The 54,223-nt window shown below is 66.3% G+C and carries 58 protein-coding genes, 2 tRNA genes and 1 pseudogene (2 of these 61 cut by a window edge); 24 read left to right on the top strand and 37 right to left on the bottom strand.

What is annotated here, in order from left to right; translation table 11 throughout:
• From RAH32_RS11655 to RAH32_RS11625, 7 genes are all read right to left on the bottom strand, one after another.
• On the bottom strand, positions 1-348 hold the 5' portion of the coding sequence (locus tag RAH32_RS11655) for a hypothetical protein (protein WP_306608106.1). It extends 321 nt beyond the left edge of the window; 348 of the gene's 669 nt are visible here — the first part of the coding sequence; it begins with the start codon at positions 346-348; its stop codon lies beyond the left edge, outside the window.
• A 128-nt stretch (positions 349-476) separates the two neighbouring features.
• Entirely contained in the window at positions 477-1,076 is a 600-nt protein-coding gene (locus tag RAH32_RS11650) for a superoxide dismutase (RefSeq protein WP_306608105.1), read from the bottom strand.
• Positions 1,077-1,163: 87 nt separating this feature from the next.
• A complete protein-coding gene (locus RAH32_RS11645) occupies positions 1,164-1,682 on the bottom strand; it encodes a sarcosine oxidase subunit gamma (protein ID WP_306608104.1) in 519 nt (172 codons plus the stop codon).
• A complete protein-coding gene (locus tag RAH32_RS11640; RefSeq protein ID WP_306608103.1) occupies positions 1,675-4,605 on the bottom strand; it encodes a sarcosine oxidase subunit alpha family protein in 2,931 nt (976 codons plus the stop codon). Before RAH32_RS11640 ends, RAH32_RS11645 begins: the two co-directional genes overlap by 8 nt.
• Positions 4,602-4,952, bottom strand: coding sequence for a sarcosine oxidase subunit delta (locus tag RAH32_RS11635; RefSeq protein ID WP_306608102.1), 351 nt, complete (start codon positions 4,950-4,952; stop codon positions 4,602-4,604). The genes RAH32_RS11640 and RAH32_RS11635 overlap by 4 nt, the downstream gene beginning before the upstream one ends.
• Positions 4,953-5,096: 144 nt before the next feature.
• Positions 5,097-5,321: a hypothetical protein gene (locus RAH32_RS11630; protein WP_306608101.1), complete on the bottom strand. Its 225-nt coding sequence runs from the start codon at positions 5,319-5,321 to the stop codon at positions 5,097-5,099.
• A gap of 91 nt (positions 5,322-5,412) precedes the next feature.
• Positions 5,413-6,666 (bottom strand): sarcosine oxidase subunit beta family protein, encoded by a 1,254-nt coding sequence (locus RAH32_RS11625; protein ID WP_306608100.1) that lies wholly within the window; start codon positions 6,664-6,666, stop codon positions 5,413-5,415.
• A 146-nt stretch (positions 6,667-6,812) separates the two neighbouring features.
• On the opposite strand from RAH32_RS11625, the gene ccmI reads away from it, so the two are divergent.
• The 7 genes from ccmI (at position 6,813) to plsY (ending at position 12,640) form a co-directional block, all read left to right on the top strand.
• The gene (gene ccmI, locus RAH32_RS11620; RefSeq protein ID WP_306608099.1) at positions 6,813-8,021 is read left to right on the top strand and encodes a c-type cytochrome biogenesis protein CcmI; all 1,209 of its coding nucleotides are present in this window, start codon (positions 6,813-6,815) and stop codon (positions 8,019-8,021) included.
• Positions 8,018-8,488, top strand: coding sequence for a Holliday junction resolvase RuvX (gene ruvX / locus RAH32_RS11615; RefSeq protein ID WP_306608098.1), 471 nt, complete (start codon positions 8,018-8,020; stop codon positions 8,486-8,488). Before ccmI ends, ruvX begins: the two co-directional genes overlap by 4 nt.
• Positions 8,485-8,652, top strand: a complete 168-nt coding sequence (locus RAH32_RS11610; RefSeq protein WP_306608097.1) for a DUF1289 domain-containing protein — start codon at positions 8,485-8,487, stop codon at positions 8,650-8,652. The genes ruvX and RAH32_RS11610 overlap by 4 nt, the downstream gene beginning before the upstream one ends.
• 187 nt (positions 8,653-8,839) lie before the next feature.
• The gene (locus RAH32_RS11605; RefSeq protein WP_306608096.1) at positions 8,840-9,802 is read left to right on the top strand and encodes an aspartate carbamoyltransferase catalytic subunit; all 963 of its coding nucleotides are present in this window, start codon (positions 8,840-8,842) and stop codon (positions 9,800-9,802) included.
• Positions 9,799-10,791 (top strand): DUF4268 domain-containing protein, encoded by a 993-nt coding sequence (locus RAH32_RS11600; RefSeq protein ID WP_306608095.1) that lies wholly within the window; start codon positions 9,799-9,801, stop codon positions 10,789-10,791. The genes RAH32_RS11605 and RAH32_RS11600 overlap by 4 nt, the downstream gene beginning before the upstream one ends.
• On the top strand, positions 10,788-12,062 hold the full coding sequence (gene pyrC / locus RAH32_RS11595; protein WP_306608094.1) for a dihydroorotase: 1,275 nt from the start codon (positions 10,788-10,790) through the stop codon (positions 12,060-12,062). Before RAH32_RS11600 ends, pyrC begins: the two co-directional genes overlap by 4 nt.
• Positions 12,059-12,640, top strand: coding sequence for a glycerol-3-phosphate 1-O-acyltransferase PlsY (gene plsY / locus RAH32_RS11590; RefSeq protein ID WP_306608093.1), 582 nt, complete (start codon positions 12,059-12,061; stop codon positions 12,638-12,640). The genes pyrC and plsY overlap by 4 nt, the downstream gene beginning before the upstream one ends.
• Here the strand turns inward: plsY and RAH32_RS11585 are convergent.
• Together RAH32_RS11585 and RAH32_RS11580 are read right to left on the bottom strand one after the other, a co-directional pair.
• Positions 12,637-13,671 carry an SGNH/GDSL hydrolase family protein gene (locus RAH32_RS11585; RefSeq protein WP_306608092.1) on the bottom strand — a complete coding sequence of 345 codons (1,035 nt, stop codon included), beginning with the start codon at positions 13,669-13,671 and terminating at the stop codon, positions 12,637-12,639. The genes plsY and RAH32_RS11585 overlap by 4 nt on opposite strands.
• Positions 13,672-13,771: 100 nt before the next feature.
• Positions 13,772-14,161: a hypothetical protein gene (locus RAH32_RS11580; RefSeq protein ID WP_306608091.1), complete on the bottom strand. Its 390-nt coding sequence runs from the start codon at positions 14,159-14,161 to the stop codon at positions 13,772-13,774.
• A 225-nt stretch (positions 14,162-14,386) separates the two neighbouring features.
• Here RAH32_RS11580 and RAH32_RS11575 point away from each other — a divergent pair, with 225 nt between their 5' ends.
• The 3 genes from RAH32_RS11575 to RAH32_RS11565 all read left to right on the top strand — a co-directional run bounded on the left by RAH32_RS11575 (position 14,387) and on the right by RAH32_RS11565 (position 17,767).
• Positions 14,387-15,445 carry a glycerophosphodiester phosphodiesterase family protein gene (locus RAH32_RS11575; protein WP_306608090.1) on the top strand — a complete coding sequence of 353 codons (1,059 nt, stop codon included), beginning with the start codon at positions 14,387-14,389 and terminating at the stop codon, positions 15,443-15,445.
• A 142-nt stretch (positions 15,446-15,587) separates the two neighbouring features.
• Positions 15,588-17,051 carry a metal-dependent hydrolase family protein gene (locus tag RAH32_RS11570; RefSeq protein ID WP_306608089.1) on the top strand — a complete coding sequence of 488 codons (1,464 nt, stop codon included), beginning with the start codon at positions 15,588-15,590 and terminating at the stop codon, positions 17,049-17,051.
• Positions 17,048-17,767 carry a hypothetical protein gene (locus RAH32_RS11565; protein WP_306608088.1) on the top strand — a complete coding sequence of 240 codons (720 nt, stop codon included), beginning with the start codon at positions 17,048-17,050 and terminating at the stop codon, positions 17,765-17,767. Before RAH32_RS11570 ends, RAH32_RS11565 begins: the two co-directional genes overlap by 4 nt.
• Before the next feature lie 4 nt (positions 17,768-17,771).
• On the opposite strand, the gene RAH32_RS11560 is transcribed toward RAH32_RS11565, so the two are convergent.
• The 10 genes from RAH32_RS11560 to RAH32_RS11515 all read right to left on the bottom strand — a co-directional run bounded on the left by RAH32_RS11560 (position 17,772) and on the right by RAH32_RS11515 (position 25,875).
• The gene (locus RAH32_RS11560; RefSeq protein WP_306608087.1) at positions 17,772-19,142 is read right to left on the bottom strand and encodes a glutamate--cysteine ligase; all 1,371 of its coding nucleotides are present in this window, start codon (positions 19,140-19,142) and stop codon (positions 17,772-17,774) included.
• A 65-nt stretch (positions 19,143-19,207) separates the two neighbouring features.
• On the bottom strand, positions 19,208-19,714 hold the full coding sequence (locus RAH32_RS11555; protein WP_306608086.1) for a hypothetical protein: 507 nt from the start codon (positions 19,712-19,714) through the stop codon (positions 19,208-19,210).
• 40 nt (positions 19,715-19,754) lie between these two features.
• Entirely contained in the window at positions 19,755-20,189 is a 435-nt protein-coding gene (locus tag RAH32_RS11550; RefSeq protein ID WP_306608085.1) for a molybdenum cofactor biosynthesis protein MoaE, read from the bottom strand.
• Between the two features lie 2 nt (positions 20,190-20,191).
• Complete coding sequence (gene moaD / locus RAH32_RS11545) at positions 20,192-20,443, bottom strand: molybdopterin converting factor subunit 1 (protein WP_306608084.1); 252 nt, start codon at positions 20,441-20,443, stop codon at positions 20,192-20,194.
• The gene (gene pgsA / locus RAH32_RS11540; protein ID WP_306608083.1) at positions 20,433-21,065 is read right to left on the bottom strand and encodes a CDP-diacylglycerol--glycerol-3-phosphate 3-phosphatidyltransferase; all 633 of its coding nucleotides are present in this window, start codon (positions 21,063-21,065) and stop codon (positions 20,433-20,435) included. Before pgsA ends, moaD begins: the two co-directional genes overlap by 11 nt.
• Positions 21,066-21,144: 79 nt before the next feature.
• Positions 21,145-21,513, bottom strand: a complete 369-nt coding sequence (locus tag RAH32_RS11535; RefSeq protein WP_306608082.1) for a hypothetical protein — start codon at positions 21,511-21,513, stop codon at positions 21,145-21,147.
• 224 nt (positions 21,514-21,737) lie between these two features.
• The gene (gene uvrC, locus RAH32_RS11530) at positions 21,738-23,600 is read right to left on the bottom strand and encodes an excinuclease ABC subunit UvrC (protein ID WP_306608081.1); all 1,863 of its coding nucleotides are present in this window, start codon (positions 23,598-23,600) and stop codon (positions 21,738-21,740) included.
• Between the two features lie 282 nt (positions 23,601-23,882).
• Positions 23,883-24,011 carry a hypothetical protein gene (locus RAH32_RS11525; RefSeq protein ID WP_306608080.1) on the bottom strand — a complete coding sequence of 43 codons (129 nt, stop codon included), beginning with the start codon at positions 24,009-24,011 and terminating at the stop codon, positions 23,883-23,885.
• Positions 24,008-24,817, bottom strand: coding sequence for a S49 family peptidase (locus RAH32_RS11520; protein ID WP_306608079.1), 810 nt, complete (start codon positions 24,815-24,817; stop codon positions 24,008-24,010). The genes RAH32_RS11525 and RAH32_RS11520 overlap by 4 nt, the downstream gene beginning before the upstream one ends.
• Before the next feature lie 38 nt (positions 24,818-24,855).
• Positions 24,856-25,875 carry a LacI family DNA-binding transcriptional regulator gene (locus RAH32_RS11515; RefSeq protein WP_306608078.1) on the bottom strand — a complete coding sequence of 340 codons (1,020 nt, stop codon included), beginning with the start codon at positions 25,873-25,875 and terminating at the stop codon, positions 24,856-24,858.
• 98 nt (positions 25,876-25,973) lie between these two features.
• Between RAH32_RS11515 and RAH32_RS11510 the strand changes: the two genes are divergently transcribed.
• A tRNA-Arg gene (locus tag RAH32_RS11510) sits at positions 25,974-26,050 on the top strand.
• 391 nt (positions 26,051-26,441) lie between these two features.
• Here RAH32_RS11510 and RAH32_RS11505 read toward each other — a convergent pair.
• The 3 genes from RAH32_RS11505 to gabT form a co-directional block, all read right to left on the bottom strand.
• Positions 26,442-26,774, bottom strand: coding sequence for a hypothetical protein (locus RAH32_RS11505; protein WP_306608077.1), 333 nt, complete (start codon positions 26,772-26,774; stop codon positions 26,442-26,444).
• A 181-nt stretch (positions 26,775-26,955) separates the two neighbouring features.
• Positions 26,956-28,395, bottom strand: coding sequence for an aldehyde dehydrogenase family protein (locus tag RAH32_RS11500; RefSeq protein ID WP_373429706.1), 1,440 nt, complete (start codon positions 28,393-28,395; stop codon positions 26,956-26,958).
• Positions 28,396-28,458: 63 nt separating this feature from the next.
• Positions 28,459-29,754, bottom strand: a complete 1,296-nt coding sequence (gene gabT / locus RAH32_RS11495; RefSeq protein WP_306608076.1) for a 4-aminobutyrate--2-oxoglutarate transaminase — start codon at positions 29,752-29,754, stop codon at positions 28,459-28,461.
• Between the two features lie 143 nt (positions 29,755-29,897).
• On the opposite strand from gabT, the gene RAH32_RS11490 reads away from it, so the two are divergent.
• Positions 29,898-30,476 carry a cupin domain-containing protein gene (locus tag RAH32_RS11490; protein ID WP_306608075.1) on the top strand — a complete coding sequence of 193 codons (579 nt, stop codon included), beginning with the start codon at positions 29,898-29,900 and terminating at the stop codon, positions 30,474-30,476.
• Between the two features lie 38 nt (positions 30,477-30,514).
• On the opposite strand, the gene capA is transcribed toward RAH32_RS11490, so the two are convergent.
• Both capA and capB read right to left on the bottom strand, forming a co-directional pair.
• Positions 30,515-32,638: a caprolactamase subunit alpha gene (gene capA / locus RAH32_RS11485; RefSeq protein WP_306608074.1), complete on the bottom strand. Its 2,124-nt coding sequence runs from the start codon at positions 32,636-32,638 to the stop codon at positions 30,515-30,517.
• Between the two features lie 76 nt (positions 32,639-32,714).
• Positions 32,715-34,463, bottom strand: coding sequence for a caprolactamase subunit beta (gene capB / locus RAH32_RS11480; RefSeq protein ID WP_306608073.1), 1,749 nt, complete (start codon positions 34,461-34,463; stop codon positions 32,715-32,717).
• Between the two features lie 273 nt (positions 34,464-34,736).
• On the opposite strand from capB, the gene RAH32_RS11475 reads away from it, so the two are divergent.
• From RAH32_RS11475 to RAH32_RS11455, 5 genes and pseudogenes are all read left to right on the top strand, one after another.
• Positions 34,737-35,690 (top strand): AraC-like ligand-binding domain-containing protein, encoded by a 954-nt coding sequence (locus tag RAH32_RS11475; RefSeq protein WP_306608072.1) that lies wholly within the window; start codon positions 34,737-34,739, stop codon positions 35,688-35,690.
• A 182-nt stretch (positions 35,691-35,872) separates the two neighbouring features.
• Positions 35,873-37,240: a purine-cytosine permease family protein gene (locus RAH32_RS11470; protein WP_306608071.1), complete on the top strand. Its 1,368-nt coding sequence runs from the start codon at positions 35,873-35,875 to the stop codon at positions 37,238-37,240.
• Between the two features lie 224 nt (positions 37,241-37,464).
• Positions 37,465-37,899, top strand: a pseudogene (locus tag RAH32_RS11465) (aldehyde dehydrogenase family protein); the annotation flags it as partial.
• Positions 37,896-38,021: a hypothetical protein gene (locus tag RAH32_RS11460; RefSeq protein ID WP_306608070.1), complete on the top strand. Its 126-nt coding sequence runs from the start codon at positions 37,896-37,898 to the stop codon at positions 38,019-38,021. The pseudogene RAH32_RS11465 and the gene RAH32_RS11460, both read left to right, overlap by 4 nt.
• A complete protein-coding gene (locus tag RAH32_RS11455; RefSeq protein WP_306608069.1) occupies positions 38,018-38,410 on the top strand; it encodes a RidA family protein in 393 nt (130 codons plus the stop codon). The genes RAH32_RS11460 and RAH32_RS11455 overlap by 4 nt, the downstream gene beginning before the upstream one ends.
• Positions 38,411-38,490: 80 nt before the next feature.
• On the opposite strand, the gene RAH32_RS11450 is transcribed toward RAH32_RS11455, so the two are convergent.
• Together RAH32_RS11450 and RAH32_RS11445 are read right to left on the bottom strand one after the other, a co-directional pair.
• Entirely contained in the window at positions 38,491-38,988 is a 498-nt protein-coding gene (locus RAH32_RS11450; protein ID WP_306608068.1) for an FAD binding domain-containing protein, read from the bottom strand.
• 96 nt (positions 38,989-39,084) lie between these two features.
• Positions 39,085-39,789, bottom strand: a complete 705-nt coding sequence (locus RAH32_RS11445) for a GntR family transcriptional regulator (protein WP_306608067.1) — start codon at positions 39,787-39,789, stop codon at positions 39,085-39,087.
• A gap of 92 nt (positions 39,790-39,881) precedes the next feature.
• Between RAH32_RS11445 and RAH32_RS11440 the strand changes: the two genes are divergently transcribed.
• The gene (locus RAH32_RS11440) at positions 39,882-40,853 is read left to right on the top strand and encodes an XdhC family protein (protein WP_306608066.1); all 972 of its coding nucleotides are present in this window, start codon (positions 39,882-39,884) and stop codon (positions 40,851-40,853) included.
• Positions 40,853-41,404, top strand: coding sequence for a nucleotidyltransferase family protein (locus tag RAH32_RS11435; RefSeq protein WP_306608065.1), 552 nt, complete (start codon positions 40,853-40,855; stop codon positions 41,402-41,404). Before RAH32_RS11440 ends, RAH32_RS11435 begins: the two co-directional genes overlap by 1 nt.
• A 7-nt stretch (positions 41,405-41,411) precedes the next feature.
• On the opposite strand, the gene RAH32_RS11430 is transcribed toward RAH32_RS11435, so the two are convergent.
• From RAH32_RS11430 to RAH32_RS11405, 6 genes are all read right to left on the bottom strand, one after another.
• On the bottom strand, positions 41,412-42,347 hold the full coding sequence (locus RAH32_RS11430; RefSeq protein WP_306608064.1) for a LysR family transcriptional regulator: 936 nt from the start codon (positions 42,345-42,347) through the stop codon (positions 41,412-41,414).
• A gap of 49 nt (positions 42,348-42,396) precedes the next feature.
• Positions 42,397-43,290: an ABC transporter permease subunit gene (locus RAH32_RS11425; RefSeq protein WP_306608204.1), complete on the bottom strand. Its 894-nt coding sequence runs from the start codon at positions 43,288-43,290 to the stop codon at positions 42,397-42,399.
• On the bottom strand, positions 43,290-43,475 hold the full coding sequence (locus RAH32_RS11420) for a hypothetical protein (RefSeq protein WP_306608063.1): 186 nt from the start codon (positions 43,473-43,475) through the stop codon (positions 43,290-43,292). The genes RAH32_RS11425 and RAH32_RS11420 overlap by 1 nt, the downstream gene beginning before the upstream one ends.
• A 193-nt stretch (positions 43,476-43,668) precedes the next feature.
• On the bottom strand, positions 43,669-44,424 hold the full coding sequence (locus RAH32_RS11415) for a BMP family protein (protein ID WP_306608062.1): 756 nt from the start codon (positions 44,422-44,424) through the stop codon (positions 43,669-43,671).
• Between the two features lie 155 nt (positions 44,425-44,579).
• Positions 44,580-45,833: an amidohydrolase family protein gene (locus tag RAH32_RS11410; RefSeq protein ID WP_306608061.1), complete on the bottom strand. Its 1,254-nt coding sequence runs from the start codon at positions 45,831-45,833 to the stop codon at positions 44,580-44,582.
• Between the two features lie 302 nt (positions 45,834-46,135).
• Positions 46,136-46,258, bottom strand: coding sequence for a hypothetical protein (locus RAH32_RS11405; RefSeq protein ID WP_306608060.1), 123 nt, complete (start codon positions 46,256-46,258; stop codon positions 46,136-46,138).
• Positions 46,259-46,480: 222 nt separating this feature from the next.
• Here RAH32_RS11405 and RAH32_RS11400 point away from each other — a divergent pair, with 222 nt between their 5' ends.
• Together RAH32_RS11400 and RAH32_RS11395 are read left to right on the top strand one after the other, a co-directional pair.
• Entirely contained in the window at positions 46,481-47,425 is a 945-nt protein-coding gene (locus RAH32_RS11400) for a hypothetical protein (RefSeq protein WP_306608059.1), read from the top strand.
• 68 nt (positions 47,426-47,493) lie between these two features.
• Positions 47,494-47,976, top strand: coding sequence for a hypothetical protein (locus RAH32_RS11395; RefSeq protein WP_306608058.1), 483 nt, complete (start codon positions 47,494-47,496; stop codon positions 47,974-47,976).
• 42 nt (positions 47,977-48,018) lie between these two features.
• On the opposite strand, the gene RAH32_RS11390 is transcribed toward RAH32_RS11395, so the two are convergent.
• Positions 48,019-48,102 (bottom strand) — tRNA-Tyr (locus RAH32_RS11390).
• Between the two features lie 121 nt (positions 48,103-48,223).
• Here RAH32_RS11390 and rlmB point away from each other — a divergent pair.
• From rlmB to RAH32_RS11375, 3 genes are all read left to right on the top strand, one after another.
• Positions 48,224-49,027: a 23S rRNA (guanosine(2251)-2'-O)-methyltransferase RlmB gene (gene rlmB / locus RAH32_RS11385; protein ID WP_306608057.1), complete on the top strand. Its 804-nt coding sequence runs from the start codon at positions 48,224-48,226 to the stop codon at positions 49,025-49,027.
• 93 nt (positions 49,028-49,120) lie between these two features.
• Positions 49,121-49,528 (top strand): YHS domain-containing (seleno)protein, encoded by a 408-nt coding sequence (locus tag RAH32_RS11380; protein WP_306608056.1) that lies wholly within the window; start codon positions 49,121-49,123, stop codon positions 49,526-49,528.
• 210 nt (positions 49,529-49,738) lie between these two features.
• Positions 49,739-50,170: a CoA-binding protein gene (locus tag RAH32_RS11375; protein WP_306608055.1), complete on the top strand. Its 432-nt coding sequence runs from the start codon at positions 49,739-49,741 to the stop codon at positions 50,168-50,170.
• 35 nt (positions 50,171-50,205) lie between these two features.
• Here RAH32_RS11375 and RAH32_RS11370 read toward each other — a convergent pair whose 3' ends face one another.
• The 4 genes from RAH32_RS11370 to RAH32_RS11355 all read right to left on the bottom strand — a co-directional run.
• Positions 50,206-52,329, bottom strand: coding sequence for an OmpA family protein (locus RAH32_RS11370; protein ID WP_306608054.1), 2,124 nt, complete (start codon positions 52,327-52,329; stop codon positions 50,206-50,208).
• Positions 52,330-52,490: 161 nt separating this feature from the next.
• Entirely contained in the window at positions 52,491-53,333 is an 843-nt protein-coding gene (locus RAH32_RS11365) for a ferredoxin--NADP reductase (protein ID WP_306608053.1), read from the bottom strand.
• 46 nt (positions 53,334-53,379) lie between these two features.
• Positions 53,380-53,766, bottom strand: a complete 387-nt coding sequence (locus RAH32_RS11360) for a DUF934 domain-containing protein (RefSeq protein ID WP_306608052.1) — start codon at positions 53,764-53,766, stop codon at positions 53,380-53,382.
• A protein-coding gene (locus RAH32_RS11355; RefSeq protein ID WP_306608051.1) for a phosphoadenylyl-sulfate reductase crosses the window boundary here: on the bottom strand, positions 53,763-54,223 show its 3' portion. Its footprint extends 271 nt past the window's final position; 461 of the gene's 732 nt are visible here — the last part of the coding sequence; the start codon falls outside the window, past its right edge; its stop codon occupies positions 53,763-53,765. Before RAH32_RS11355 ends, RAH32_RS11360 begins: the two co-directional genes overlap by 4 nt.

The following is a 54,223-nucleotide window of genomic DNA, read 5'->3' as shown; positions in this document are numbered from 1 at the left end:
CGCCACATCGCGCAGGGCATCGGCCGCCGCATCGTCGCTGTCGCCCTCGGACCATTCCGAGGCCGCCAGAAGCGCCGCAAGCACGCGGCGGGATTCGGCGCCCTGCGGATCGACCGCCATGATCGCCGCCGGATCGTCGCCTGCCTGGGCCGCCAGGATCGCATCGCCCCAGGCACGCGCCTGGGCTTCGGCGCGCGACTGGCTGTATTCGCGCCAGATCACGCCCGCGACGATGCCCAGGATCAGCAGGCCCGCGACCCAGCCCCAGCGGCGAAACAGCCGGAACAGGCGCTCGCGGCGCAGATCCTCGAACACCTCGTCGATGAAGTTGTCGTTCTGATTGGCCATCCTTGCCTTCCGCAACCGTCTTGCGCCCTGTCTTATACCGGCACGCGGCGGAAAGCCAATGCCGCGCCGATCACAAGAAAAAACCCGGCGGAACGGATCCGCCGGGCCTTTTGCCGATGGGGCAAGGATCACATGCGCGAGGCGACGTTTTCCCAGTTCACCAGGTTCGACAGGAAGTTTTCCAAGTATTTCGGACGTGCGTTGCGGAAATCGATGTAATAGCTGTGTTCCCACACGTCGCAGCCCAGAAGCGCGGTCTGCCCGTGGCACAGCGGGTTCACGCCGTTTTCGGTCTTGGTGACTTCCAGCCCGCCGTCGGCGTTCTTGACCAGCCAGACCCAGCCCGAGCCGAACTGGCCCACGCCGCCTTCGGTGAACTTCTTCTTGAAGTCATCGACCGAGCCGAAGGATTCGGTGATCGCGCGTTCCAGTTCCGACGGCATGGCGCCCGGCTTCGGCGCCATCATTTCCCAGAACTGCGCGTGGTTCCAATGCTGGCTGGCATTGTTGAAGATGCCGTTCTGCGCGACCGCGCCCTTCTGGTAGGTGCCCTTGACAATGTCCTCCAGCGACTTGCCGTCCCATTCGGTGCCTGCCACCAGTTCGTTCAGCTTGTCCACATAGGCCTTGTGGTGCTTGTCGTGGTGGAATTCCAGCGTTTCCCTGGACATGCCGCCTTCGGCCAGTGCATCATGCGCATAGGGAAGATCGGGAAGCGTGAAAGCCATTTTCTGTCCTTTCAGAAGGGGTTGAGCCTTGGTCGGGCGCACGGTCCCGCATTCGCGGGCCAAACGCAAGGGGTGCGGGCCGGGTTCCTAGCGCGGGGCCAGCCCGCTGCCGGGAATGGCCGCGTTTTCCAGGACCAGGCGCAGGTAATCCGCCGTCGACCGGAAACCGATCAGCCGGAAGCCGCCGGGGATGCGCCACAGCGCCGCCGCCGTCTGGGCCGCGCGAGAGCGCCGCAATCCGTCGGACGGCAGGTCGTCCAGATCGACGGGCATCAGCTTCCCGATCACGTCACCCGCATGGGGACCGGTCACGTCGAAAACCGCGCGGGCGTCCGACACATCGGCGACCAGCGCATGTTCGGAAGCCAGGGCATCGGTCAGCGTCGTGATCGCGTCGTCCAGTTCCGCCGCAGGCAGGATCAGCAGCAATTCGTCGGGCGACATCCAGCCCAGCGACCGGCTGCCATCGGTCACGATGCGGGTTTGTCCGGGAATCGCCAGGCCCGCGGCCTCGGCAATCGTGTTGCCTGTGCGGTCCAGGCCGGCCCGGATCGTGACCATGCCAAGCCCATCGACACGGGCGATGTCTGCAAGCGCCTCAGCCATTCAGACGGGTTCCTTCCTTGTCGTAGAAGACCGGATCGACGATCCGCGCTTTCATCACCTCGCCCGATGGCAGGGGGAATTCCAGTTCCTGCCCCATCCGCGCCGGGCCGTGGCGCACCAGTCCCATGGCGATGGGGCGGTCCAGCGTCGGCGAGTGATAGGAGGAGGTGACGCGCCCCTGCGTCTTGCGCTGTCCGTTGGCGTTCACGCCCGGTTCGACCGCATAGGCGCCGTCGGGCAGCACCTGACCATCCAGGCTTTCCAGCCCCACCAGCTGCCAGCGGCTGCCATCCTTCATGAAGCTGCGGGCCTGCGCACGCTTGCCGATATAGTCCGGCTTCTTCTTCGAGATCGCCCAATGCAGCCCCAGGTCCTGCGGGATCACCGTGCCGTCGGTTTCGTCCCCGATCATGATGAAGCCCTTTTCGGCACGCATGACATGCATCGCCTCGGTGCCATAGGGGGTGATGTCCAGGTCGCGGCCCTCGGCGTGCAGCTTCTCCCACAACTCCAGCCCGCGGCCCGCGGGCACGGCGATCTCATAGGACAGCTCGCCCGAGAAGCTGATGCGATAGATGCGCGCGGGGATGCCCGCCAGCTCGCCTTCGGCCCATTGCATGAAGGGCAAGGCGTCCTGCGACAGGTCGATGGTGCCGGGCAGCCGCTGCAACAATTCGCGCGCCTTGGGTCCGGCCACGGCGATCTGGGCGTATTGCTCGGTCAGGTTGGCGGTATAAACCTGCCAGTCCCACCATTCGCATTGCAGCCAATCCTCCATATGCCCATGGATACGGTCTGCCCCGCCGGTTGTGGTGTGGCAAAGCCAGGTGTCGGCGGACAGGCGGGCGACGACCCCGTCATCCATCAGGAAGCCGTTTTCGTTGCACATCAGGCCATAGCGGCATTTGCCGACCGGCAGCGTGGACATCATGTTGGTATACATCATGTCCAGGAACCGCCCGGCATCCGGTCCCTTGACGATGATCTTGCCCAGGGTCGAGGCGTCCAGCGTGCCGACGGACTTGCGCACCGCCAAAATCTCGCGGTTGACGGCGTCATGCCGGTCCTCGCCCGCGCGGGGATAGCTGTAGGGGCGGCGCCAGTGGCCGACGGGCTCGAACGACGCACCGTTGCGGGCGTGCCAGGCGTGGATTGGCGTCTTGCGCAGCGGCTGGAAGGTATCGCCCTTGGCCTCGGCCGCGATGGTGCCAAGGGTCAGGGGCGTATAGGGCGGGCGGAAGGTGGTGGTGCCCGTGGTTTCCAGCGGTTGGTTCAGGGCCTTCGACAGCACCGCCAAGCCGTTGATGTTGCTGACCTTGCCCTGGTCGGTCGCCATGCCCAGCGTCGTGTATCGCTTGGCATGTTCGACGGACGCATAGCCCTCGCGCGCAGCCAGTTCCACGTCGCTGACCTTCACGTCGTTCTGGAAATCCAGCCACATCTTGGCGCGCAGCCTGTAGGGCGCGTTTTGCGGCATGACCCAGACCGGCATGGTGGGCGCCTCGGAGCGTTCCAGGTCGCCCGCGCAGCGCAGATCGCCATTGGCGGCGCCAAGGACCGTGACCATGGCCTTGCCATCCGCGCCCAAAGGCGGGCGCGAGGGGTCGGGACGGAACATCGCCTCGGGTTCGTCCCAGGTGATCCTGCCGCCGCAATGGCTGTAAAGATGAACAACCGGAGACCAGCCGCCCGACATGGCGACCACGTCGCAATCAAGCGTGCCGGTGACGCGGCCATTGCCTGCCTGATCGCAGAGCGCCACGCCCTCGACGTGATGGCTGCCCTTGACCTTCGCCACGGCCTTGCCGGTCATCACGGGGATATTCGCCGCCCGCACCGCCTGCGGTAGGTCGCCACTCGCCTGCGGGCGGGCGTCGATGACGGCCACGACCTCCAGCCCCGCCGCCTGGGCGGTCAGGGCGGTGCGATAGGCGTCGTCGTTGTTGGTGACGACCACGATCCGCTGGCCGGGCGCCACGCCGTAATCGGTGATGAAATCGCGCACGGCAGAGGCCAGCATCACCCCCGGCACGTCGTTGCAGGCGAAGGACAGCGGACGCTCCAGCGCGCCGGTCGCCGTGATCACATGGCCCGCACGGATCCGCCACAACCGCTGGCGGGGGATGCCCTGGTTCGGGTCGTGGTCGGCCAAGGCTTCGCGGGCCAGCAGATAGCCGTGGTCGTAAAGCCCGGTCGCCATGGTGTTGCGGCGCAGGGTCACGTTGCCGCGCCCGCGCAGGTCGGCCAGCAGCGCGTCGATGGCGGCCTGGCCGCCGTCGTGGTCGACAGGCGTGCGCCCGCCCCAGACCGGGTTCTGCTCCAGCACGATCACGCGCCCGCCCTTGTCGGCGGCATCGCGCGCCGCCGTCAGCCCGGCGATGCCGCCGCCGACGACGACCACCTCGGCAAAGGCATAGGCCTGTTCATAGCGGTCGGGATCAGGATCGACCGGCGCGCGGCCCAGCCCCGCGCTGCGGCGGATGATCGGCTCGAACACATGCTTCCAGAAGGGTCGCGGGTGGATGAAGGTCTTGTAGTAGAAGCCCGCCGGCAGCAGCGGCGACAGCCAGTTGTTGATCGCGCCGACATCCGCGTCCAGTGAGGGCCAGCAGTTCTGGCTGCGCAGCACCATGCCCGCCACAAGCGCGGTGGTGCTGGCGCGCTGGTTCGGCTCGAACCGGCCACCCTGGCCCAGGCCGAAGAGCGCGTTCGGCTCCTCGGCGCCCGAGGCGAGGGGGCCGCGCGGGCGGTGATACTTGAAGGACCGGCCCACCAGCATCTGGCCATTGGCCAGCAGGGCGGATGCCAGCGTGTCGCCCTGCACACCGCGCAGGTGGCGGCCGTCGAAGCGGAAGCCAAGCTGGAAGGCGCGGTCGATCAGGCGACCGCCGCGCGGCAGGCGGAAGGGGGGTGTGCGGCTCATCCGACCACCGCCTCGGATGCCTGGGGCCAATCGGGCACCCATTCCGCGCGGGCCTGGCGGGCATTGGCTACGATCTCATCGGTCGCGTGCGCCGTCTGCGCCCTGTAGGTGCCATAGACCTGCATCGTATGCGTATCGCGTGCGGCCAGGAACCACTTGCCGCAGCCATAGGCGTGCCGCCAGCGTTCGAAATGCACGCCCTTGATGTTCTTGCGGGCGAACAGATAGGCCTCGAATTCCTCGGCCGTGCCGTCTGGGCCGATGCGTTTCAGATGCGCCTCTCCCCCTGGGGACAGTTCGGTTTCCTCGGCTTTGACGCCGCAATAGGGGCAGGTGAGGATCAGCATGACAGGCTCGGCAGGTGGGGGATCAACGACGAAAACCACCCGCGCGGAAAGGCTGCGGGTGGTTCAGGCGGGAAGGCCGGGGGCTGGCTGCCCCCGGACCCCCGCGGATATTTCAGTGAAGAAGAAACGTGAAGTCTGGCGCGGTCAGTTCGCCGGGGCCGTGGTTCCGGGCGTGGCCGGTTCGACTTCGACAGCGTCATCGACGGCAGGATCGGCCGTGGTGGCCGGAGCGGTCGTGGCTGCGTCGTCCGTTGCCGTCGCGTCGACTGCGGGATCGTCGCCGCCGGACATGAAGAAGAACAGCAGAGCCACCACGACGACGATGGCCCCGATGATGATATACATGCGATTGCTGTTGGGTTCGGCCATGCTTTTCCCTTTCGGTTCAACCCTTGATAATCGGACAATGAAGCCGATGCCCGTTGGGTTCCCGGACGATGCTGCAAGGTGCACTCCATGACTAATGCGCCACACCGGCGGCCACGGATTCGTCGATGAAGCGCCCCTCGCGGAAACGGTTCATCCCGAAGGCGGCAGCCAGGGGACCGGGCCTACCTTGGGCGACCAGTTCGGCCATGGCCCAGCCCGATCCTGGAATGGCCTTGAAGCCCCCGGTGCCCCAGCCACAGTTCACGAAGATCCCGCCAACCGGCGTGGTGGACAGGATGGGCGAACGGTCGCCCGTCATGTCCACGATCCCGCCCCATTGCCGCAGCATCTTCAGACGCGAGATCATCGGGAAGGTTTCGATCAGGGCGCGGACGGTTTCCTCGATATGGTGCCAGGATCCGCGCTGCGTGAAGGCGTTGTAGCTGTCGGTTCCGCCGCCGATCACCATCTCGCCCTTGTCGGACTGGGACATGTAGCCGTGGACGGTGTTCGCCATCACCACCACGTCCATGCAGGGCTTGATCGGCTCGCTGACCATCGCCTGCAACGGCACACTTTCGATAGGCAGGCGGAAGCCCGCCATCTCGGCCAGCTGGCTGGAATGACCGGCCACCACCAGCGCCAGCTTGTCGCAGCCGATGCGGCCCTTGGTGGTGTTGACCGCCTGGACCTGTCCGTTCGCGGTCTCGATCCCCGTGACCTCACAATTCTGGATGACATGCATGCCCATGTCCGAACACGCCCGCGCATAGCCCCAGGCCACGGCGTCGTGCCGCGCCGTGCCGCCGCGGGCCTGATACAGCCCCCCCAGCACCGGATAGCGCGGCCCGTCGATGTTGATGATCGGCACCAGTTCCTTCACCCGCGCAGGCTCGACCCACTCGGTCGCCACGCCCTGCAGGTTGTTGGCATGGACCGTGCGCCTGTATCCCCTTACCTCGTGTTCGGTCTGGGCCAGCATGATCAGCCCGCGCGGGCTGAACATCACGTTGTAGTTCAGGTCCTGCGATAGCGTTTCATACAGCTTCAGCGCCTTGTCATAGATCGCCGCCGACGGATCCTGAAGATAGTTCGACCGGATGATGGTGGTGTTGCGGCCCGTGTTGCCGCCGCCCAGCCAGCCCTTCTCGATCACCGCGACATCGGTGATGCCGTGATTCTTGCCCAGGTAATAGGCCGTCGCCAGCCCGTGCCCGCCCGCGCCGACGATCACCACCTTATAGCGGTCGCGCGGTTCGGGACTGGCCCAGGCGCGGCTCCAGCCGCTGTGCTGGCGCAGCGCCTCTCGCGCGATGGCGAAGACCGAATAACGGCGTGACGGCATGAAACCTCCGTTCGATTTGCGGACAGGATGACCAGACCGGGGCGCAGGCTCAAGCCGTGTTGCGCCCGATCACGGCAAAATGCGACAGGCTGACGCTTTCCGCGCCGGTCAAATCGCCCTAGAAGGGCTTTAACCGGAGGGCTTGAATGTTCTGGATCATCTGCGCCGTGCTGACGGGCGCGGTCGGCTTTGCCATCATCGCGCCGTTGCTGCGCAACCGTGGAACGGGCGAACCCGCTGCGGCCTTCGACCTGCGGGTCTATCGCGACCAGTTGCAAGAGGTCGAGCGCGACCTGGAACGCGGCGTGATCGCGGCCGAGGACGCCGCCCGCCTGCGGACCGAGATCGGGCGAAAGGTCCTGGATGCGGATCGCCGGCTGTCGCAGGACACGGCAGACAAGGCGGGCGGGCGCGGGCTGCTGGCCCTGGGCCTGCTGGCGCTGCTGTTCGCGGGGGCGGTGATGCTTTATCTGTACGAGGGTCAGCCGGGGCGCGACGACCTTCCCATCGCGCAGCGGATCGCCAACGCACGGCAAATTTACGAAAGCCGCCCCAGCCAGGCCGAGGCCGAGGCCAAGGCCCCTGCCCCCGTCGTCCCCGAGGTGCCCGAGGAATTTGCGGCGCTGATCCAGCAATTGCGCGAAGCGGTTGCTAAGAATCCCGACGATCCGCAAGGCCTTGCCCTGCTGGCCACGAACGAGATCCGGCTGGGCAACCTGGCTGCCGCGCGCGAGGCGCAGCAGCGTCTGGTCGAACTGCGCGGCGAAGATGCAAGCGCCGATGAACTGGTCCGCCTGTCGGCCCTGATGATCGAGGCCGCAGGCGGTCTGATCACCCCCGAGGCCGAGGAGATGCTTGCCCGCGCCCTGACCCGGGAACCCACCCATCCGCAGGCGCGCTATCTTCTGGGGATGCTCCAATTGCAGAACGACCGTCCCGACCGCGCCTTTCCGATCTGGCGCACCCTGTTGGAGGAAGGCCCCGAGGACGCGCCCTGGATCTCGCCCATCCGCACAGCCATTGCCGATCTGGCCTGGCTGGCGGGCCAGCCCGATTACGTCCCGCCTGCCTCCATGCCGGGACCCGATGCAAACGCCATGGCAGCAGCCGAGGACATGACCCCCGAGGAGCGCCAGCAGATGATCGCGGGCATGGTCAGCCAGCTGGAATCCCGGCTGGCCAGCCAAGGGGGCACGCCCGAGGAATGGGCGCGGCTGATTTCCTCGCTGGTGGTGATCGGCAATGCGGACCACGCGCGCGAGATCTGGACCGAGGCCCAGACGCGGTTCGCAGCCCAGCCCGAGGCCCTGGAGATCGTGCGGCAGGCCGCCATCGAGGCAGGGCTTGTCGAATGATCCGCGCCGAAATCGCCGACTTCGCGTCCAGCCTGCCTTCGGTCGGCGCCATCGCCGGGCTGGATCTGGGCACCAAGACCATCGGCGTCGCGGTCAGCGACGGGCTGCGGCAGGTGGCCTCTCCGCTGACCGTGATCCGGCGGCAGAAGTTCACGCTGGATGCGGCCGAGTTGCTGGCGATTGCGAAGGATCGCGGGCTGGTGGGGCTGGTCCTGGGCCTGCCGCGCAACATGGACGGCAGCGAAGGCCCGCGCGCGCAATCGACCCGCGCCTTCGCCCGCAACCTGGAACGGCTGACGGATCTCTCCATCGGCTTCTGGGACGAGCGCCTGTCCACGGTGGCCGCCGAGCGCGCGCTGCTGGAGGCCGACACTTCGCGCAAGCGCCGGGCCGAGGTCATCGACCAGGTCGCGGCGGGATACATCCTGCAGGGCGCCCTCGACCGGCTGCGGTATCTGGCGCGATGACCCTCAGCCCCTGCATCAAGGTCTGCGTGATCGACCCCGCATCGGGCCTTTGCACCGGCTGCCTGCGGACATTGGACGAGATCGCCGCCTGGGCCACGCTGCCGCCCGAAATCCGCCGCCGGATCATGGCCGACCTGCCCGCCCGCAGGCTTCCCCCGGGCTGATCCATCTTCTGTGCCCAAATATCCCTGGGGTGAGACGCGCCCGGAAAAAGGTCCAGTGGACCTTTTTCAGCGGCGAACGGGCAAAGCCCAGGCGCGGAACGCGCGGCGGGGGCAGGCAGCCCCCTGCCCGCTTGCCGCATGGCGGGCCATCTGCGATAGAGCGACCGACCCGACCCAGAGGCCCGCCATGACCTTCCGCGCCCGCCACCTGCTTGGCATCGACCACCTTTCCCCGCCCGAAATCGTCACCCTTCTGGATCTGGCCGAGGATTACGTCGCCCTGAACCGCCGCACGATAAAGCACGCCGACGCGCTGGAGGGGATGACCCAGATCAACATGTTTTTCGAGAACTCGACCCGCACGCAGGCCAGTTTCGAACTGGCGGGAAAGCGGCTTGGGGCCGACGTGATGAACATGGCCGTGGCGCATTCCAGCGTGAAGAAGGGCGAGACGCTGATCGATACGGCGCTGACGCTGAATGCGATGCAGCCCGACCTGCTGGTCGTCCGCCACCCGAACAGCGGCGCGGTGAACCTGCTGGCGGAAAAGGTGAACTGCGCCGTCATCAACGCGGGCGACGGGCGGCACGAACACCCGACGCAGGCGCTGCTCGACGCGCTGACGATCCGCCGCGCCAAGGGGCGGCTGCACCGCCTGACCATCGCGATCTGCGGCGACATCGCCAACAGCCGCGTGGCGCGGTCGAACCTGCTTCTGCTGGGCAAGATGGAAAATCGTCTGCGCCTGATCGGCCCCGCGACCCTGATGCCAGCGGGCGCGGGCGAGATGGGCGTGGAACTGTTCGAGGACATGCGCGAGGGCCTGAAGGGGGCCGACGTGGTGATGATGCTGCGCCTTCAGAAAGAGCGCATGGACGGCGGCTTCATCCCGTCCGAGCGCGAATATTTCCACCGTTTCGGCTTGGACGCCGAAAAGCTGGCCGCTGCGGCCCCCGACGCCATCGTCATGCACCCCGGCCCGATGAACCGGGGCGTCGAGATCGACGGCACCATCGCCGACGACATCAACCGCTCGGTGATCCAGGACCAGGTGGAAATGGGCGTGGCCGTCCGCATGGCCGCGCTGGACCTGCTGGCGCGGAACCTGCGGGCGGAACGCGGCCGGGCGGCGGCGGGGGTGATGGTATGAGCAACTTTGGGCGGCTCGAACGGGTCGATCTTCGCAATGGCTGGATAAGCGAACCAAGGGATTTTACTCCGTGGTTGGCGCAAGAGGAAAATCTTGCATTGCTTGGTGAAACCTTAGGTATTGACCTTGAGTTAGAGGCTCAAGAACGTTCCGTTGGCCCGTTCCGTGCTGACCTTGTTTGCAAGGACAAGGATTACAGCACCTGGGTGCTTATTGAAAATCAATTGGAACGGACAGATCATACTCATCTTGGTCAGTTGATCACCTATGCCGCTGGACTAAAGGCAGCTACGATCGTCTGGATTGCAGCAAAATTTGCAGAGGAACATCGTGCAGCCTGCGATTGGCTGAATGAAGTGACTAACGATAATGTACGAGTCTTTGGAATAGAGGTCGAGTTATGGCGGATTGGTTCCAGCCCATCTGCGCCTAAGTTTAATATAGTATCCCAGCCTAACAATTGGTCGCGATCCGTTGCTTCCGCGAAGACGAAGATTGACGAGTTAGGACTTACTGCAGGTCGTCAGCAGCAGCTTGAATATTGGACCGCTGTCGAAAACCTAATTCTGGAAAGATGCAAGTCACTTCGCTCAGTCAAGCCTCTTGCGCAGTCATGGATTATGCATGGATTGGGACGCACAGGCACAGGATTAAGCTTGGCGATGAATACACGATCCAAATGGGTAAGGGTTGATATATCACTGAGCGGACCATTTGCCAAGGGGCGCTACCGACTTCTTGAGAAGCTCCGGGATAATATAGAGCAGAAAATTGGTTCAGCTTTATTCTGGCAACTACTGCCTGAGGCAACAGAATCACGCATCTCTTGTGTATTAGAAAATGCCGACCCCACAAACGAAGAGGATTGGTCGCGCCAACATGATTGGCTGGTCTCAATGGCAGAAAAAATGCACATTATATTCAAGCCGTTGATTTTGAATCTGCCGCGAGAAAATACAGGCAACTTGCCCGAAGAGGCCAAGGAGTGACGCTTACTCTATTCACCAACGCCCGCCTGATCGACCCCGAGGCGCAGACCGATGCCTTGGGCAACCTGCTGGTCCGCGACGGCGTGATCAAGGGCATCGACATCGACGCCCCCGAAGGCGCCACCGTCATCGACTGCAACGGCCGCGCGCTGGCGCCGGGGATCATCGACTGGGGCGTCAAGATCGGCGAGCCAGGCGAGCGGCACAAGGAAAGCTTCCGCAGCGCGGGTCTTGCCGCCGCAGCGGGAGGCGTGACCACCATCGTCGCCCGCCCCGACACCCTGCCGCCCATCGACACGCCGGAATCGCTGGAATTCGTGACTCGCCGCGCCGCTGACGCGCCCGTGAACATCCGCCACATGGCCGCCCTGACCAAGGCCCGCGAGGGCCGCGAGATGGTCGAGATCGGCTTTCTGACCGATGCGGGCGCGGTGGCCTTTACCGATGGCGTGCGGCAGGTGACCGACACGCGCCTGCTGTCGCGCTGCATGACCTATGCCCGCGGTCTGGGCGCGCTGATCGTGGGCCATCCGCAGGATGCTGGCCTGTCGCGCGGGGCGGCGGCCACGGGCGGCAAGTTCGCCTCGATTTATGGCATTCCTGCCGTCTCGCCCATGGCCGAGGTGATCGGGCTGGACCGCGACCTAGCCCTGGTCCAGATGACCGGCTGCCGATGGCACGCCGACCAGATCACCACGGCGCGCGCCCTGCCCGCCCTGCGCCGCGCACGGGATGCGGGTCTGGACGTGACGGCCGGGATCTCGATCCACCACCTGACGCTGAACGAATACGACGTGGGCGATTACCGCACCTTCTTCCGCTTCACCCCGCCCCTGCGGTCCGAGGACGACCGGCTGGCCATGGTGGAGGCGGTGGCCGAAGGCGTGATCGACGTGATCGCCAGCTTCCACACGCCGCAGGACGAGGAATCCAAGCGCCTGCCCTTCGAGGCTGCCGCCCCCGGCGCGGTGGGCCTGCAGACGCTGCTGCCGGCTGCGATGCGGCTGTATCATCAGGGCGGGCTGAGCCTGCCGCAACTGTGGCGCGCCATGTCGCTGAACCCGGCGAAACGGCTGGGCCTGCCGGGCGGGCGCCTGTCGGCGGGCGCGCCTGCCGATCTGGTGCTGTTCGACCCGGACGCGCCCTTCGTGCTGGACCGCTTCTCGCTGCTGTCGAAATCGAAGAACACACCCTTCGACGGCGCCCGGATGGAAGGGCGCGTCCTGGGCACCTGGGTCGCTGGGCACCGCGTGTTCGGAGGCCAGCCATGACCCTGATCCTGTGGACCGTCTTCGGCTATCTTCTCGGCTCGATCCCCTTCGGGCTGGTGATCGCGCGGGCGCTTGGCCTGGGCGACCTGCGCAAGATCGGGTCGGGCAATATCGGCGCGACCAATGTGCTGCGCACCGGCAACAAGGGCGCGGCGCTTGCCACGCTGCTGCTGGATTCGGGCAAGGGCGCCATCGCGGTGCTTGTCGCGCGCCAGCTTGGCGGCGATGCGGCGGCGGTGCTGGCGGGCGGCGCGGCCTTCCTGGGCCATTGCTTCCCGGTCTGGCTGGGCTTCAAGGGCGGCAAGGGCGTCGCGACCTTCCTGGGCACGCTGATCGCGCTGCATTGGCCGCTGGGCCTGATCGCCTGCGCCGTCTGGCTGCTGACGGCAATCGTCAGCCGGATCAGCAGCCTGTCCGCCCTTCTGGCGGCGGCGCTGTCTCCGATTTTCGCCTGGGGCCTGGGCCGCGGCGACCTGATCGCCGTCAGCCTGTTCATGGCAGTGCTGATCTTCGTCCGGCACCGCCCGAACATCGTCCGCCTGATGGACGGGTCCGAGCCGCGGATCGGCCGGCGCTAGGTCCGGCGGCGGCGCAGGGCGACGAACGCCCCCAAGCCGGTCAGCAGAAGGGGCAGGCCGCCCGCCAGCGGGACGGGTGCCAGATCCGCCTCGATCAGGTCCAACGCGGTTTGCCCGAACTGGGCATGAGCCAGAAGGTTGGGATGAACCGGGTCGAAGAACAATCGCGACAGCGATTCCGTGTCGCTGCAGACAGGCGCCTGTCCGAACGCAGCGGCCACGCCCGGACTGGGAAACAGGCAGGGCAGCACCGTGTTGCCATAGCCGAAGGCAGCAGGATCGGCCAGAATGCCGTTCAACTGGGCATGGATGTCCAGGCTGATGACATTCAGTCCGCCCGCTTCGAGCGCAGCGACATTCCCCGCAAGCCGGGCGTTATAGGCAGAGCTGGCCGCACTGGCCAGAAGCCGGGCCTGGGGCTGGAACAGGGCAAAGGCCGGCGTCGCACCAAGGTCGGGCAGATTGGCGATCAGAAAATCGCGCACCCCATAGGTGCCAAGAAAGCTTGCCGTTTCCGCAACGGCGTCGGCAGCCCTTATCGCCCCGCCGATTGCATTTGCAAGCGGATCGCCGCTGGCAAGTCCTGCGAAGATGTCGTTCGCCCCCATCAGGATCGACACCAGGGGCCGCGTCCCGAAGCCTGCGGAAGCTGCGGCCAGTTGCTGACGCTGCGCGAACAGGCCGGGCGTCGGATCGGTTGGATCGATCGGCTCGGCTGCCTCCGCTCCGCCATGGGCGAGATTGGCGGTTGGCCGGCCCGCGGCCTGGAATTCGGCCGCAACGTATTCCGCGAAGGTCCGGCCGTTCGAAAAGCGCGGCCCGTTCGCGGGCGCATAGTAAGCCGCCTTGCCCGCCTCGGGCGAAATCGGCGCGCTTGGACGGCCCGCCGCAAAGACGGGAAGCGGCAGGTTGCCGTTGTCCGTCAGGCTGTCCCCCAAGGCCCAGAAGCTGGTGAAGGTATCGGTCACGACCGATGCTTGCGCCGTCAACGGTGCTGCGATGACAACAATAGCCAGGAAAAATTTACGCATGATCCCCCCGAATGCATCACTTCAGGCTAAATGCAGGAAGGGCTTGGGGACAACGAAGATTTTCCAAAATTCCCGGTTGCGACCGGCCGGGGTTGCCGTGTCAGCGTTCGGCCACCAGCGTCCGGCCTGCCGGTCGCGAGGGACGGGCCTGGGCGGGTTCGGGCTGCGGTTCGGAAACCACCTCGCGCAGCGAGGGTTGGTTGAAGACCCGCACCGGGGCGGCCACAGGCGCGGCCCCGCCCTGCCCTGCGATGCGGCGCAGTGCCTCGGCCCCGCGTCGCGCCGAGATCGCCAGCGAGATCAGCGCCAGGCAGGCGCCCGACAGCAGGATCAGCACCACGATCCCCAGAAGCCCCACGAAGATCGGCAGCGGCGGCAGTCCTTCGGCCTGGCCGACCTGGGTGACGATGGCCCCGATCAGGGCCACGACGCCGACCGCGAAGACCGCGCCCATGATCCGCTGCACCCACACCATCGCATCCACCTTCATCGCCTTCCCCTTTCGCTTTGCCCACGCGTGCCACCAGGGCGGGGTCCGCGCAAGATGCCCCATGGTCATATTGTCGTGCGGTGGATCCGAAAGGCGGAAGACGCAAAGATTTTGTCGAACCAGAACAAAAGCGTCGCAAAACCGTTAACCATCTTGGGCACCCTCGCCTGGCTGCGCGCCGGCCGGCTGCGCAGGCATGATGATCCAAAGATCGGGAACGCTTTTATGAAGATGCAGCTTGCCGCCCTTGCGGCCCTTTCGTCATTGGCCCTGCCCCTTGCAGCCCATGCCGCGACCTGGAACACCCTGACGGGCGAGGCGCCCATCGTCGTCGCGCATCGCGGCGCCAGCGGCTATCTGCCCGAGGAAACGCTGGGCAGCTATGAACTCGCGATCAAGCTGGGCGCGGATTACATCGAACCCGACGTGCAGATGACCAAGGACGGCCATCTGGTCGCCATGCATGACACGACGCTGACCCGCACCACCGACGTCGCGGCCCTGTTCGAACCCCGGAACGGCACCTACAACGTCAAGGACTTCACCCTGGCCGAGATCAAGACGCTGACCGTCAAGCCCACCGGCGCGCTGTCGCGGCCCGATTCGACCTATCCCGGCTTCACGCCCAGCATGCCCGATCCCTACAAGGTGCCGACCCTGGACGAGGTGCTGGTGTTCCTGAACGCCCAGAACGCCGCGAACGGCACATCCGTCGGCATCTATCCCGAGGCAAAGGCCCCCTTCGACGCGGAAAAGGAAGCAAAGATCATCGCTTCGCTGAAAAGCAACGGCTTTGACACGGCGGCCGACAAGGTGATCCTGCAATCCTTCGCCCATCAATCCATCATCAACCTGACCAGCCTGCTGGAAACCAACGGGATGGAAGCCGAGGTGGCGCAACTCGGGTCAGTGCGCCTGGAGGACGGCATCTATGGCGTGAACGGCAGCGACGGGTTCAGGACGCTGGACCAGATCGCGTCGGTCGCGACAGGCGTCGGCGTCAGCTATGGCGGCATCACCCAGTCGTTCATCCAGGCCGCCCACGGTCTTGGCCTGAAGGTCCATGCCTATACCTTCCGCCCCCTCAGCGAGGACGAGGCCTTTGCCATGATCCAGCCGATGCTGAACTGGGGCCTGGACGGGTTCTTCACCGATTACACCGATTTCGGACGCACCGTGGTCGATGCCCAGCACCCCGCGCCGGTGCCGTTGCCTGCCGCAGCCCCCTTGCTGCTGGCGGGCCTGGGCGGGCTGGCGCTGCTGCGCCGCCGCAAGGCTGCCTGAACGGACCGAGGGGCGCTGCCATGGCAGCGCCCCGCAAACAACGGATGGATGATCCTGCGGAAAGAAAACGCTTTTCTTGATGCGGGCGTGCCATGCTACAAGCATGGGATGTAGCCGGTTCCATCGCTTTGGGTGATTCGCCATGTGTCAGGTCTGCTTCCACCCTGATCCCGTATCCGGGGCGGTGCATTTCTGCCATTGCGGCAGCCCGACCACCCTGGCCATCATGCGCCGGATCGAGGCCGACATTTCCCGCCGCCAGATGCTGGGCGGCATGGCTGCGGTCGTGGGCATGTTCGCGGGCTTCGGCCTGGCGCCTCGTGAAACCCAGGCCCAGACCCCGGGGCGGCCTGTCCTGCTGACCAACCTGCGGCTGTTCGACGGCGAGGCCCTGTCCCTGCGCGAGGGCGTTGGCATCCTGATCGAAAACGGACGCATCGCCGCCCTGCCCGCCCCCGGCCAAGGCCCGCAGGATGCGCAGGTGATCGACTGCGGCGGGCGCGCGGTCATTCCCGGCCTGATCGACACGCATTGGCACGCCACCCTGGCCTCGGTCAGCCAGATCGCCGCCATGACCCAGGATATCGGCCTGTTGCACCTGATCGCGGGGCAAGAGGCCGGGGCCACGCTGATGCGCGGCTTCACCACCGTGCGCGACGTGGGCGGCCCGGCCTTTGGCCTCAAGGCCGCCATCGACCGGGGCGTGGTCACGGGGCCGCGGATCTTTCCGGCGGGGGCGATCATCTCGCAGACCTCGGGGCATGGGGATTTCCGCTTCCAGAACAGCCTGCCGATGATGCCGGGCGATCCGGCCGATTACGCAAGCCAGCAAGGCATGTCCGCGCTTGCCGACGGCGTCCCCGAGGTGCTGCGCCGCACCCGCGAGCAGTTGATGAAGGGCGCGAGCCAGATCAAGATCACGGCCGGCGGCGGGGTGGCGTCGCAATACGACCCCTTGGAATCGCTGCAGTTCACGGAAGGTGAGATGCGCGCGGCGGTGGATGCAGCCAGCGACTGGGGCACCTATGTCTGCGCCCATGTCTATACCTCGCCCGGCATCCGTCGCTGCATCGCCGCCGGAGTGAAGTCCATCGAGCATGGGCAGCTTGCCGACGAAGATACCGTCCGGCTGATGGCCGACAGCGACACCTGGTGGTCGATCCAGCCCTTCCTGGCCGACGAGGACGCAAACCAGTACACCGACCCCAAGGCCATCGCCGCCCAGCGGCAGGTGGCCGAGGGCACGGCGCGGGCCTTCGAATGGGCCGACAAGCACCGGGTCAACTGGGCCTTCGGCAGCGACATCCTGTATGGCGGCGGCGAAAGCCAGGGGCGGCAACTGGCCAAGCTGGCGCGCTTCATGTCGCCGCTGTCCGCGCTGCACCGCGCGACGGGGGCCGCGGGACAAATGCTGGCGCTGTCGGGCGCGCGGGCACCTTATGACGGTCGGCTGGGGGTGATCGCGGAAGGCGCGCTTGCCGACCTGCTGGTCATCGACGGAGAGCCCGAGCAGAGCCTCGACTGGCTGGGCGATCCGGGCAACCTGCGGCTGGTCATGAAGAACGGCCGCCTGTTCAAGAACGAATTATCGGGGGACTCGATATGATCAGGCTGCTTGCCGCCCTTGCCGCCTTGCTGGCCGCGCCCCCTGCCATGGCCCAGGACTGGAATGCCCAGATCACGCCCTATGTCTGGGCCTCGGGCCTGGGAGGGGATGTCACCCCCTTTACCGGCGCGCCCACGCTGTCCTTCGACAAGAGCTTCTCCGAGGTGCTGGAGGATCTGGACGCAGCCTTCTTCCTGTCGGCTTACGCGCGCAAGGACCGCTTTGTCGTCCTGGGCGATCTCAGCTATTCGGCCAGTTCGAAATCCGGCCTGATCCCTCCGGGCCTGCCTGCCGAGGGGGAACTGACCCAGCGGTCCCTGACGCTGGCGGCAGGCTGGCGGGCCATCGACAACGAAGGATTGGCCCTGGACGTGCTGGGCGGGGTGCGCGCCTGGAAGATCAAGGCCGAGGTGTCGGTCGCGGGCGGGGCCGTCAGCCGGTCGGGGGACAAGGATTTCGTCGATCCGATCATTGCGCTGCGGGCGAATTACACCCTGGCGCCCCGCTGGTCCGCCATCGCCTATATCGACCACGGCATCACCGGCATGGGCTCGGACAGCACCACGCAGGTCGTCGCCACGGTCAATTACCAGATGACCGACCGGGCCTATGTCTCGGCGGGTTATCGGCGGCTGGACGTGGATTACCGCAGCGGCGGGACGCGGGTGGATGCCACGATGTCAGGCCCGCTGCTGGGCCTGACATGGCGGTTCTGACGCATCAATAGGAATATTCGCGATAGATCGGCGTCAGGTCGCCGTTCCATTCGCCGTGGTACTTTTCCAGCAGTTCGTCGGCCGGCACCTTGCCACTGTCCAGGCTTTCCTTGAGCGCGTTCAGGAAATGCGTCTCGTCCGGGACAAGGCCCCCCGCGCCGGGACGGGCGCGATGGTTCAAGCCCTGTTCGGCGATGGCTACGACCTCGCGCGCCAGGTCCTGCATGTGAACGCCGTTCACGCTGGCCTGCAGGCCGTGGAGCCCGGCCTCGCGGCGCAACCCTTCGCGGGTTTCGTCGTCCCAGTCCTTGACCAGATCCCAGGCGGCATCCAGCGCCCCCTGGTCATAGATCAGCCCCACCCACAGCGCAGGCAGCGCACACAGCCGCCGCCAAGGGCCGCCATCGGCGCCGCGCATCTCGATGTATTTCTTGACGCGGGCCTCGGGGAAGACCGTGGTCATATGGTCGGCCCAGTCCGACAGGGTCGGCACCTCGCCCGGCAAGGCGGGCAGGCGACCATCCAGGAAGTCGCGGAAGGACTGGCCCAAAGCGTCGATGTATTTCCCGTCGCGATAGACGAAATACATCGGCACATTCAGGACATAGTCCACCCAGGCGTCATAGCCGAAGCCATCCTGGAACACGAAGGGCAGCATCCCGGTGCGCGCGGCGTCCAGGTTCTGCCAGATATGCGCGCGCCAGCTTTTCCAGCCGTTGGGCTTGCCGTCCAGGAAGGGCGAGTTGGCGAACAGCGCATTGGCCACGGGCTGCAGCGACAGGGCCACCCGCATCTTCTGGACCATGTCGGCTTCGCTGCCGAAATCCAGGTTCACCTGCACCGTGCAGGTCCGGTACATCATCTGCTTGCCCAGGGTGCCCACGCGGTCCATGTAGTCGGTCATCAGCCGATAGCGCCCCTTGGGCATCATCGGCATGTCGTCCTGGCCCCAGATCGGCGCGGCGCCCAGGCCTATGAAGCCCGCGCCGATGCGATCGGCGACCTCCTTCACCTCGGCCAGGTGCCCGTTCACCTCGTCGCAGGTCTGGTGGATGGTTTCCAGAGGCGCGCCTGACAGTTCAAGCTGGCCGCCGGGTTCCAGGCTGATGTTCGCGCCGTTGCGTTCCAGGCCGATCAGCTTGTCCTGCTCCATCACCGGGTTCCACCCAAAGCGTTCCTGCAGGCCCGACAGCATGGCATGGACCGAACAGGCGCCTTCATAGGGCAAGGGCATCAGGCTGGCCTTGTCATAGCCGAACTTCTCATGCTCGGTCCCGATGCGCCAAGCGTCGCGGGGCTTTTCACCGCTGGCGATATATGCGGCAAGCTGGTCGCGGCTTTCGATCGGGCCTCCGCCCTGTTGTGGTATCGACATGAGGCGGGGCCTTTCTGGGTTCGCGCGTCACAGGTGACGCGCGGCGGGGGCCAAGTCAACCCGCCTCAAGACGCCCTACGCCAAACGGTGCGCACGGCGTCAGGCTGGTCCGCGACATGGGCAAGCGCGGCGGACACCGCCCCCATGTCAAGGCCCGGCAGCGCGGTAAAGGCATGGGCCAGCGCCTCGGCGCCCGCCGCATCGACGGGGACCAGCAGCGCCTCGCCACTGGCGCTGCGCAGACGCCAGTGGCCCTGGCCCTTGAGCCGCAGCAGGCGGATTTCGACCAGGTCGCGCAGGGCGATTTCCCCGCCCAGGACCGCCGCGCCGTAATAGCGGATGGCGCCTTCGTCCACCTCGACCACGCCGGGGGCGGCGACCTGGCGGCGGAAGGGCAGCCTGCGCAAGGCGCCGACCAGCAGGGACAGGCCCACCAGCAGGACCAGCCCGCCCACGGCCGCAAAGAACCAGCCGCCGCGCAGGGCCAGCCACAGCCCGGCCAGCAGGATGGCTCCGGCGACCAGGGCTTCGGACCGGGTGGCAAGCCAGGCGCGCAGGTCGGGCCGGATCATGGGCGGCAAGCGGGGATGGATATTTGAGTGAAGAAGAAGCCTACCATCGCGACAAGGCGTCTTCGTCGCTGGGCTTGGCATCGACCCAGTGGGCGGCGCCGTCATGGCCGATCTCGCGCTTCCAGAAGGGGGCGCGGGATTTCAGCCAGTCCATCAGGTAATCCGCCGCCCGGAAGGCCGCATGGCGGTGGCGCGCGGCGGTGGCGACCATCATGATCGGCTCGCCCACGGCCAGACGCCCGTGGCGGTGGACGATGCGCCAGTCGGTCAGGGCAAAGCGTTCTGCCGCCTGGGTGCCGTAATCGGTCAGCGCGCGTTCGGTCATGCCGGGGTAATGCTCGATCTCCAGCGCGGCCATGGTCCCGGTGTCGTCGCGCACCACGCCGGTGAAGGTGACGATGGCCCCCGCGCCCGCACCGAAGCCCGCCAGTTCTGCGGCAAGGTCGAAGGGCGCGGTCTGGACGCGGGCCGTCATGGTCAGCCGCCGGTCATGGGGGGGAAGAAGGCGACTTCTCGGGCGCCCGCCAGGGGGGCGTCCAGATCGGCAAGCTGCTGGTCCACGGCGCAGCGGACGGCGGCAAGGTCTGCGAATGCCGCCGCGTGCCAGTCGTCCCGCCCGGACAGGTCGGCGATCAGGTCGCGGACGGTGGCGGCGTCGGTTTCCACCCGTTCGCGCGGCTGGCCGATGCGTTCGCGCAGCCAGGCGAAATACAGCACGTCAAGCGTCATGGCCGGGTTCGCGCAGATAGGGGCGCGCCTTCACGAAATAATCCCAACCGGTCCAGGCTGTCAGGGCAGCGGCGATCCAGACCAGCAGCAAGCCGACCTGTGTTGCAAGATCCGCCCAGGAGAGGGAAAAAGGCAATCCCGGTTCACCCACGCGCGGCGGGCGGCCGTGTTCGACATAGGCCAGCCCCGTGCCGAGGAACAGGACCGAGATGGCGACCATCTGCGTCGTGGTCTTCCATTTGGCCAGCTTCGTCACCTTCAGCAGCCGCGCGTTCGATCCCAGGAATTCGCGCAGGCCCGACACGAAGACCTCGCGGAACAGAATCAGCGTCGCGGGAAGGATCAGCCAGGGGTTCATGCCGGAATAGCCGGTGATGACCACGATGGCGATCACCACCATGGCCTTGTCGGCGATGGGGTCCATGGCCGCGCCGAAGCGGCTTTCCTGTTGCCAGCTGCGTGCCAGATAGCCGTCGATCCAGTCGGTCACGGCGGCGACCAGGAACAGCGCCAGCGCGGCCCAGTCGGCCCAGGGGCGGCTGAAATACAGGAACATCAGCGGCACGGCGGGGGCCGCGATCAACCGGAGAAGGGTCAGGATATTGGGGACGGTCCAGCGCATAGGGGCAAGCTAGACCGTGCCGCCGGACTTGGAAAGAGGCGGCGCGGCGAAATGCGCCGCGCCCGGATTGCGCCGCGGATCAGCCCAGGGCGCCCTCGACCAGGGCAAAGCCGCGTCCGGCGATGGTCAGGTGGACCGCCTTGATGCGCTGTTCGCCAAAGCGGCGGGTGCGGTGGCCGATCACCCGGATGGGATCGCCGGGCATGGCAACCGCCCTGGACAGGCCGACTTCGGCGTTGCGGACGCGGCTTGCCAGTTCCACCGTCCAGTTGCGTCCATCCGCATCGCTGACGCACAGCACCGGATCGCTGCCGGTGCTGTAGTTGTCGGTGACGGTCCCGGTCAGTTCCATCAGATGCGGCTTGAATTCATCCCCCCGAGCGGATTTTGGCAGGCCGGCAGGCAGGAACCGCGGGGCAACGATGCCGGGTTCGGGCAAACGGGTCATGATAGCCTCTTTCCCTTGTTGAGAAGCGGCAACCATAGCGCGATCCAGCCCTCAGACAGTGGTGCCATGATACCGCGCGGCGATCGGACGCGGCGCGGGGTGGCGGGGCAATCCTGCAAGGCTGTGCAAGTGCCTGCTTCTGCGGAATTTCCGCAATGGCGCAGGTTTTTGGGTGGGATCTCCGTTCCCTTGGGCCGGTCAAGTTTGGAACGTCATTCCCCGTCTCAGCCGCGGGCGTTGAAATGGTCGTGAACCTTCTGCGCCATGGCCGCCGAGATCCCCTCGACCGCCTGCAAATCGGCCAGGCCCGCGCGGCTGACGGCCTTGGCGCTGCCGAAATGGGCCAGCAGGGCACGCTTGCGGGCCGCGCCGATGCCCGCGATTTCGTCCAGGGGGTTCGCCATCACCGACTTGGCGCGCTTGGCGCGGTGGGTGCCGATGGCCCAGCGATGCGCCTCGTCGCGCAGGCGCTGGATGAAATACAGGACCGGGTCGTTCATGCGCAGCGCGAAGGGGGCGCGGCCGGGGCGGTGGAACTCCTCTTTCCCCTGGTCGCGGTCGATGCCCTTGGCGACGCCCACGATGGGAATGTCCTCGACCCCCAGTTCCGCCAGGATGCCATCGACGGCCGAGACCTGCCCCGCGCCGCCGTCGATCAACAGCAGGTCGGGCCAAGCTTCCGTGTTGCGGTCGGGGTCTTCCTTCAGCAGGCGGGTGAAGCGGCGCGACAGCACCTCCTTCATCATGCCGAAGTCGTCGCCCGGCGTGATCTCGGTCCCCTTGATGTTGAACTTGCGATACTGGCTCTTGATGAAGCCTTCGGGGCCCGCGACGATCATGCCACCCACGGCATTGGTGCCCATGATGTGGCTGTTGTCATAGACCTCGATCCGGCGCGGGGCGGCGGGCAGGTCGAAGGCCTCGCCCACGCCTTCCAGCAGGCGCAGTTGCGTGGCGCTTTCGGACATGCGGCGGGCCAGGCTTTCGCGGGCATTGCGCAGGGCGTTTTCCACCAGGTCGAACTTTTCGCCCCGTTGCGGCACGCCGATGACGATGCGGCGGGCGGCGCGTTCGGACAGGACCTGCTGCGTCAGATCAGGCTCATCGGGTGCGTGCGACAGCAGGACCATCCGGGGCGGCGGCTTGTCGTCATAGAATTGCAGCAGAAAGGCCTGCATCACCTCGGCCGGCGACTCGACGCCGCCGAGGCGCGGATAGAAGTCGCGGTTGCCCCAGCTTTGATTGCCGCGGATGAAGAAGACCTGCACGCAGGCCTGCCCGCTTTCCATGTGGAGGGCGACGATATCGGCCTCGGCCACGCGCTTGGGGTTGATGGCCTGGACCGACTGCACGGCGGTCAGCGCCTTGATCCGGTCGCGCAGCGCGGCGGCGCGTTCGTATTCCATGTTTTCCGCTGCCTGCGCCATGTCGCGGGCCAGGTTCGCCTGGATCACGGTGGTCTTGCCCTGCAGAAAGCGTTCGGCATCGGCCACAAGGGCGTTGTAATCCTCGGGCGAGACGCGCCCGACGCAGGGCGCGCTGCACCGCTTGATCTGGAACAGCAGGCAGGGCCGCGTGCGCGATTCGAAGGTGGCGTCCGTGCAGTTGCGCAGCAGGAACACCCGCTGCAACTGCGTCAGGGTGCGGTTCACCGCCCCCGCGCTGGCAAAGGGGCCGTAATAGTCACCCTTTTCCGACTTGGCCCCGCGGTGCTTCTTGATCTGGGGATAGGCGTGGGACTTGGCGACCAGGATGTTCGGGAAGGATTTGTCGTCGCGCAGCAGCACGTTGTAGCGCGGCTTCAGCTGCTTGATCAGGTTCTGTTCCAAGAGCAGCGCCTCGGTTTCCGTGCGCGTGGTCAGGAACATCATGGAGGCGGTTTCGCGGATCATCCGCGCGATCCGCGCCGAATGGCCCGAAGGCCGGGCATAGTTCGACACCCGCGCGCGCAGGTCGCGCGCCTTGCCGACATAGAGAACCGCCCCCTGCGCATCCAGCATCCGATAGACGCCGGGGCTGCGGTCAAGCTGGCGCAGATAGTCCTGGATCAGCGCATGGCCGGTCTTGGGTGTCGTGTCCTGGGTCATATCCGTCAGATAGGTGATTCCCGTCGCGGGCTGCAAGTTCGGGGCAGGAATTACAAGGTCAAAGCTGTCCACCGCCGCTGTGGATAATTCTGTGAGAGTCCTGTGAGGCAGAGCATTCCCCACCAGCAATCGTTACAGAATGATGACTTTGTCTAATTTTTAAGCAGAAAAGCAAGTCTTTGTTATCTTTTGGAAATTTATTGCGGCCAGCGTGGGGCGCCGAAACTTGCGCAGTTTCAGGCCCTTGTTTAACGAATCTTACCTGAACGGGGACAACGTCAGTCACCTGCGGTTGCGACGGGACGGGGGAATACCCAGAAGGCGGCGGATGCCGCGGCGAAAGGCCGGACCGCGTATCAGCGCCAAGGCAACCATCACCATCAGGAACAGGATGACGATACGGACGCTCATCCTCCGGCACCAAAGCGGGCAAAGGCCGCGCGTTCCTGGGCGGCATCCAGCACCGTGCCCGCAGACAAGCCCAGCCTGCGGAACAGCGACTGGCGCGGGGCATGGACGACAAAGCGCGTCTTGTCGCCGTAAAGCGCCTTCATCTGCGGCACCAGATGGCCGATGCCGTCGGCCAGGCCCAGAGCAACCGATTGCCGCCCGGCCCAGAATTCGCCAGTGAACAGATCGCGGTCCGCGGCCAGCCGGTCGCCGCGCCGGGCGGTGACGTGATCCTTGAAGGCCTGGTGGATTGGTTCCAGCACGTTGTGCAGGCGTTCCACATCCTCGGCACGCTCGGGGCGGAACGGGTCCAGCGTCGATTTCGACCGGCCCGCCGTATGCACCCGCCGTTCGATCCCCCAGCGGGCGATCAGGTCCTGGAAGCCGAAGCCCGCCGAGATCACCCCGATCGACCCCAGGATCGAGCTTTCGTCGGCCCAGATCCGGTCCCCCGCGCAGGCCAGCCAGTATCCGCCGGATGCCGCGACATCCTCGACAAAGGCATGGACGGGGGTTTTCGTTTCCTCGGCCAGCCGCCGGATCCGGGCAGCGATCAGCGACGATTGCACCGGCGACCCGCCGGGCGAGTTGACCGAAAGCGCCACGGCCACGGGCCTGCCCTTGCGGAAGGCACGTTCGATCACGGGGGCAAGCACCGCGTCGGACAAGGCGCCGCCGCGCCCGGCCATGCCGATGGCGCCATGCAGGCGGATCACCGACACGCGGGGACCCTTGTTCGTCAGACGGTCGAGATAGGGAATACGCATGAGGCAGAGTTAATCACCCCAAGCCTCTGCCGCAAGCGTCAGCCATGCCGGATCGTGTCGCCCGGCAGGAAGGTGGGGGTCAGCGCGACGATCCGGTCTTCGGGAATGGCGTCCTTGCCCGCGACCAGCCGCGCCGCCCGCCGCCCGATATCGACGCGCCGCGCGTCGGTCGTAGCCAGCCGCACCGGCAACCCGTCCAGCAGATCGACGCCGTTGAAGCCCGCAAGCCCGATGCGGCCCGGAATGTCGTATCCCCTGTCCAGGCAATGCAGCAGCCCCCCTGCCCCGATCATGTCGTTCGAGAAGTAAAGGAAATCCAGATCCGGCGCGCGGGTCAGGATCCGCTCGGTCAGCTCGCGCCCCTTCAGCAGCGACGATCCGCCCTGGTAATATTCGCGCGCCTCCAGCGCGACGCCCGCCTCGGCCAGACCCTCCTCGAACCCCGCAAGGCGTTTTCGGGCGCGGTGATCCTCGGGCATGTGGGTGCCGACAAAGCCGATCCGGCGATAGCCCGCGGCAAGGATCCGCGCGGCCATTTCCCGCCCCGCGCGGCGGTGCGAGATACCCACGACCGTGTCGATCCCCTCGCCGTCAATATCCATGATCTCGACCACCGGGATGCCGGAATTGGCGAGCATGGCGCGGGACGCCTTGCTGTGTTCCAGCCCTGCCAGGATCACGCCGGACGGGCGCCAGGACAGCATGTCGTAGAGCACCATTTCTTCCCGCGCGGGGGAATAGTTGGTAACGCCGATCACGGGTTGCAGGCCGGTATCGTCCAGTTCGGCGGATACCCCGCCCAGCACGTCGGGAAAGACCAGGTTCGACAGCGACGGAATGACCACGGCAACCAGGTTCACCCGCTGGCTGGCCAGTCCGCCAGCGATCTTGTTGGGGACATAGCCCAGCGTCTTGGCCGCCGTCAGAACCTTTTCCCGCGTGGCGGCCGACACGTCGCCCCGGTTGCGCAGAACCCGGCTGACGGTCATTTCGGACACGCCCGATGCTTCGGACACATCCCGTAGGGTCAGCGGGCGGCGGGGTCTGGGGACGTTCATCGGGCACCGGTCGGTCAGGTCTTTCCCCGATGTTAGCGTTCGTCTGACGCCGCTACAACCTTGCCAAACGCCCTGCCAGGGGTCAAAAGGGCAAAGGCGGCCCCGTGGCTCAACTGGATAGAGCAGCCCCCTCCTAAGGGGCAGGTTACAGGTTCAAGTCCTGTCGGGGTCACCAGTGAATTCACGGTGTGCGAATGAGGCATAAGCGTGCACGTTTCAGCCTTCGCGTGCACGCCCCCTGGCAAGGGTTTTGCAGGGGCAAGCCGCCTGTGATCGCCTAAATAGCTGCTGCAAAAGGAATTCTCGCTGCGGAGACTCCCGCGTCCTGCGCAAGCGCGGGTTCCGGCAGCAACCTGGCCGGATTTGGTGCCGCGGCTTTTTACCCTGCTGCCAGGGTCCGTCTTGCCTATTCGATTACGCCGAACTCACCACGACAGACCATGAAACCGTGATAGGGCCGGTTGCCGGGTGCGCATGGGCACGAATCTTCCCCGACCGGATTGCGGCGATGATGCGCCCGACAGAAATCCCGCTATTGGCCTGAGCCTTCTGGATGGTCTCTCACCTCACCTCGCCGGGCTCGGTAACTGCCAGGCGTTCAATTCGTCGGCCAGTGCCTTTCCATCCGCCTCGAGCCAACGGAGCCGCGCCCCGGGAAGGCGCGTGGGGGGCCGAAGGATGCCGTCCTGCTCCAGCGCTCGCAACTCCACCCGGCGCATCTCCTTGGTGCCCAGATAGGCGAAGACGCCGCCCTGCCCGTAAAGCCGCCGCTTCAGCCTGTCCTTGTCATAGGCGCCGGAATAGCACAGGTCGATCAGCGACATCGGCGACAGCCCGCCCGCCCGTTCGCGCGAAAAGGGCGAGATCTCTCTCACCCTCGCCGGAACCGGTGCCAGCATCCCGCCGCGCCCCGAAGGGAAGCTGTTCGGCGATGGTGCCGAAGCGGGCCATCACCGACTCGTCATGTTCGATCGTATCCTCGGCTATGGCCGTAACCTGGGCGCCTTCGGCCCGGAACAGGCCAAGCCGCATGGTCGTGGTGCCCGGATTGATGGTCAGGATGTGGGATCAGTCCATTGTCTAACCTGCCAGGCAGTAGGAGGTCTTGACGGTCGTATAGAACTCGACCGCGTGGCGGCCCTGTTCGCGCGGTCCATAGGAGCTGCCCTTGGTGCCTCCGAAGGGGACGTGGTAATCGACGCCCGCGGTGGGCAGGTTCGTCATTATCATGCCCGCCCGCGCCCGCCTGCGAAATTCGCGCGCCTGGCGCAGCGACGTGGTGCAGATGCCCGCCGACAGGCCGAAGTCGCTGTCATTGGCCACCGTGACCGCCTGGTCGAAATCATCGACGCGGATGACCGCCGCGCAGGGGCCGAAGATTTCCTCGCGCGCGCAGCGCATCCCGTTATGGGCGCCCAGGAACAGGGCGGGGCGCTGGTAAAAGCCCTCGGCCGGGCCGTCCAGGCGTTCGCCGCCGATCACCTCGCAGCCCTCGGCGCGGGCCAGGGCGACATAGCCCAGGTTGCCCTCCAGCTGCGCGCCCGACACCACCGGCCCGACCTGGCTGGCAGGATCCAGGGCGGGGCCGACCCGCAAGGCCAGCATCGCGCGCAACAGCCGGTCAACGAAGGCGTCATGGATGCCCGCCTGCACGATCAGCCGCGAGGACGCGGTGCAACGCTGTCCCGTGGAATAAAAGGCACCGTTCAGGCAGGCCTCGACCGCCTGGTCCAGGTCGGCGTCATCCATCACCAGCATGGGGTTCCTGCCGCCCATTTCCAGTTGCAGCTTCTTCATGCGCTGGATGGCGGTGGCGGCGATGGCGCGGCCGGTGGGGACCGATCCGGTAAAGGACAGGGCGGCGATCTCGGGCGCCTCGACGATGGCCTGGCCGACGACGCGCCCCGACCCCATGACCAGGTTGAACACCCCCGCAGGGCAGCCCGCATCCTGGATGACCTGCGCCAGCAGGTGCGCGGTGCCGGGCACCAGCTCGGCGGGCTTCAGCACGACCGCGTTGCCGAAGGCCAGTGCGGGCGCGACCTTCCAGGCGGGGATGGCGGCGGGAAAGTTCCAGGGGGTTATCAGGCCCACGACGCCCACCGGCTCTCGCGTGACCTCGATGTCCACGCCGGGGCGAACCGATGCCAGCGCCTCGCCAGTGACGCGCAGCGCCTCTCCGGCGAAGAAGCGGAAGATCTGGGCCGACCGGCGCAGCTCGGCCCGGGCCTCGGGCAGGATCTTGCCTTCCTCGCGCGCCAGCATGGTGGCAATCTCGGTCGCGCGCGCCTCGATCCCGGCGGCAACGCGGTCCAGCAGGTCGGCGCGCGCCTGCGGGCCTGCGGCGAACCAGGCGGGTTGCGCCGCTGACGCCGCCGACGCGGCCTGCGCCACGTCATCGGCGGTGCCCGCGGCGTAAAGCCCGATCAGGTCGGACAGGTCCGAGGGGTTGCGGTTTTCGACCGCCTCGCCGCCGTGAACCCAGCGGCCGTTGATCAGGTGGGGACGGATGTCGGACACGGGCCTGGCCTTTGACAGAGGGAATGGGAAGACGGCAGGCCCGCAGGCGCGCCCTCCGGGGGATCAGGCGGCCTGCCGCATCGTCGCCGCCTCGACCGAGGCTTCGATGATGTCCAGCGCCTCGTCCAGTTGCGCCATCGGGATGGTCAAGGGCGGCAGCAGGCGGATCACGTTGTAGCGGGTGCCGCAGGACAGAAGGATCAGGCCGCGTGCCTCGGCCTCGGCCACGATGGCGCTGGCCAGGGCGGCGTCGGGGGCGTTGGTGGCGCGGTCGGTCACAAGCTCGAAGGCGTTCATCGCGCCCAGGCCGCGCACCTCGCCGATGCACTCCATCCCCTGCCGGGCGGCAATCTGCGTCAGGCGGGACCGGATCGCTTCGCCGATTTCCGCCGCGCGGTCGCACAGGCGTTCCTCGGCGATCACGTCCAGAACGGCATGGGCCGCAGCCACCGCCAGCGGATTGCCCGCATAGGTGCCGCCGATGCCGCCCGGGTCGGGGGCGTCCACGATGGCGGCCCGGCCCGTCACGGCCGACAGGGGAAAGCCGCCCGCCAGGCCTTTGGCCATCGTCACCAGGTCGGGCGCCACGCCCGCATGGTCGAAGCCGAACATGCGCCCGGTGCGCGCCATGCCGGCCTGCACCTCGTCCCCGATCAGCACGATGCCATGGCGGTCGCAGATCGCCCGCAGCGCGCGCAGGAAGCCCGCGGGCGCGATGGTGAAGCCGCCCTCGCCCTGCACCGGCTCTATGATGATCGCGGCCACGCGGTCGGGATCCATGGACGATGCCAGCAGCCGTTCCAGCTGCGCCAGGGCCTCGGTTTCCGTCACCCCGTGGAAGGCGTTCGGAAAGGGGGCGTGCAGAATTTCGGGCGGCATGGCCCCGAAGCCCTTCTTGTAGGGGGCGACCTTGCCGGTCAGCGCCATGCCCAGCAGCGTGCGCCCGTGGAAGCCCCCCGAAAACGAGATGACCCCCGACCGTCCGGTAAAGGCGCGCGCCATCTTGACGGCGTTCTCGACCGCCTCGGCCCTGGTGGTGGCAAGCATGGTCTTCTTGGCGAAATCGCCGGGGGTGGCGGCGTTCAGGCGTTCGGCCAGGCGCATATAGGATTCGTAGGGCGCGACGTGGAAACAGGTATGGGTGAAGGCCTGCGCCTGCCGGGCCACGGCCTCCATCACGCGGGGGTGGCGGTGGCCGGTGTTGTTCACCGCGATGCCGGCGGCGAAGTCGATGAAGCGGCGGCCATCGGCGTCCCAGATCTCGGCATTCTCGGCGCGGGCGGCATAGATGCCCCGGGTCGCCACGCCACGCGCGACGGAATGGGACTTGCGGGCGGACAGTTCGGCGGTGCTGGTCATCTGAACCTCATCGGACGGGTTGATCCTGTCTAGGGTTTGCTCAATATTCTGGGCAAGATCATTCCCGATCCTGCGCGCCCTGCGACAAGAGATCGGGCGCTGTGGCGCAGGTCGGACGTGTTCGCCCGGAAAGGATGGACCCCATGCAGGATTTCGATGTCGGTGAAAGGTTGCGGGAATTGCGCCGGGTCGCGGGCCTGTCCCAGCGGCAGCTGGCGGATGCCTCGGGCGTGCCGCATGGCCAGATCTCGATGATCGAGATGAACCGCTCCAACCCTTCCGTCGCGTCTCTGCGCAGGATCCTGGGCGGAATGGGGCTGACGATGTCGGAATTCTTCGAGCCTGACATGCCCGTCACGCAGGCGGTGTTCTTTCGTCCGCAGGACATGCGCGACCTGACGGCGCGGCTGTATTCCACCCTGGACGATCCCCGGGGCCGGATCACGTTGAAGCAGGTGGGCGATGCCCGGGCGCATAACCTGCAAATCCTGCACGAACGCTATGAACCGGGCGCGGACACGGGCGAACAGATGCTGGAACACGCCTCGCATGAAGGCGGCGTCGTGATCGCCGGAGAGATCGAGCTGACCGTGGGCGGCGACATCGCCGTGCTGAAGGCGGGCGACAGCTATCTGTTCGACTCCACCCTGCCCCATCGGTTCCGCAACCTGGGCGACCGCGAGGCGGTGGTGGTGTCGGCCTGCACGCCCCCCTATCTGTGAAACGGGCGGGGCCACGGGCGGCCCCGCGCCCCTGGCCCTCAGGCCTCCTCGGCGGCCAGTTCCGCGCGCTGCGCCATCCCGGCCTGCACGCCCAGGGTCAGGACATAGACGCCGGATTCGTGCAGTTCCGCCAGCCAGCCGGGTTCGATGACGATGGTCGTCGTCACCTCCTGGATCACGGCGGGGCCGGAGATGCGGTCCCCGGCGCCCAGCAGGGCCCCGTCATAGACCGGCGTCTCGTGCGGGATCCCTTCGGCGTTGAAGATCATCTCGCGCGTGCCGCGCAGCGCGGAATGGGCGCCCTTGCCCCGCGCCAGGGTGGTGCGGCCGGGCCGGTCCACGGCGCCGGTGATGGCGCTTTCGACATTGACGACCTCGACCGCGCTTTGCGGCTCGGAATAGGTGTAAAGCTCCTCGTGCCGGGCGTGGAAGGCGGCCTTCAGGCGGTCCAGCGCGGATTCGGTGATCTCGAACGGGTCCACGTCCACGGTGCATTCATGCACCTGCCCGACATAGCGCATGTCCAGGCTGCGGCGGATGCTGATCTTGCCATCGGCAAAGCCGTCCAGGGCCAGATCCTCGCGGCCCCGGGCCTCCAGCCCCGTGAACAGCCGGTCCAGCCGCGACGCTGCCTCGGCGCCCTCCAGCCGCACGGGGGCGGGGGCCATGTAGTTGTATTTCACGTCCGACAGGATCTGCCCGAAGGCGCACAGCCCCGAGGCCAGCTTCGACACCAGCACCTTGCGGATGCCCATCTCGCGCGCCAGCGCGGTGATATGCGCGCCCGTCGCGCCGCCCGCGCAGTTCAGCACGAAGTCGCGTGGGTCATAGCCGCGTTCGACCGACACGCGGCGGATGGCGTTCACCATGGTGTTGTTGACGATGGTGAACATGCCATGGGCGGCCTTTTCGACGCTGATGCCCAGCGGATCGGCCAGGTGGGTGCGGATGGCCCTGCGCGCCTTCTCCACGTCCAGCGGCAGGCGGCCGCCGACCAGGCCTTCGGGGTTCAGATAGCCCAACACCAGGTTCGCATCGGTGGTGGTGGGCTTTTCGCCGCCCTTGCCATAGCAGGCAGGTCCCGGTTCGGATCCAGCCGATTGCGGCCCCATCTGCAACAGGCCCATGCCGTCGATCCAGCCGATCGAGCCGCCGCCCGCGCCCAGGGTTTCCACCTGGATCATCGGGATGCCGATGCGATAACGCAGGAAGTCGATGTTCTTCGACACATTGGCGCGTCCGTCGCGGGTCAGGGTGATGTCGAAGGACGTGCCGCCCATGTCCACGGTGATGATGTCGCGCATCCCCCAGGGCTCGCCCAGCCACATCGCGGCCTGGGGCGCGGATGCGGGGCCGGAATTGATCGCATAGACCGACTGGTCGGCCACGACTTTGCCCAGGGCCAGCCCGCCGTTCGACTGGAAGTAGCGCACCGGCTGGCGCGCGCCGAGCCGCTGGAAGTATCCGTCCACGGCCCGGACATAGCGTTGCAGGATCGGCGCCAGATAGGCGTTCACGATTGCCGTCGAGGTGCGGGTGTATTCGCGCACCTGCGGGTAAAGCTGGCTGCCGATGGTCAGGCGCGCGTCGGGCATCATCTCGCGCACGATCTGGGCGGCGCGAAGCTCGTGGTCGGGATGCAGCACCGACCAGACAAAGGAGATGGCGACCGATTCCACCCCTTCGCGCAGGAAATGGCAGCAGGCCTCGCGCACATCGTCTTCGTCCAGGGGCGTGTGGACGGTGCCGTTCGACAGCACCCGTTCGGACACGCCGCGGCGCAGATAGCGCGGCACCAGCATGGTCGCGGGCGGGTATTCGGGATCATAGCGATAGCCGTCCTCCTTGTGGCCCAGGCGGATCTCGATGCTGTCCTCGTGGCCCTTCGTCGCGATCAGGCCGGTTTTCGCGCCGGTATGGGTGATCAGCGCGTTCAGCCCGACGGTGGTGCCATTGATGCACAGATCCGCGTTCGACACGATGGTGTCGGGCGAAAGGCCGGTTTCCTCCTCGATGATCTTCAGGCCGTTTCGGATGGCCTCGGTCGGGCGGTTGGGGGTGGACAGCGCCTTGAAGATGCGCACCTCGCCCTTGCGGTCGGCCAGGATGAAGTCGGTGAAGGTGCCGCCGGCGTCGATGCCAAGGCGATACTGGTTCTGCATGGGATGCGTCCTTTGCGGGAAACCGGGGGCACAGGCGGCAGGCCGTGCAGGCCCCGGCGTCATGGGGAAACGGGGATCAGGCGGCGCGCAGGCGCGCGGTTTCGGCTTCGTCCACGGTCAGGGATGCGGGGTCTGCGATCACCACGCCATAGTCGCGGCGCGCGCCCTCGACGCTGACAAGGCCGTCGCGGACATCCTGGAGAACGCGGGCGATGTCGCGTTCAAAGGGGTTGCCGTAACCGCCGCCGCCGGGGTTCTTGTTGGCGGCGCGTTCGCCGGGCCGGATGGTCTCGATCACGTTTTCGGTGATGATCCGGGTTTCGCCGCCCCGCGTGACCTCCAGCCGGCCGACCTTGGTTTCCACCATCTCGGACCGCGCGCCCGCCGCGCCCATGGCGGGGATGCGGCGGCCTTCGCCAAAGGTGATCAGCGTCATGGGGCTGTCCAGCGGCTCGACCTCCCAGCAGGTGCCCGACCCGCCGCGATGCCTGCCGGCGCCGCCCGAATCCTCCATCAGGGAATAGCGGTGGATGATGATGGGATAGCTGTGTTCCAGCATCTCGATATCGCCGCTGGTCAGCGCCCCGAAGCAGCATTCCGGCCCGCAGGCGTGCCAGCCGTCCTGCGTCGCCGTGGCCCCCGCCCCCGAGATGATCGAGGCCAGCACCATGGTCACGTACTCCTCGTCATGGCGGGTGTCCCAGCCGGCGATGTTGCAGCCGTTGGCATGGCCCCAGCTGGCCGAAACCTTGGCGGGCGCCGCCTGTTCGAAGGCCAGCCGCACGGCATCCGTCAGCGTCTCCATCGGCGTGGTGGTGCAGTTCATGTGCGGCGCGGGCGACTGCGCGTTGCACAGCGTCCCCTTTGGCCCCATGTCGGTCGTGACGCAGCGATACAGCCCCTCGTTGTAGGGGGGCGGAAGCTGGGCGAACATCATCAACCCCAGATAGACCCCGGAATGGCTGTTGCCTTCATAACTGTTGATGAAATAGGGCACCTGCGGCGGAGAGTTGACGGCGATATGGCAGTTGTCGCCCGCGATGGTCACGGTGGCGGTGATCTCGAAATCGCCAAAGCCGTGGCCCGCGTCCTCCAGGATGGCGGTGCCGGAATAGGTGCCGTCGGGCACCCCGGCGATCAGCTTGCGCATATGCGCCTCGGCCATGTCCAGCAGTTCGGCGATACAGTCCTGCACGACCTGCCTGCCGTATTTGTCCATCATGCGGATCAAGGCCCGCGCGCCGACCTGGCAGGCCCCGATCAGCGCGTTGAAGTCACCTTCCTGGTCGCGACGCGCCCGCATGTTGGTCAGCAGCAGGTTCATGACATCCTTGCGCGGCTTGCCCCGGTCCCAGATCTTGACGGGCGGGATGCGCAGCCCTTCGGCAAAGATCTCCTTGGCGTTGGGGTTGTATCCGGCGGGGACCGGGCCGCCGATATCGGTCAGGTGGCCCTTGCAGACGGTCCAGAAGACCAGTTCCCCCTGATAGAAGACCGGCATGTACATGCAGGTGTCGATGATGTGCGACCCGCCATAGGCCGGATCGTTGTGCAAAATCAGGTCGCCTTCGTGGATGTCGCCGTCAAAGTAGCGGGCGACCGATTTCATCGCCGGGATCAGCGATCCAAGGTGGATGGGAATGTCCTGGCCTTGCAGGATCATCTCGGGCGTGTGGTTGAACAGCGCCGTGGAATAATCATGCGCCAGGTTGAAGACCGAACTGCGCGCCGTCTGTTCCAGGGTCAGCGTCATCTCTCGCTGGGCCGTTTCCAGCACGCCGCGCACCACCGACAGCGTGATCGGATCGACATTGCGTTTCTTCATTGCTCAGGTTTCTCCCGTGTTGGCGGCGGCGGCGGCGTGGGGTTTCATCGTCCCCTGATCCGCCGCCCGGCATCGGTCGAGAATGGCTGCGAACGGACCCCCGTTCTTGCAGCGGGGCGAAGGATCTGTTGCCGATGCGTGCAGCGGCGGGGCGGCCCTTGCCGGCGGGCGCAGGAAATCTTGTCAGCCCGTGCAGGGGCGGCAGAATCCGGTTTCTTGCGACAGCGCGGTTCGCCCACTACCATGGCAGGGGGCTTTCTGGAAGGAGGGCACATGGACCTGACCGCATACAGCACTGCGGGGCTCGATCCCACGGCCCGCGCCGCCGAATGGAGCCGGGTGATCGCGGACACCTATTTCCCGCTGCAACTGACCTTCAGGGAACCGGCGGCATTTTCCGGCAGGCTGGAACGGCGCAGCATGGGGCAGGTGTCGCTGTCGCGGCTGGCCACCGGTCCGATGCAATACGAACGCCAGGCCCGCCACATTTCCCATGCCGACCCCGAGGAATACCTGATCACCGTGCCCCGGCGCGGCCCGGTCGGCTTTCGCCAGCTTGGGCGCGATGTCCGCTGCGACCCCGGCGGCTTCATCGTCGAACGCGGCGACGAACCCTATCGCTTTTCCTATGCCGAGCCGAACGAGCTGTGCGTGCTGAAGATCCCCAAGCGGATGCTGGCGGAACGGCTGCGCAGCCCCGACCGCTTCTGCGCCCAGGTCATCGACGCCCGGTCCGGCCTGCCCCGGCTGATGACCGTCATGATGGCCGAATTGCAGTCGCTGACCGGGACCGAAGCCCATGCCGCCGCCATCCTGGGCCGCCAGATCGTCGAGGTTCTGGCCATCGCGCTTGACGAACGGCTGGACCGCGACCAGGGGGTCAAGTCCTCGGTCCGGGCGGGCCATCTGCGCCGGGCTGAACGGGTGATCCGGCAGAACCTGTCGAACCCCGCGCTGTCGCCCGATTTCGTGGCCGATCACTGCGGCATCTCGAAACGCTATCTGCACGAGCTGTTCAGCGACACGGACAAGACCGTGGCGCAGTTCACCCGCGAAGAACGGCTGTTCGCGGCACGCGACGCGATTTCCTCGTCGCAGACGCTATCCTTGGCCGAAATCGCCTATCGCTTCGGCTTTTCCGACCAGGCGCAGTTTTCGCGGCTGTTCAAGGCGCAGTTCGGCATGACGCCGTCAGACTGCCGCCGCACGGCCTGCGGCGCCGCCTGACAAGAAATCGCGCGTTGCCGCACAAGACGCGGCCGCGCCCCTTTCGCACCATCACCGGCACTGAAACGGGGATCACGCCGACCTGCGGGCGCCGATCACGTCCTGGCGCCCGTGAGACCGCAATCTGCCACGCGCCATCCCCGTTCGGTCAAAAGTCCAACAAAATACGGGGAGTTTTATCAATGGCTGGAACCCTGCAAACCGCCTCCGAGGCGCAGGAGCTGGAGTTTTCCGACCGCCCGGTGCCTGCCGACCAGCGCATGGGCCGTCTTCCGCTGACGATGGCCTGGTGGTCGGTCTGTTCGGCGATGTTCTATCTGGTCGTGGCGGCCACGCTGGCGCTGGCCTATGGATCGGTCAACGCGATCATCGGCCTGGTGCTGTCGGTCGCGGCCTATGCCGCCGTCAATGCCGTCCTGGTGCGGCACGCGATCCGCACCGGCCTGTCGGTGTCGCTGTTCTCGCGCATCCTGCTGGGGCGCACGGGCGCGGCCATCGCCACGCTGATCTTCTTTGCGACCGCCATCTATTACGCGGTCTTCGAGGGATCGGTCATCGCCCTGGCGATCCAGAGCCAGTCGGGCCTGGCCTATCCCCTGGCCGCGCTGGTGGTGGTTGTCTATTCCGTACTGCTGATCTTCGGGTCCATCCAGAACTGGCTGGACAAGCTGAACGGCCTGCTGCTGCCCTTCTATCTGCTCGGGTTGCTGGCCGCGGTGGGCCTGGCCATTGCCGAATACGGCTATTCCGACGCCTGGCTGAACCTGGGGCCGGAAGGCGGCGCGCCCGCGACCGGCTGGTGGGACTGCTTCGTGGCCTTCATGGGCATCTGGATCCTGATGATGTTCACCTATGATTACGCCCGCTTCGGCAGGGCCGAGGACGCGGCCTATCACGCGGCAGTCAATTTCGGCGCGCCCTTCTATCTGGTGGCCTTCCTGCTGAACGGCCTTGCGGGCATCTTTCTGGCCGCAAGCCTGCCCACCGAAGGCGGCGTGACCGAGGTGTCGGTCGTGCTGGCGCTGATCCAGCTGATGGGCCTGGCGGGGCTGGCCTTTGTCTGGATCAGCCAGACGCGGATCAACACCGCCAACTATTACCTGGCCGCCGTGAACATGGAAAGCTTCGCCCAGACGGTGTTCCGGCTGAAGCTGCCCAAGATCTTCTGGGCCTGCGTGGTGGGCGTGATCTGCTATCTGCTGATGCTGGCCGATGTCTTCGCCTATATCCTCCAGGCGCTGGCCTACCAGGGCATCTTCGTGGTGGCCTGGGTCGGCATCGCGCTGGTCCACATCCTGACCGAGGGCAAGGAGGGCGCGGCCCATGACCGGATCAGCTTCCGGCTGCGCGACACGCCCGCGATCGATCCCGCAGGCCTGGGCGCCTGGCTGTTTGCCGCAGGGATCGGGCTTGCCCTGCATTTTGCGGGCGGCGGAATGGCCACTTTCTCGGCCCCTGTGACGTTCGTCGCGGCAGCGGCAGTCTATGCCGTCCTGAACCGCCCCTCCCGCCAGGCCGACATGACGCCTGAGGGTGGGATCGAGAGTTGATCCGCAAGCCGGACACTTGGGGAAGCCATGGGCAGATCCGGCTTGGAAGCCCGCACCAGTCGTTGCCGGCCTGGCCTTCATCGGTCAGGACGGCAACAATCAGGATGGCCGTTGGCAACCATCCTCAGCCCTCGGTTACACATCCAGGAACGAACTCGCAGACAGATCCACGTAACGAAACAGGTCTGGCGGCTTAGAAGCTCGGGGCGGCCCAAGCTCTCTGCATCGGCCAGGAGGAAGGGGCCGAACTGCTTTGCAGGGGCGAGCGGCTGGAGCGGAAAACGCCGGGTCCTTGCATGGCACCCGCCGTCTTTGCCCGCACCCGCAACGACATGCGCATCAACCGCGAGGAAATGTTCGCGCCGATCACCTGCTTCATCCGCGCCGGCAGTTATGACGAGGCGCTGGCCATCGCCAATGACAACGCCTTCGGGCTGACGCGGGCATCATGACCCGCAGCCTTGCGCGCGCCAGCCATCTCCGCGCCAACATGCGGGCGGGCTGCGTGATGGTGAACCTGCCCACGGCGGGCACCGATTACCACGTCCCCTTCGGCGACCGCGACGTCCAGCTTCGGCCCGCGCGAACAGGGCCGTTATGCCGCCGAATTCTACACCACCGTGAAAACAGCCTATGTCGCGGCGGGGGCGCCGGAATGATCCGCGCGCCGCTGGTCGACGGGCTGCAATATGCGAACTGGTCGGAAGGCATCTTCCGGCAGATGCGCGGGGTGCCGGGGCAAGCAGCAATGACAACGACTGATCCGAAAGTAATTCCATGATGCTGGATCGCCTCAATCCCGGACCGCGCATGAGCGAGGCCGTTGCAGTCGGCGATATCGTTTTTCTGGCCGGCCAGATCCAGACGACGCTGGAAGGCGATATGGCGGTTCAAACCGCCGAGGTCCTGACAGGCATCGACGCCGTCATGGCGGAACTGGGCGGCAGCAAGGCCGACATCGCATCCGTTCAGGTGTGGCTCAGCGACATGGCGGATTTTCCGGGCATGAACGCAGTCTGGGACGCCTGGATTGATCGCAAGCATCCTCCGGCACGAGCAACCTGCGGCGTGACGCTTGCGCGACCCGGCACGAGGGTCGAGATGATCGCAATAGCACGTCGTCCCGGCACAGGTGCTTGGGCTTCATGGCCGCCATGTTTTTCAATCTAACGCACGTATATCATTGAATGCCCGAAGCCCAAAATCCACCTTATGCCGCTGGGACCACAGGGCAACAAATCCCGAAACCTTTAAACAATCACCTCCGAAGCCCGGACTGTGCAGCAGAACAGGCCGGCACCGACCCGCATCGCGATCTGGGCTTTGTCAGCCCCAGGGCATTCCGATGAGGCCCCGTCGGCGATCAGCGGCGGGATCGAATCCGCCGAAGGCGAGGCCCGGCATATATTGCCGATCACCGTGGCGCGGTTGCGCACCTGGATCGAGGCCAGGGCCCGCATCGCCGTCTGCAGGTTCGGATAGCGCGCGGCGACATGGGGCGAAGCCTCAAGTTGCCCGGCGGTGACAAGGGCGCCAAAGCGCAGCCCCTCGGCTTCCGACCAGTCGATGCGGTCCAGACCCGGCACGCGCTTGATGTTGATCAGGTGCGACATGCTGCGCAGCCGTTCGCGGATTTCGACGAACAGGTCGGTGCCCCCGGCCAGCAGAAAAGCGCCTTCCCCCAAGGTTGTCATCAACCGGGAGGCCTCCTCCAGCGTTGTGGGTTCGTGATAGTCGAATCGTCTCAATTCGCCCTCCTCTGGCTGGTCGCAAGCATCTGTCTTGTTGCCTGGCCGCTTTCCGTCAGGGGGCTACGCCGGGATATCTGGTTTCCGAGCCTCTTCTCAGGCGGGGTCCGCCGTGCTTTCGCGCAGGAATTCACGCTCAAGCGCCAGAAGAAGCTGGGTATTCACGGATTCGGCCTCGTGCCCGTCGCCACGCAGCAGGGCCGCAAGGGTTCTGGTATGGGCGATGACGCCCGAAAAGCTGGACTGCCGCCCGGAATTGCGCATCCCCAGCAGCGGCTGGCAGGCGATCAGTTCGCTCACGAAGCGCGACATCATGACGTTGCCGGCCAGTTCGGTGAACGCCGCATGAAACGCGCGCGAATGGTGCCGCCCCTCGATGATGCGGCCTTCGTCATAGGCCGCTGCTTCCTGGCGCAGGATGCCTTCCAGCCGGTCGCGGCCCCCGTCGTCCAGACGTCCTGCCAGGGCGACCAGGGCCGCGCCTTCGTTGACGATCCGCGCATGCATGATCTGGCGCGTGGTTTCCGGCGAATACTGCACCACGGTCGCGCCCCGGTTGGGTGTCAGGTTCACCAGACCGGCCTGGGCCATCCGGGCCAAGGCATTGCGCACCGCCTGCCGGTTCGCCTGCGCACCGGCCGACAGTTCGCGTTCGACCAGCCGGTCGCCGGGCTGAACACGATGCTGCTGGATGGCGTCATTGATCAGCCGCATGACGCGCTCCTCGGCCTCGGCGCCGCTCTTGCGCGGTTCGTCAGCCTCAACCCCGTGGGCGGTGATGGGAAAATGTGCCTGGTTCATATCACGCCAGATTGTCAACAATTCTCAGCTTGCTATTGCGCCGAAAGATTGTCAACAATGTTCTTGCGTCCTCCACAATGAAAGATCGTGCCATGGACCTGCAACCCAGCCCTGCCCAGACGGATTCGCAGGCCTGCAGCCATCCTGCCCTTCTGGATCCGTGGGAGGCAGCCCTGGCGGCGGGGCCGGGCACGGTCATGGCGGTCCTGACCGCCACCCATGGTCCCGCGTATCGCAATCCCGGGACGGCCATGGCGATCGCGCCGGATGGCCGCTTCGCAGGCACGCTCACGTCCGGCTGCATCGAGGCCGACCTGATCCTGCAGGCCCAGCGTGTCCGCGCCGACGGCAGGCCGCTGCACCTGCGCTATGGCCAGGGATCGCCCTTCATCGACCTGCGCCTGCCCTGCGGCGGCGCGATCGAGGTGATGCTGTTCCGGGTCAACGACCTCGATCTGCTGGCAGAACTGTCCCGCAGCCGCGCCGACCGGCGCCCCGTGTCGCTGAGGCTGTCGCCAGACGGCCGCCTGGCCCTTGATGCGGCAGAAAGGGGCGCAGCAGGCGGTGTCATCATCCCCTTCAAGGCGCCCATCCGATTCGTGATCTTCGGTGCGGGGGCCGAGGCGGCCGTCTTTGCGGATCTGGTGAAATCCATGGGCTATGACCATGTGCTTCTGTCGCACGAGGATCGCAACCTGGACGCAGCCCAGGCGATGGGCTGCACCGTCCGCCGCCTGGGTCCGATGCCGGATTTCAAGGAACTTGTCCCTGACGACCGGTGCGCGGCGCTGCTGTTCTATCATGACCACGATTACGAACCCCAGATCCTGCGCGCGCTTCTGGACCGCCCGGCCTTCTACATCGGGGCCCAGGGCAGCCGCGCAACCCAGACCGCCCGGTTGGAGCATCTGGCCCGGATGGGCGTGCCGCCCGATCTTCTGGAACGGGTGCGCGGCCCCATCGGGCTGATCCCGTCGTCGCGCGACCCCCGGCTTCTGGCGATCTCGGTCCTGGCCGAGGTGGTGATGGCCGCCGGCGATCCGGTCGTGGCCCCGACGCCCTGATGCGCCTGGGCATGATCCTGGCGGCTGGCCAGTCGCTGCGCTTCGGGGCAGACGACAAGCTGGTTGCGCCTTGGCAGGGGCGGCCGCTGATCACCTGGGCGGCCGAGGCCTTGATGCAATCGGGCTGCGACAGGCTGGGCGCGGTGATCTCGTCGCCAGCGGTCGGTGCCGTCCTGCCGGACGATTTCGTGTTGCATACCCTGCCGTCCGGCCTGCCGATGTCGGCATCGTTCGGCCTTGCCTTGCGCCAAGCCAGGGTTGCAGGCGCGGATGGCCTGCTGATCTGCCTGGGCGACATGCCCAACGTTTCGGCCGCGCTGTTGCGGCGGCTGCTGACGTCAGGGGAAAGCTGCGCCTGCGTGCAGGGCGACAGGCGGATGCCGCCCGCCCATATCGCGGCGGGTGATTTCGGCAAGGCCCTTGGCCGGTTCGAGGGGGACCAGGGCGCGCGGGAATTTCTGGCGACGCTGCCCCGGGATCGGCTGATCCCCATCGATACGCGGACTGCCCATGACATCGACCGGCCCGGCGATCTGTCGGGTCCTGCCTGATGCGGCGTCAGGCAAGCGCGGGTGGCGGCGTGGCGTCGGCGTGGAAGGCACGGATGGCCGCGGCATTCGCCAGGATCATCTCGCGCAGCCGTTCCGCGGCGGGGGACAGGCTGCGATAGCGGTGCTGAAGGACGGCAATCACGCGCGTGACCCGCGGCTCTACCAGTTCGACCTTGCGGACCTGGACGGCCGGGGCCAGTTGCTGCGAATTCTCGGGCAGGACGGAAATCCCCATCCCGGCCGAGATCATGCTGATCGCCGTCGATGAAAAGCCCACCTCGTAGCTGGGGCGGAAATTCGGCGCGACGCGGATCATGGTGCGTTCGACGATGTCGCGCAGGGGGTTTTCGGGCGCCAGGACGATCAACCGTTCTGCGGCCAATTCCTCCCACCGGACCTGTTCGCGCTGCGCGAAGGAATGATCCGCGCGGCATGTGACCATCAGGCGGTCGGTGGCGACGGGGGTGGTCATGATCTCTGGATCATCGTCCAGCAGGGTTCCGATGGCGATGTCCACCTCGTTGCGCTTCAGGGCGACGCGGATCCGTTCCTCGGCCATGTCGTGCAGCTTCACGGTCATGCCGGGGTGCTGTTCCAGGAATTGCGCCAGAAGCGGCGGCACGATGGTGGCCGCCAGCACGATGGCCGCCGCGACCGTCACCTGCCCGCATTTCAGCGTGGCGCGGTCGCGGATGCCCCGCGTGGCCCGGTCCAGATCCTCCAGAACCTTGCGGGCCTGGGGCAGGAACTCCTGGCCCGTGCTGGTCAGGCTGGCCATGCGGGTATGGCGGTCGAACAGCCGAACGCCCATTTCCGTTTCCAGTTCGCGGATCAGGATGCTGACGGCGGACTGGGTCAGACCAAGGCTGTTGGCCGCCACGTTGAAGCGCCCCAGATTGGCGACCGCGATGAAAGCCCGGACCTGGCGCAGGGTGATGTTCATGATCGCCCCGGACCACGCCCGAAGGATCCGTCTGGTGCCATTTCCGCGGTCAAGCCGACATCGCCCCGGCGGGATGGTGCATCACCGCCCCGGCTGCGCCGGGCGGTTGCTTCTTGCCCGCCATCATCAGGATGCGGTCGCAAACGGCGAACAGTTCCTCGAACTCGGTCGAGATCAGCAGGATCGCCCTGCCCTTGTCGCGCTGCCTGAGCATTTCCTGGAGAATGAACTCGATCGCGCCGATGTCGATGCCGCGGGTCAACTGGCTGACCAGGATGAAGTCGGGGTCGCGCGCCAATTCGCGGGCCGCGACCAGCTTCTGCTGGTTTCCCCCCGACAGGTTGCCGATCGCCTGCGTCTCGTCCGGGGTCTTGATGCGGAAGCGCGCGATCAGGTCGCGCGTGTGCCGGGCGATCCGGCGGCGTTGCAGCATCCCGCGGGCGGCAAAGGGGGGCCGGTCGTGGGTGTGCAGGATGGCATTCTCGGCCAGGGTCAGGGGCAGAAGGATGCCCATCTTGTGCCGGTCCTCGGGGACATGGGCAAAACCGCGTGTGTTGATCCGGGCCTGATCCATGCCTGTAACATCCTCTCCCCGCAGGATCACCCGCCCGGAATCGACCGGCAGGTTCAGCATGATCGTGGTTACGATCTCGCTGGCGTGGAAGCGCACCTTCAGCCAGCCTGCAATCCCGGCCCAGAAGGCGCCGCCGACCGCACCCGCGATCAGGACCCCCGGGACATAAAGCCAGGGTGTCAGGCCTTCGAAGCTGACGCCCACCAGGGTCGCGGCGATGGCACCGACATAAAGCTGTCCTTCGGCCCCGATGTTCCACATCGAGCAGCGAAAGGCCACGCAAAGCCCGGCGCCGATCAGGATCAGGGGCACGGCCTTCAGCAGGATCTCGGTCACCGAACGGAAGTCCTGGAAGACGCCCAGGATCATCACGGTGAAGACATCCGACCGTTGAACCCGCTCAGCGCCAGCAGCGCCGCGCCGAAGACAAGCGCCGAGGCAACGGCGGCGGCAGGCCGCGCGATGGCCAGGGCCGCGGCCCTCAAGGCCCGGCCGATCCGCCGGGACGCGGGCGTCGAGGCGAGGCCTTCTCCGTCCCGTTCGATCTGTGTCATGCTCATGGACCTTCTCCCCTGATCCACCGCGACCCCTGCGCGGGGATCGCGGCGGGATCCCATTACTGGCTATAGGTCTGGATCTCGCCCGAGGCGATACGGGCCGCGACCTCGGTCACCTCGGCCTGCAGCTCGGCGGGAACGGGCGCGGGACCGTCTTCGCGAAAGCTGAACTTGATGACGTTCGGATCCTTCAGCCCGAAGACGACATTCGATTCCGGCTGGTGCCTTCCCGGATCGCGCTAACGACATCCACCACGCCCTGCGCATAATCCGCCACGTAAAGGCCCAGGATGTTTTGGGGCGCGACTTGGGTGAAGTCGCTGAAGATGCTGAAGGTCTTGACGTCAGGACCCGCTTCCGCGATCGCCTGGTATCCGCCCACCGTGGCGCCCGAGGCATTCGGCACCACGAAATCCGCCCCTTGCGCGATCATGCTGAGCGCGGCTTCCTTGGCGGCGGTGGTGTCGGTGAAGTTGCCGATATAGGCCTCGCTGATCGGGAAATCGGGATCGACGCTGCGGGCGCCCGCCTTGAAGCCCGCGAAAGCCTGCTGGATCGGCGGGATTTCCATGCCGCCGACAAGCCCGGCCTTCTTGCCCATCTTCGCCGCGACGAAGCCCATCAGGTAGAACGGCTGGCTGGCGTCGGTGTTCAGCCCGATCACATTGCCCTCGTGGATGTCGCTGGACGAGATCAGGAAGATCGTGTCCGGGTAATCCTCGGCCACGCTCAGCGCCGCGTCCTGGAACTCGAACCCGTGGCCCAGGATCACCTGATAGCCTTGGCTGGCATAGTCATAGAAGGCCTTCTCGAACGAGGCCGGGTTCTGCTGAAGCTCGATATAGCTGATCTGCGCGCCAAGCTGTTCCTCGACGCCCTTCAGCGCGTTGTAGCCGATGCGGTTCCAGCCTTCCTCGGATACGCTGCCGGGAACCAGAAGCCCCATCTTGAATTCCTCGGCCCAGGCGCGCCTGCCGAAAGCATCCCGGCAAGGGCCAAAGGCCTGGCTCTTTTCAGCGCCGTATTTCGAAATACACGCATTTCCATCGTCATACTCCTGTCAGCGGGGTGATGCCCGGTCGTGATGCAGGCCGGCGCCCCTTACGGCGCGCAGGCCACCCGGGCGGGTTCTGGATCGGCCAGCCGGGCCGAGGTTTCGGAAACCAGCCGGCCCCGCGACAGGACCCGCATCCGGTCCGCGCCCCCGGCCACCAGGGTTTCCGTGTCGATACAGTCGGTTAGCACCAGGTCGGCCCAGGCGCCGACCTTGATCCCGTGATCGCCACCCAGCCCCATCAGCCGCGCGGGAACCGAGGTGATCATCCGATAAGCGTCGGCCAGTTCGTCCGCCATCAGGTGGCCTGCCAGCAGGGTCCACCGGGCGATTTCCAGCATGTCGCCCGATCCTGTCGGCACGAAGGGATCCTGGATATTGTCCGAGGCGGTGGCGACCGCCACGCCCTCGCGCATCAGTTCGGCCACCCGCGTCAATCCGCGCGGCGGCAGCGTCTCGTGATCGCGGGCTTGCAGATAAAGGTTCGCCGCAGGCAGCGTGACCGCGCCGACATCCAGTTCGATCATGCGGTCCATGATGCGCCTTGCATCCGCGCGCGGCATCGCGCTGAGGACCGAGATGTGGCTGAACACCGTCCTGCCCTGCATCCCATAGCGTTCCACGCAATCCAGCGCGGCATCGAAATGGACCCGCGCGGGATCCAGATGTTCGTCCAGATGCAGATCGACCGGCTTGTCCGCCCGCGCCGCCGCAGCGAACAGGATGTCGATATAGCGCGCCGGATCCTCGCTGACCGCGGGCGTTCCGCCGACGACATCCCCGATGGCCAGCGCCGCGTCGATATTTTCGGTCAGACAGTCGAAATCCTGCCCCGGATGCGGGGTCATGAAGGCCACCAGTTGCAGCGTCAGCCGGTCGGCCCATTCGTCGCGCAGCCGTGCCAGGGCCTCGATCCCGTTGAAGCGGGCGTCCTTGTCCACGTTGACATGGCTGCGGATCGCGGTGGTCCCCCGCGACAGGCAGCGCCCCATCGTCCGGGTCGCGCGGCGGGTGATGTCTTCCGGTCCGGCCGTCCGGGCATATTTCGCAAAGGCTTCCCGTGCCCCTTGCAATGTGCCCGACGGGTTCGGCGTGAAGCGCAGCACCCCGGTCTTGTCCAGATGCTGGTGCATGTCCACAAAACCCGCCGAAATCAGCGTTCCCGCCATGTCCCAGCGGTTTGCGTCGGGCGGCAGCGGCAGGTCGGGACCGATCGCCGCGATGCGTCCGTTACCTTCGATCAGGATATCGTTCCGAACGACGCTGCCATCGTCGCGGACGATCTGGCCACCACCCAGCACCAAAGCCCCTTGTCTGTCGGCAGGTCCCAAACGTGGCTCAAGTTCAGCAGTCCGCATGACCCTTGATCTCATCCTGTTTGCCTTGTTCAGCATAGGGAGCAGGGGTTTGTTTCCGCAAATTCATTATTCAAAGAAATCAATGAAGTAATCCAAACAATCGATCCGGGAGATCCGGGCCCGCGCGCTTGCGCGCAATCGACGTGGGAACATCCCCTTGCGGCCCAATCGCCCGAACGGACGAGGTGTCGCATTCGACCAGCTTCATCGCGGGCAGGCTACGCCTCGACCGCGACCTGCCCGTTTCACCACCATCGCGGTGCGGCCTGGTCAAGACGGTGCAGGCTATTGCAGGCCTCCAGCATCTCCATGACACGGGGGCGCAAGGGATAGGCGATCAGGACATGGGGCTTTTCTGGGGGCTTCATGCGTTCTCCAGGTGGCGGGCGGCCTGGACGGCCGGGCCGGACCTTCCAGGTATCACCTGGCATCCGGCACGAGTGACAAAGTGATCACCCTTCGCAAATGTTCTTGTTTCGTTCACTTTCTCGACGTGCAATACTGTCCTTCGAACAACCAGGAGCAGTGCATTGCTGAAACGGGCGACCATTCAATACCGGGAAGCCAGGGCGGATGGCGCGTTGCGGGGAATGGACCTGAAGGCAACGCTGGTCGATGTCCTGCGCCGCCGGGCCGAGAATCACCTGATCGGAGAGAACGCGCGGCTGAGGGCGATCGACCTGGACGGGGATGGCAGCCATGTCGTCCTGAACAAGGTATCCTCGCCCCCCACCTGGGACGGGCCGGTCTTTTGCGGCCAGATCATCCATGTCAAGGCCGGGGCGGATATCCAGGCGGTGTTGCAGTCGCTGGACGACGATACAGACGAATTCCTGGTCCAGAACGTCGATATCGGGCGGGGCGCGCGGGTTGTCAAAGGGGTGCTGTATTTCGCGGTCAACCAGAACCATGTCGGCCTGATCGAAAGCACGGCGGTCAAGGCGGCCATGCTGGAACGCTATCTTACGGCCCTGCTTCGGCAGGCAGGCGAACTGGGCGGGGAAGAACGCATCATCCTTCTGGCAAGGTTCCTGGCGTCCGGGGAGAAGGGGCTTACCGAGTTCAGCGACCTGACCCTGTCCGCCCGCCCGCGGTATCGCAGCCCGCAGTGCGGGGATCTGTTCACCCGCCTTGCGGGCGAGGCCCGCGACGAAGGGGCGACGGTCTTCGACATGCTGCGCATGATGGGCTGGCAGGACGATGCGCTCGCCCGGCTCGAGGCCGAGGTGCCAGAGGGAGGCCGGGTCGAAGGGCTGCTGAAGGTCTTCATCAAGGACCGGCGCCACAAGGTCCGCATTCCCAGGGCGGCGGTCGAGGAGGCGCTGCGGAACCTCGATCCCGCCGATCTGGGCCTGCATGGCGACGGACGGGAACAGGGCGGCATGGTCAAGCTCTCGGTGGTGAAGGACATCGCAACGGAAGGATCGCTTCTTGATCCGACCGATGCTATGCTTCGGATCGTCGAGGCCCTGAGGGAATGGGCCGCTGCCGGGAAGATAGATTGCCGCTTCGAGGGCCAAGAGTTGTTGCACTGACCGCAGGCCTGGCAGCCGGCGCAATCCTGCCGCCGGCGCTTCTGATCGGCGATCCGTCGCGGATGCTCGTGACCTTTCTGGGGCTGGTGTCGGCCAGCATCCTTCCGACGGTTTCCCTGGTGATCGGCAGCCTGTCGTCGGCGGGGCGTTCGGTCATGAAGATCGATGAACTGGCGCAGGAATTGACGCGCGCTGTCCATACCCTGTTTTCCATCCTGGGCCTTGTCGCGGTTGTCGTGGCGCTGCTGATGGTGATTGCGGTCGTCCCCGATATCGGCTGGCGGCTGCCCTATGCCCCAACCGAGATTCCCGACGCGGCGCGGCGGGGCCTGCAATCGCTGGCGCTGCTGTTTACCGTGGTCGCCACGCTGGAAGCGGTGAAGATTCCCCGCATCTTGGTCCGAGTGCTGGCGATCAAGAAGGAAATCGCGATCTTCGAGGCGCGCAAGGCCCTGGCCGATAAGTCACCCTCGGACGCCGATGTCAGGCAGATGTTCCCCAAGAAGGAAGGCTTCGGCAAGACCATCCCTTTGGACAGCCTTCGATCCTGACCCGCAGGCTGGGCAGGTCGTGAAATGAATTACCAGGGGAAGTGGTGGGCGACCCTGGAATCGAACCAGGCATGGGTCTCCCCGGCGGAGTTACAGTCCGCTGCCGCACCTTGCAGCACGTCGCCCGCCGAGCCAATCGGCGTGGGGGGTCATTAGCGGGCGGGACACGGGGCGTCAAGCGGATTTCGGGGCCTTGCGCCCGGTACGCATCCCGCGCGATGAAGGGGCCAGCCGAAAGGATCCGCGCATGACCGAGCGACCGGGAAAATCCAAGAAACCCACCTGGGTGATCGACAAGGAACGCGCCCGCCGCGCGGCTGCGGCGGAAACCGTGTGGTTGTTCGGGCTGCACGCGGTGCGCGATGCCCTGGCCAATCCCCGGCGCGAAAAGCTGCGGCTGGTGGTGACGCCCAATGCGGTGGACCGGCTGGGCGACCTGCATGGCCTGACGCCCGAGATCACCGATCCCCGCGTCTTCGGAAAGGCGGTGCCGCTGGCCCCCGACAGCGTCCACCAGGGCGCCGCGCTGGAGGTGAAGCCCCTGAAATGGGGCGGTCTCAGCGATGTGGTCCTGCGCGAGGCCGCGGGCGAAAGGCGGCCCCTGCTGGTGGCGCTTGACCGCGTGACCGACCCCCACAACATCGGCGCCATCCTGCGATCGGCCGAGGTGTTCGGCGCACGCGCGGTCATCGCCCCCGCACGCCATTCCGCACCCGAAACGGGCGCCCTGGCCAAGACAGCATCGGGCGCCCTGGAACGGCAGCCCTATCTGCGCGTGCCGAACCTGGCCGAGGCCTTGTCGCAACTGAAGGGCATGGGCTTCATCCTGATCGGCCTGGACGGAACCGGGACGACCGCCCTGCCCGACCTGCTGGGCAGGCTGCCCGGCCGGGCCGTGTGCCTGGTCCTGGGGGCCGAGGGACCGGGAATGCGCGAGCTGACCATGAAAAGCTGCGACCATGTCGCGCGCATCCCCTTTGCCGCCGACTTCGGATCGCTCAACGTATCGAACGCGGCGGCGGTCGCGCTGTATGCGGCCAGCATGGCATAGGGATCACATCGCTGCGACATTTTTCGCCGCAGCGTTGAGAATCAGGGCCAGCGGTGCCAATTAGGCATCCTGCTGCCAAGAAACGCCTGACTCATGAAAACGCTGCTTCTCTCGCTGATCCTGACTTCGGCGCCTGTTCTGCCGGCCCTTGCCCAGGACTGGGCCATTGACGGATTCGATGCTGTCGGCTTTCTGGAAAGTGGTCAGCCCGTTCCCGGAAGGCGCGACATTTCGACGCTGTGGAAAGGCCAGCTTTGGCATTTCGCGTCCGAGGAGAACCGCAACCGCTTCGAAGCCGATCCCCGCAGCTTTGCCCCGGCTTTCGGCGGGTTGTGCCCTGTCGCCCTTGCAGAAGGACGGCGTGTGCAGGGTGACGCTCGACACTTCGTCGTGATCGGTGATACACTATATCTTGTCGGGTCGCAGGGGTCCGCGCGCAAGCTGCAGCAAGCCCCCCACGACATCCTGGCACGCGCGCAGGAAAGCTGGAAAACCCGGTAAGATCCGGGCCGCTCTTTCCATCACGAAATTGCGATATCTCTGGAACTTTTCCAGGGTGTTGCCCATTTACCATTTGGAACATGACCTCGGAACCGTCATGTTCAGATCACTGTCCCTCGTTCCGCGACTTGCGCCCGGCCAGACTTCTGGACCGGGCGCCTTTTCTATGCGAGGGTTCTACAACTTTTGGACGAGGAGGGGAGGCCCGTCATGGAAGTCGATTTCAAGGACGATGAGGATATTGCACGCATTGCCCGCACCGTAAGGATCGTGGCGGTCGTCGGGCTCTCGCCCAACGAGCTGCGGCCAAGCTGGGGCGTGGCCCGCTATTTGCAAGCCAATGGCTTCCGGGTCATCCCGGTCAATCCCGGACACGCCGGCGGCACGATCCTGGGCGAGACCGTCTATGCAAGCCTGGCGGATATTCCGAAATCGGCGCATGTGGAAATGGTTGACATCTTCCGCCGGTCTGAAGCGGTCGGTCCCATCGTGGATGATGCTCTGGCTCATCTTCCCGACTTGAAGTCGATCTGGTTGCAACTGGGCATCCGTAATGACGCCGCCGCCGCCAAGGCACAGGCAAGGGGCATCACGGTCATCCAGGACCGATGCCCCAAGATAGAGTTTCCCCGCCATCTGTAACGAAAAGGCCCCGGCAATCGCCGGGGCCTTTATCGTCACTGCGCTTCCGCCGTCTGCAACAGGCCGGTGATCCGCCTGACCGCCGCGCGGCGGTTTTCGCGGACATCGCCTTCCTGTCGGACTTGCGGAAATTGTTCGCCGTAACCCTGCACGACCATGTTTTCCGGCGGTACGTCGAAATACTCGGTCAGCGCCAGGGCGACCGACTCCGCCCGGCGGTCCGACAGGGCAAGGTTGGCAGCATCCGCGCCGACCGTGTCGGTATGGCCTTCGATCAGAAACATCTCGCGCGGGTTCTGGGCGATCGCATCCTGGATGACGTTGCCCAGGGTCGAAAGCTGCCGTGCCTGATCCGGGGAAATCGCCGCCGAACCCGTGTCGAAGGTGATGGCGTCGATCGTCACCGGCGGAACCAGCGCGCGCACTTCGGGAATGGTGCGGACCTGGCCCAGGGTAAAGCGGCGGTCGATATCGACCTCGCTCTGCAAGGCTTCGCGGAGCGCGGCCTCGTCCTGGAAGGCGCCGGTGGGTGCGACTGGCGCGGGTTGGGGCAGGGTCGCGACATCCACCGGCTCAACCGGGGCGGTGTCGTCGATAAGCCGGGTCTGCGTGCCGTCGGCCGATACCAGCGTGCGCCGCAGCACCCGCAAGTCGGCGTCACGGATGGTCACGACGCGGCTGCCGTCGCTGCGGGTCACGACCGTGCGCGACGAGCCGTCGTCGAAGTTTTCCGTCGTCACGGTCGATCCGGGCTGGCGCAGCAGCGCGACCTCATCCTTGATCAGCTGCTGGCTGCCATCGGGATGGGTCACGACCACCCGGTCTGGGGCGGACAGCGCAACCTGGCGATTGTTGTTCAGATAGGTCCCCACGGCGACAGCGCCCAGGCCCAGCAGCAGCGCCTTAGCCAGGTCGTTGTCATCGTCATCATCATTCCCTTGCGCAGTCTCATTTGCTTGCGCAGCCGGCTGTTCCGCCTGCGGGGCCAAGGCTTCGCGCAAGCTGGTCGCGAAATCCTCGTCCGAGGAGCGGCTGTTTTCCTCGGTGATCTGCTGTTCGACGACCTCGCCCTGCCGATCCTCGTTCAGGGCCGCTGCGGTGGGGGCGGCGGTTTCCTGCGCAGCCTGCCGGGCTGCGTCGGTCACAGGGGCGCCGGATCCAGGAGCATTGGCCTGGGGGGCCTCTGCGGGTTGTGAGGCTGCGGCCGGAGGCTGGGCCTGACCCTCGGCTGCTGCCTGGCCTGCCGCGGCGGGCGGGGACGCCTGGTCGCGGGTCAGGGCATCGCGCAGTTCGTCTTCGTCAGGGGCATCGGCGGCGGCAGGGGCATTCTGGGCCTGGGTCCGGGCCGGGTCGTTCGCGGGGGCGGCAGGCTGTTGGCCGTCGTTCCGTTCGGCCTCCAGTGCCTCGCGCAGGGGATCGGCCTCTGCAGGGGCGGTCTGCGGGCGTTCGGCCTGTTGGTCGCGGGCGGCAGCGGCGGGGCGTTGCTGTTCCTGCTGCCGTGCCGTGTCGGCTTGTGCCGGCGGCTCCTGCTGTTGCTGCCGGGCTGCGGCGGCAGGACGTTCGGCCTGACCCTGACGGGTTGCCTCCTCCTGGTCCGCCTGACGTGCGGCGCGTTCCTGGGCGCGCTGCGGCTTGCCTTCCTGGTCGGCAGGACGCTTTTCGGCCTGTGCAGGACGTTCTTGCTGCTGTTCCCGCTGGGCAGGCTCGGGCCGTTCCTCCGGCTCGGCCGGGGCTTCGGCTGCCTGGGGTTCAGGCTGAGGCTCGGCTGCCGGTTCAGGGGCCTGCGCGGCTTCCGGGACTTCGGCAGGTGCGGGTTCGGGGACGGCCTGTTCGGCCGATTCAGGGGCCGCTTCGGCGGGTGCCTCGGCCGGTGCGGGTTCGGGTTGCGGTTCTGCCGCGGGGGCAGCGGCTTCCGGTGCAGGTTCCGGCTGTGGTTCGGCCCGGGCGGCAGGCTCTGCCGTGGGTTCCGCCTGGGCAGCCGCAGGGGGCTGTTGCGGTTCGGCGGCCGGATCGGCGGCTTGCGGCGCGGGCTGTTCCTGGACCGGCGGCACCGGCGGCTGTTCGCCACCGGCAGGCGCGCCTTGTGCCAGTGCGGCATGCGGCACCAGCAGCGACAGACAGGCGGCGATGGCGGTGGTGTTGTTGATCATGCGGCGCATGGGGACTCCTCTCCCTCGAACGGATCATCTGTTGCCGGAATAACCGGCAGGCCAAGATCCCGGTTCCAAACATGCGCGTGACCAGGGCGTGATCGGCGGAATGTCCCAACAAGAAAGGGCGCGGTCCTGCCGCGCCCTTTCCCTGTCTTGCCAGCCTTCCTTCAGACGCCGTCGCCCACGAAAGCCTTCTCGACCACGAATTCCTTCGGATCCGAATTCGCCCCTTCGCGCAGGCCAAATCCTTCCAGCACCGCCTTAACGTCGATGTTGAAGGCCAGGCTGCCGCAGACCATCGCGCGGTCGGTTTCCGGGCTGATCGGCGGCAGGCCCAGATCCGTGAACACCTTGCCCGAGGTCATGTTGTCCGTGATCCGGCCCATCCGCGGCGATTCCTCGCGCGTGGTGGTGGGGTAATAGACCAGCCGGTTGGCGAAATCCTCGCCATAGATCTCGCCCAGCAGGGGATCGTGCTTCAGGTTCTCGACCAGTTCGCGGCCATAGGCCAGTTCGTCGGCCGTGCGGCAGGTGTGCATCATCACGACCTGCTCGTAGCGTTCATAGGTTTCCGGGTCGCGCATCAGCGACGCGAAGGGCGCAATGCCGGTGCCCGTCGCCAGGAACCACAGCCGCTTGCCCGGCAGTAGCGCGTCCAGCACCAGCGTGCCCACGGGCTTCGGGCGCAGGATGATCTGATCCCCCGGCTGGATGTGCTGCAGCTTCGAGGTCAGCGGGCCGTCCGGCACCTTGATGGAATAGAATTCCAGTTCCTCGTCCCAGTTGGGGCTTGCGATGGAATAGGCGCGCAGCAGGGGCTTGCCGTTGTCGCCCAGAAGGCCGATCATCACGAATTCGCCCGACCGGAAACGCAGCGACGCGGGGCGCGTCACGCGGAACGAAAACAAACTGTCGGTCCAGTGCTTGACTGCGGTGACGGTCTGCGCGTCGGGCAGCGTCTTGGGGGTGGGCTGGGGGGCGGCGTCGGCCACGGGAATGTCCAGGGTCATGGGAAGTCCTGCGTGTTCTAGTCTATGGGGCAGCGGGGCGAAACCCCTAGCCTGCCAGCTTGGCGCGATGATCGAAGTCCCGCCAATCGGCGCGCGCGACCCATTGTTCGGCGGGCTGGCGGGCGGCGATGTCGGGGGCGACCTCGACTTCGTCAAAGCCCACGCGGCGGGCCATGGCATATTGGTCGGCGATCAGGCGCCCCGCCGCGCGCAACCGGCCGGTATAGCCCAGTTCGCGCAACCGGCGGGCCAGGGAAAAGCCGCGCCCATCGTTGAAGGCCGGAAAGTCGATGGCGATCAGGTCGCGATGCAGATGATCGGTCAGTTCCTCTAACGGCGTGTCGGGGGCCAGCACGACGCGCGCTTCCTCGGTCAGGGGATGAAAGCCGTCGTCGCGCGCGATGACGCGTTCGCTGTTCAGTCTTTCGCTCATGCCGGAACCTTTCCGCGGACGATCTTGCCGCCAATGAAGTGGATGCCGCATTCGGTCTTGTCGCTGCCCCGCCAGCGCCCCGCACGGGGATCCTCGCCCGGCTTGACGGGGGATGTGCAGGGCGCGCAGCCGATGGACGGATAGCCGCGCGCGACCAACGGATGACGCGGCAGATTGTTCTCGACCATGTATTCCTGCACATCCTCGGCCCGCCAATGGGCCAGCGGGTTGATGCGCAGGCGCGAGGGAGGCTCGGGCTCGAAGAACTCGAGCGCGGCGCGGTCGTTGTTCTGGAACCGCTTGCGGCCCGTGATCCAGGCGTCATAGCCCGAAAGCGCGCGTTCCAGCGGCACCGTCTTGCGCAGGTCGCAGCAGGTATTGGCGTCGAAGCGGTGCAGCGTGCCATCGGGATCCTGGCGGGCCACATCCGTTTCGGCAGCCCGGATCACCTGCACGT

It is taken from the genome of Paracoccus yibinensis, from assembly GCF_030846195.1.
Taxonomy (GTDB): Bacteria; Pseudomonadota; Alphaproteobacteria; order Rhodobacterales; family Rhodobacteraceae; genus Paracoccus; species Paracoccus yibinensis.
The sequence above is the reverse complement of the archived record's forward strand: the minus strand, read 5'-3'. Positions and strand labels throughout refer to the sequence as shown.

Excerpts from the sequence above, each read along its gene's own strand:
- RAH32_RS11650 (WP_306608105.1), bottom strand. The coding sequence starts at position 1,076 with ATGGCTTTCACGCTTCCCGATCTTCCCTATGCGCATGATGCACTGGCC.
- RAH32_RS11645 (WP_306608104.1), bottom strand. The coding sequence starts at position 1,682 with ATGGCTGAGGCGCTTGCAGACATCGCCCGTGTCGATGGGCTTGGCATG.
- RAH32_RS11640 (WP_306608103.1), bottom strand. The coding sequence starts at position 4,605 with ATGAGCCGCACACCCCCCTTCCGCCTGCCGCGCGGCGGTCGCCTGATC.
- RAH32_RS11635 (WP_306608102.1), bottom strand. The coding sequence starts at position 4,952 with ATGCTGATCCTCACCTGCCCCTATTGCGGCGTCAAAGCCGAGGAAACC.
- RAH32_RS11630 (WP_306608101.1), bottom strand. The coding sequence starts at position 5,321 with ATGGCCGAACCCAACAGCAATCGCATGTATATCATCATCGGGGCCATC.
- RAH32_RS11625 (WP_306608100.1), bottom strand. The coding sequence starts at position 6,666 with ATGCCGTCACGCCGTTATTCGGTCTTCGCCATCGCGCGAGAGGCGCTG.
- ccmI (WP_306608099.1), top strand. The coding sequence starts at position 6,813 with ATGTTCTGGATCATCTGCGCCGTGCTGACGGGCGCGGTCGGCTTTGCC.
- ruvX (WP_306608098.1), top strand. The coding sequence starts at position 8,018 with ATGATCCGCGCCGAAATCGCCGACTTCGCGTCCAGCCTGCCTTCGGTC.
- RAH32_RS11610 (WP_306608097.1), top strand. The coding sequence starts at position 8,485 with ATGACCCTCAGCCCCTGCATCAAGGTCTGCGTGATCGACCCCGCATCG.
- RAH32_RS11605 (WP_306608096.1), top strand. The coding sequence starts at position 8,840 with ATGACCTTCCGCGCCCGCCACCTGCTTGGCATCGACCACCTTTCCCCG.
- RAH32_RS11600 (WP_306608095.1), top strand. The coding sequence starts at position 9,799 with ATGAGCAACTTTGGGCGGCTCGAACGGGTCGATCTTCGCAATGGCTGG.
- plsY (WP_306608093.1), top strand. The coding sequence starts at position 12,059 with ATGACCCTGATCCTGTGGACCGTCTTCGGCTATCTTCTCGGCTCGATC.
- RAH32_RS11585 (WP_306608092.1), bottom strand. The coding sequence starts at position 13,671 with ATGCGTAAATTTTTCCTGGCTATTGTTGTCATCGCAGCACCGTTGACG.
- RAH32_RS11580 (WP_306608091.1), bottom strand. The coding sequence starts at position 14,161 with ATGAAGGTGGATGCGATGGTGTGGGTGCAGCGGATCATGGGCGCGGTC.
- RAH32_RS11575 (WP_306608090.1), top strand. The coding sequence starts at position 14,387 with ATGAAGATGCAGCTTGCCGCCCTTGCGGCCCTTTCGTCATTGGCCCTG.
- RAH32_RS11570 (WP_306608089.1), top strand. The coding sequence starts at position 15,588 with ATGTGTCAGGTCTGCTTCCACCCTGATCCCGTATCCGGGGCGGTGCAT.
- RAH32_RS11565 (WP_306608088.1), top strand. The coding sequence starts at position 17,048 with ATGATCAGGCTGCTTGCCGCCCTTGCCGCCTTGCTGGCCGCGCCCCCT.
- RAH32_RS11560 (WP_306608087.1), bottom strand. The coding sequence starts at position 19,142 with ATGTCGATACCACAACAGGGCGGAGGCCCGATCGAAAGCCGCGACCAG.
- RAH32_RS11555 (WP_306608086.1), bottom strand. The coding sequence starts at position 19,714 with ATGATCCGGCCCGACCTGCGCGCCTGGCTTGCCACCCGGTCCGAAGCC.
- RAH32_RS11550 (WP_306608085.1), bottom strand. The coding sequence starts at position 20,189 with ATGACGGCCCGCGTCCAGACCGCGCCCTTCGACCTTGCCGCAGAACTG.
- moaD (WP_306608084.1), bottom strand. The coding sequence starts at position 20,443 with ATGACGCTTGACGTGCTGTATTTCGCCTGGCTGCGCGAACGCATCGGC.
- pgsA (WP_306608083.1), bottom strand. The coding sequence starts at position 21,065 with ATGCGCTGGACCGTCCCCAATATCCTGACCCTTCTCCGGTTGATCGCG.
- RAH32_RS11535 (WP_306608082.1), bottom strand. The coding sequence starts at position 21,513 with ATGACCCGTTTGCCCGAACCCGGCATCGTTGCCCCGCGGTTCCTGCCT.
- uvrC (WP_306608081.1), bottom strand. The coding sequence starts at position 23,600 with ATGACCCAGGACACGACACCCAAGACCGGCCATGCGCTGATCCAGGAC.
- RAH32_RS11525 (WP_306608080.1), bottom strand. The coding sequence starts at position 24,011 with ATGAGCGTCCGTATCGTCATCCTGTTCCTGATGGTGATGGTTGCCTTG.
- RAH32_RS11520 (WP_306608079.1), bottom strand. The coding sequence starts at position 24,817 with ATGCGTATTCCCTATCTCGACCGTCTGACGAACAAGGGTCCCCGCGTG.
- RAH32_RS11515 (WP_306608078.1), bottom strand. The coding sequence starts at position 25,875 with ATGAACGTCCCCAGACCCCGCCGCCCGCTGACCCTACGGGATGTGTCC.
- RAH32_RS11505 (WP_306608077.1), bottom strand. The coding sequence starts at position 26,774 with ATGCTGGCACCGGTTCCGGCGAGGGTGAGAGAGATCTCGCCCTTTTCG.
- gabT (WP_306608076.1), bottom strand. The coding sequence starts at position 29,754 with ATGACCAGCACCGCCGAACTGTCCGCCCGCAAGTCCCATTCCGTCGCG.
- RAH32_RS11490 (WP_306608075.1), top strand. The coding sequence starts at position 29,898 with ATGCAGGATTTCGATGTCGGTGAAAGGTTGCGGGAATTGCGCCGGGTC.
- capA (WP_306608074.1), bottom strand. The coding sequence starts at position 32,638 with ATGCAGAACCAGTATCGCCTTGGCATCGACGCCGGCGGCACCTTCACC.
- capB (WP_306608073.1), bottom strand. The coding sequence starts at position 34,463 with ATGAAGAAACGCAATGTCGATCCGATCACGCTGTCGGTGGTGCGCGGC.
- RAH32_RS11475 (WP_306608072.1), top strand. The coding sequence starts at position 34,737 with ATGGACCTGACCGCATACAGCACTGCGGGGCTCGATCCCACGGCCCGC.
- RAH32_RS11470 (WP_306608071.1), top strand. The coding sequence starts at position 35,873 with ATGGCTGGAACCCTGCAAACCGCCTCCGAGGCGCAGGAGCTGGAGTTT.
- RAH32_RS11460 (WP_306608070.1), top strand. The coding sequence starts at position 37,896 with ATGATCCGCGCGCCGCTGGTCGACGGGCTGCAATATGCGAACTGGTCG.
- RAH32_RS11455 (WP_306608069.1), top strand. The coding sequence starts at position 38,018 with ATGATGCTGGATCGCCTCAATCCCGGACCGCGCATGAGCGAGGCCGTT.
- RAH32_RS11445 (WP_306608067.1), bottom strand. The coding sequence starts at position 39,789 with ATGAACCAGGCACATTTTCCCATCACCGCCCACGGGGTTGAGGCTGAC.
- RAH32_RS11440 (WP_306608066.1), top strand. The coding sequence starts at position 39,882 with ATGGACCTGCAACCCAGCCCTGCCCAGACGGATTCGCAGGCCTGCAGC.
- RAH32_RS11435 (WP_306608065.1), top strand. The coding sequence starts at position 40,853 with ATGCGCCTGGGCATGATCCTGGCGGCTGGCCAGTCGCTGCGCTTCGGG.
- RAH32_RS11430 (WP_306608064.1), bottom strand. The coding sequence starts at position 42,347 with ATGAACATCACCCTGCGCCAGGTCCGGGCTTTCATCGCGGTCGCCAAT.
- RAH32_RS11425 (WP_306608204.1), bottom strand. The coding sequence starts at position 43,290 with ATGATCCTGGGCGTCTTCCAGGACTTCCGTTCGGTGACCGAGATCCTG.
- RAH32_RS11420 (WP_306608063.1), bottom strand. The coding sequence starts at position 43,475 with ATGACACAGATCGAACGGGACGGAGAAGGCCTCGCCTCGACGCCCGCG.
- RAH32_RS11415 (WP_306608062.1), bottom strand. The coding sequence starts at position 44,424 with ATGGGGCTTCTGGTTCCCGGCAGCGTATCCGAGGAAGGCTGGAACCGC.
- RAH32_RS11405 (WP_306608060.1), bottom strand. The coding sequence starts at position 46,258 with ATGAAGCCCCCAGAAAAGCCCCATGTCCTGATCGCCTATCCCTTGCGC.
- RAH32_RS11400 (WP_306608059.1), top strand. The coding sequence starts at position 46,481 with ATGGACCTGAAGGCAACGCTGGTCGATGTCCTGCGCCGCCGGGCCGAG.
- rlmB (WP_306608057.1), top strand. The coding sequence starts at position 48,224 with ATGACCGAGCGACCGGGAAAATCCAAGAAACCCACCTGGGTGATCGAC.
- RAH32_RS11380 (WP_306608056.1), top strand. The coding sequence starts at position 49,121 with ATGAAAACGCTGCTTCTCTCGCTGATCCTGACTTCGGCGCCTGTTCTG.
- RAH32_RS11375 (WP_306608055.1), top strand. The coding sequence starts at position 49,739 with ATGGAAGTCGATTTCAAGGACGATGAGGATATTGCACGCATTGCCCGC.
- RAH32_RS11370 (WP_306608054.1), bottom strand. The coding sequence starts at position 52,329 with ATGCGCCGCATGATCAACAACACCACCGCCATCGCCGCCTGTCTGTCG.
- RAH32_RS11365 (WP_306608053.1), bottom strand. The coding sequence starts at position 53,333 with ATGACCCTGGACATTCCCGTGGCCGACGCCGCCCCCCAGCCCACCCCC.
- RAH32_RS11360 (WP_306608052.1), bottom strand. The coding sequence starts at position 53,766 with ATGAGCGAAAGACTGAACAGCGAACGCGTCATCGCGCGCGACGACGGC.